The organism is Pseudomonas sivasensis (assembly GCF_052938085.1).
On the sequence record NZ_CP176442.1, the window covers coordinates 2,954,636 to 3,007,751 of the forward strand.

General features: G+C 58.8%; 64 protein-coding genes, 1 tRNA gene and 1 pseudogene (2 of these 66 cut by a window edge). 37 read left to right on the forward strand and 29 right to left on the reverse strand.

The annotated features are described in order from the left end of the window. The 3 genes in view from ACKZ62_RS13630 to ACKZ62_RS13640 are tightly spaced (each overlapping or abutting the next) and all read left to right on the forward strand, a layout consistent with a single transcriptional unit that may run on beyond the window. A protein-coding gene (locus ACKZ62_RS13630; RefSeq protein WP_447096851.1) for a terminase crosses the window boundary here: on the forward strand, nucleotides 1-1,405 show its 3' portion. 83 nt of this gene lie to the left of the window's left edge; the window shows 1,405 of its 1,488 coding nt (coding positions 84-1,488); its start codon lies off the left edge, out of view; the stop codon is at nucleotides 1,403-1,405. Further along, nucleotides 1,405-2,865, forward strand: coding sequence for a DUF4055 domain-containing protein (locus ACKZ62_RS13635; RefSeq protein ID WP_447096852.1), 1,461 nt, complete (start codon nucleotides 1,405-1,407; stop codon nucleotides 2,863-2,865). Before ACKZ62_RS13630 ends, ACKZ62_RS13635 begins: the two co-directional genes overlap by 1 nt. Continuing rightward, nucleotides 2,840-3,931 carry a minor capsid protein gene (locus ACKZ62_RS13640; protein WP_447096853.1) on the forward strand — a complete coding sequence of 364 codons (1,092 nt, stop codon included), beginning with the start codon at nucleotides 2,840-2,842 and terminating at the stop codon, nucleotides 3,929-3,931. The genes ACKZ62_RS13635 and ACKZ62_RS13640 overlap by 26 nt, the downstream gene beginning before the upstream one ends. On the opposite strand, the gene ACKZ62_RS13645 is transcribed toward ACKZ62_RS13640, so the two are convergent. Continuing rightward, a complete protein-coding gene (locus ACKZ62_RS13645; protein WP_447096854.1) occupies nucleotides 3,928-4,527 on the reverse strand; it encodes a hypothetical protein in 600 nt (199 codons plus the stop codon). The two genes, ACKZ62_RS13640 and ACKZ62_RS13645, sit on opposite strands and share 4 nt — an antisense overlap. A gap of 117 nt (nucleotides 4,528-4,644) precedes the next feature. Here ACKZ62_RS13645 and ACKZ62_RS13650 point away from each other — a divergent pair, with 117 nt between their 5' ends. From ACKZ62_RS13650 to ACKZ62_RS13665, 4 genes are read left to right on the forward strand one after another with little or no spacing between them, the layout of a single operon-like run. Next, entirely contained in the window at nucleotides 4,645-5,352 is a 708-nt protein-coding gene (locus ACKZ62_RS13650; protein ID WP_447096855.1) for a hypothetical protein, read from the forward strand. Between the two features lie 11 nt (nucleotides 5,353-5,363). Beyond that, nucleotides 5,364-6,332, forward strand: a complete 969-nt coding sequence (locus ACKZ62_RS13655; protein WP_008431834.1) for a major capsid protein — start codon at nucleotides 5,364-5,366, stop codon at nucleotides 6,330-6,332. Nucleotides 6,333-6,381: 49 nt separating this feature from the next. After that, a complete protein-coding gene (locus tag ACKZ62_RS13660; protein WP_447096856.1) occupies nucleotides 6,382-6,957 on the forward strand; it encodes a hypothetical protein in 576 nt (191 codons plus the stop codon). A 59-nt stretch (nucleotides 6,958-7,016) separates the two neighbouring features. Then, nucleotides 7,017-7,520, forward strand: coding sequence for a DnaT-like ssDNA-binding protein (locus tag ACKZ62_RS13665; protein WP_447096857.1), 504 nt, complete (start codon nucleotides 7,017-7,019; stop codon nucleotides 7,518-7,520). On the opposite strand, the gene ACKZ62_RS13670 is transcribed toward ACKZ62_RS13665, so the two are convergent. Beyond that, nucleotides 7,517-7,762: a hypothetical protein gene (locus ACKZ62_RS13670; RefSeq protein ID WP_447096858.1), complete on the reverse strand. Its 246-nt coding sequence runs from the start codon at nucleotides 7,760-7,762 to the stop codon at nucleotides 7,517-7,519. The genes ACKZ62_RS13665 and ACKZ62_RS13670 overlap by 4 nt on opposite strands. A 52-nt stretch (nucleotides 7,763-7,814) precedes the next feature. On the opposite strand from ACKZ62_RS13670, the gene ACKZ62_RS13675 reads away from it, so the two are divergent. The 6 genes from ACKZ62_RS13675 to ACKZ62_RS13700 all read left to right on the forward strand — a co-directional run bounded on the left by ACKZ62_RS13675 (nucleotide 7,815) and on the right by ACKZ62_RS13700 (nucleotide 10,682). Beyond that, complete coding sequence (locus tag ACKZ62_RS13675; RefSeq protein ID WP_447096859.1) at nucleotides 7,815-8,183, forward strand: hypothetical protein; 369 nt, start codon at nucleotides 7,815-7,817, stop codon at nucleotides 8,181-8,183. Between the two features lie 17 nt (nucleotides 8,184-8,200). After that, nucleotides 8,201-8,836 (forward strand): hypothetical protein, encoded by a 636-nt coding sequence (locus ACKZ62_RS13680; protein WP_447096957.1) that lies wholly within the window; start codon nucleotides 8,201-8,203, stop codon nucleotides 8,834-8,836. Continuing rightward, a complete protein-coding gene (locus ACKZ62_RS13685) occupies nucleotides 8,833-9,252 on the forward strand; it encodes a phage tail terminator-like protein (protein ID WP_401383607.1) in 420 nt (139 codons plus the stop codon). Before ACKZ62_RS13680 ends, ACKZ62_RS13685 begins: the two co-directional genes overlap by 4 nt. 72 nt (nucleotides 9,253-9,324) lie before the next feature. Continuing rightward, nucleotides 9,325-9,972 (forward strand): phage tail protein, encoded by a 648-nt coding sequence (locus ACKZ62_RS13690; RefSeq protein WP_034097535.1) that lies wholly within the window; start codon nucleotides 9,325-9,327, stop codon nucleotides 9,970-9,972. Nucleotides 9,973-9,975: 3 nt separating this feature from the next. Further along, entirely contained in the window at nucleotides 9,976-10,356 is a 381-nt protein-coding gene (locus ACKZ62_RS13695) for a phage tail assembly chaperone (protein WP_032877397.1), read from the forward strand. Nucleotides 10,357-10,403: 47 nt separating this feature from the next. Beyond that, the gene (locus tag ACKZ62_RS13700; protein WP_447096860.1) at nucleotides 10,404-10,682 is read left to right on the forward strand and encodes a DUF1799 domain-containing protein; all 279 of its coding nucleotides are present in this window, start codon (nucleotides 10,404-10,406) and stop codon (nucleotides 10,680-10,682) included. Between the two features lie 230 nt (nucleotides 10,683-10,912). Here the strand turns inward: ACKZ62_RS13700 and ACKZ62_RS13705 are convergent, their stop codons facing one another. Next, a complete protein-coding gene (locus ACKZ62_RS13705) occupies nucleotides 10,913-11,194 on the reverse strand; it encodes a hypothetical protein (protein WP_305428718.1) in 282 nt (93 codons plus the stop codon). Nucleotides 11,195-11,272: 78 nt separating this feature from the next. Continuing rightward, nucleotides 11,273-11,692 carry a hypothetical protein gene (locus tag ACKZ62_RS13710; protein WP_367241990.1) on the reverse strand — a complete coding sequence of 140 codons (420 nt, stop codon included), beginning with the start codon at nucleotides 11,690-11,692 and terminating at the stop codon, nucleotides 11,273-11,275. Nucleotides 11,693-11,882: 190 nt separating this feature from the next. Between ACKZ62_RS13710 and ACKZ62_RS13715 the strand changes: the two genes are divergently transcribed. The 3 genes from ACKZ62_RS13715 to ACKZ62_RS13725 all read left to right on the forward strand — a co-directional run bounded on the left by ACKZ62_RS13715 (nucleotide 11,883) and on the right by ACKZ62_RS13725 (nucleotide 16,304). Continuing rightward, entirely contained in the window at nucleotides 11,883-12,515 is a 633-nt protein-coding gene (locus tag ACKZ62_RS13715; RefSeq protein ID WP_447096861.1) for an AbiU2 domain-containing protein, read from the forward strand. Between the two features lie 152 nt (nucleotides 12,516-12,667). Beyond that, nucleotides 12,668-12,997: a hypothetical protein gene (locus ACKZ62_RS13720; RefSeq protein WP_447096862.1), complete on the forward strand. Its 330-nt coding sequence runs from the start codon at nucleotides 12,668-12,670 to the stop codon at nucleotides 12,995-12,997. A gap of 64 nt (nucleotides 12,998-13,061) precedes the next feature. Next, nucleotides 13,062-16,304, forward strand: a complete 3,243-nt coding sequence (locus ACKZ62_RS13725; RefSeq protein WP_447096863.1) for a phage tail tape measure protein — start codon at nucleotides 13,062-13,064, stop codon at nucleotides 16,302-16,304. 20 nt (nucleotides 16,305-16,324) lie between these two features. Here ACKZ62_RS13725 and ACKZ62_RS13730 read toward each other — a convergent pair whose 3' ends face one another. Further along, nucleotides 16,325-16,546, reverse strand: a complete 222-nt coding sequence (locus tag ACKZ62_RS13730; RefSeq protein WP_447096864.1) for a hypothetical protein — start codon at nucleotides 16,544-16,546, stop codon at nucleotides 16,325-16,327. A 48-nt stretch (nucleotides 16,547-16,594) separates the two neighbouring features. On the opposite strand from ACKZ62_RS13730, the gene ACKZ62_RS13735 reads away from it, so the two are divergent. The 10 genes from ACKZ62_RS13735 (at nucleotide 16,595) to ACKZ62_RS13780 (ending at nucleotide 25,657) form a co-directional block, all read left to right on the forward strand. Next, on the forward strand, nucleotides 16,595-16,933 hold the full coding sequence (locus ACKZ62_RS13735) for a phage tail protein (protein ID WP_447096865.1): 339 nt from the start codon (nucleotides 16,595-16,597) through the stop codon (nucleotides 16,931-16,933). A 10-nt stretch (nucleotides 16,934-16,943) separates the two neighbouring features. Beyond that, on the forward strand, nucleotides 16,944-17,693 hold the full coding sequence (locus tag ACKZ62_RS13740) for a phage minor tail protein L (protein WP_447096866.1): 750 nt from the start codon (nucleotides 16,944-16,946) through the stop codon (nucleotides 17,691-17,693). Nucleotides 17,694-17,696: 3 nt separating this feature from the next. Further along, complete coding sequence (locus ACKZ62_RS13745) at nucleotides 17,697-18,452, forward strand: C40 family peptidase (RefSeq protein WP_447096867.1); 756 nt, start codon at nucleotides 17,697-17,699, stop codon at nucleotides 18,450-18,452. Continuing rightward, nucleotides 18,449-19,027: a tail assembly protein gene (locus ACKZ62_RS13750; RefSeq protein ID WP_401383637.1), complete on the forward strand. Its 579-nt coding sequence runs from the start codon at nucleotides 18,449-18,451 to the stop codon at nucleotides 19,025-19,027. The genes ACKZ62_RS13745 and ACKZ62_RS13750 overlap by 4 nt, the downstream gene beginning before the upstream one ends. Before the next feature lie 57 nt (nucleotides 19,028-19,084). Beyond that, the gene (locus tag ACKZ62_RS13755; protein ID WP_447096868.1) at nucleotides 19,085-22,681 is read left to right on the forward strand and encodes a TipJ family phage tail tip protein; all 3,597 of its coding nucleotides are present in this window, start codon (nucleotides 19,085-19,087) and stop codon (nucleotides 22,679-22,681) included. Between the two features lie 334 nt (nucleotides 22,682-23,015). After that, complete coding sequence (locus ACKZ62_RS13760) at nucleotides 23,016-23,714, forward strand: hypothetical protein (protein WP_164558482.1); 699 nt, start codon at nucleotides 23,016-23,018, stop codon at nucleotides 23,712-23,714. 79 nt (nucleotides 23,715-23,793) lie between these two features. Further along, nucleotides 23,794-24,276, forward strand: a complete 483-nt coding sequence (locus ACKZ62_RS13765; protein ID WP_164558481.1) for a hypothetical protein — start codon at nucleotides 23,794-23,796, stop codon at nucleotides 24,274-24,276. A 2-nt stretch (nucleotides 24,277-24,278) separates the two neighbouring features. Then, nucleotides 24,279-24,662 (forward strand): phage tail protein, encoded by a 384-nt coding sequence (locus ACKZ62_RS13770; RefSeq protein ID WP_447096869.1) that lies wholly within the window; start codon nucleotides 24,279-24,281, stop codon nucleotides 24,660-24,662. A 57-nt stretch (nucleotides 24,663-24,719) separates the two neighbouring features. Further along, a complete protein-coding gene (locus ACKZ62_RS13775; protein ID WP_181643950.1) occupies nucleotides 24,720-25,145 on the forward strand; it encodes a cell wall hydrolase in 426 nt (141 codons plus the stop codon). Next, complete coding sequence (locus tag ACKZ62_RS13780; protein WP_447096870.1) at nucleotides 25,145-25,657, forward strand: lysis system spanin subunit; 513 nt, start codon at nucleotides 25,145-25,147, stop codon at nucleotides 25,655-25,657. Before ACKZ62_RS13775 ends, ACKZ62_RS13780 begins: the two co-directional genes overlap by 1 nt. Nucleotides 25,658-25,770: 113 nt before the next feature. Here the strand turns inward: ACKZ62_RS13780 and ACKZ62_RS13785 are convergent, their stop codons facing one another. Continuing rightward, complete coding sequence (locus tag ACKZ62_RS13785; protein ID WP_447096871.1) at nucleotides 25,771-26,493, reverse strand: SOS response-associated peptidase family protein; 723 nt, start codon at nucleotides 26,491-26,493, stop codon at nucleotides 25,771-25,773. A gap of 101 nt (nucleotides 26,494-26,594) precedes the next feature. Here ACKZ62_RS13785 and ACKZ62_RS13790 point away from each other — a divergent pair, with 101 nt between their 5' ends. Beyond that, the gene (locus ACKZ62_RS13790) at nucleotides 26,595-27,020 is read left to right on the forward strand and encodes a LexA family protein (protein ID WP_447096872.1); all 426 of its coding nucleotides are present in this window, start codon (nucleotides 26,595-26,597) and stop codon (nucleotides 27,018-27,020) included. Then, nucleotides 27,013-28,287: a translesion error-prone DNA polymerase V subunit UmuC gene (gene umuC / locus ACKZ62_RS13795; RefSeq protein WP_447096873.1), complete on the forward strand. Its 1,275-nt coding sequence runs from the start codon at nucleotides 27,013-27,015 to the stop codon at nucleotides 28,285-28,287. The genes ACKZ62_RS13790 and umuC overlap by 8 nt, the downstream gene beginning before the upstream one ends. Before the next feature lie 122 nt (nucleotides 28,288-28,409). Here the strand turns inward: umuC and ACKZ62_RS13800 are convergent. The 3 genes from ACKZ62_RS13800 to ACKZ62_RS13810 form a co-directional block, all read right to left on the reverse strand. After that, nucleotides 28,410-28,496: transfer RNA gene (locus tag ACKZ62_RS13800), tRNA-Leu, on the reverse strand. Between the two features lie 254 nt (nucleotides 28,497-28,750). Then, on the reverse strand, nucleotides 28,751-29,032 hold the full coding sequence (locus ACKZ62_RS13805) for a hypothetical protein (RefSeq protein WP_032885726.1): 282 nt from the start codon (nucleotides 29,030-29,032) through the stop codon (nucleotides 28,751-28,753). 154 nt (nucleotides 29,033-29,186) lie between these two features. Continuing rightward, nucleotides 29,187-29,714 (reverse strand): DinB family protein, encoded by a 528-nt coding sequence (locus ACKZ62_RS13810; protein ID WP_032885755.1) that lies wholly within the window; start codon nucleotides 29,712-29,714, stop codon nucleotides 29,187-29,189. Between the two features lie 104 nt (nucleotides 29,715-29,818). Between ACKZ62_RS13810 and ACKZ62_RS13815 the strand changes: the two genes are divergently transcribed. After that, on the forward strand, nucleotides 29,819-30,517 hold the full coding sequence (locus tag ACKZ62_RS13815; protein WP_447096874.1) for a tellurite resistance TerB family protein: 699 nt from the start codon (nucleotides 29,819-29,821) through the stop codon (nucleotides 30,515-30,517). On the opposite strand, the pseudogene ACKZ62_RS13820 reads toward ACKZ62_RS13815, so the two are convergent. The 7 genes and pseudogenes from ACKZ62_RS13820 to ACKZ62_RS13850 form a co-directional block, all read right to left on the reverse strand. Then, a pseudogene (locus tag ACKZ62_RS13820) lies at nucleotides 30,514-30,720 on the reverse strand (hypothetical protein); the annotation flags it as partial. The gene ACKZ62_RS13815 and the pseudogene ACKZ62_RS13820 overlap by 4 nt on opposite strands. Before the next feature lie 18 nt (nucleotides 30,721-30,738). Then, the gene (locus tag ACKZ62_RS13825) at nucleotides 30,739-31,086 is read right to left on the reverse strand and encodes an SLOG family protein (protein WP_122753426.1); all 348 of its coding nucleotides are present in this window, start codon (nucleotides 31,084-31,086) and stop codon (nucleotides 30,739-30,741) included. 65 nt (nucleotides 31,087-31,151) lie between these two features. Then, complete coding sequence (gene mgtA / locus ACKZ62_RS13830; RefSeq protein ID WP_447096875.1) at nucleotides 31,152-33,866, reverse strand: magnesium-translocating P-type ATPase; 2,715 nt, start codon at nucleotides 33,864-33,866, stop codon at nucleotides 31,152-31,154. Nucleotides 33,867-34,101: 235 nt separating this feature from the next. Further along, entirely contained in the window at nucleotides 34,102-34,395 is a 294-nt protein-coding gene (locus ACKZ62_RS13835) for a hypothetical protein (protein ID WP_447096876.1), read from the reverse strand. Between the two features lie 317 nt (nucleotides 34,396-34,712). Further along, complete coding sequence (locus ACKZ62_RS13840; RefSeq protein WP_095184709.1) at nucleotides 34,713-35,324, reverse strand: LysE family transporter; 612 nt, start codon at nucleotides 35,322-35,324, stop codon at nucleotides 34,713-34,715. Between the two features lie 73 nt (nucleotides 35,325-35,397). Then, nucleotides 35,398-36,189, reverse strand: coding sequence for a helix-turn-helix domain-containing protein (locus tag ACKZ62_RS13845; RefSeq protein ID WP_447096877.1), 792 nt, complete (start codon nucleotides 36,187-36,189; stop codon nucleotides 35,398-35,400). A gap of 12 nt (nucleotides 36,190-36,201) precedes the next feature. Continuing rightward, nucleotides 36,202-37,485, reverse strand: coding sequence for an arsenic transporter (locus ACKZ62_RS13850; protein WP_447096878.1), 1,284 nt, complete (start codon nucleotides 37,483-37,485; stop codon nucleotides 36,202-36,204). Between the two features lie 230 nt (nucleotides 37,486-37,715). Here ACKZ62_RS13850 and ACKZ62_RS13855 point away from each other — a divergent pair, with 230 nt between their 5' ends. From ACKZ62_RS13855 to ACKZ62_RS13870, 4 genes are all read left to right on the forward strand, one after another. Next, complete coding sequence (locus ACKZ62_RS13855; protein ID WP_003191339.1) at nucleotides 37,716-37,931, forward strand: hypothetical protein; 216 nt, start codon at nucleotides 37,716-37,718, stop codon at nucleotides 37,929-37,931. Between the two features lie 71 nt (nucleotides 37,932-38,002). Continuing rightward, a complete protein-coding gene (locus tag ACKZ62_RS13860) occupies nucleotides 38,003-38,698 on the forward strand; it encodes an AzlC family ABC transporter permease (RefSeq protein WP_447096879.1) in 696 nt (231 codons plus the stop codon). After that, nucleotides 38,695-39,006 (forward strand): AzlD domain-containing protein, encoded by a 312-nt coding sequence (locus ACKZ62_RS13865; protein WP_032885717.1) that lies wholly within the window; start codon nucleotides 38,695-38,697, stop codon nucleotides 39,004-39,006. The genes ACKZ62_RS13860 and ACKZ62_RS13865 overlap by 4 nt, the downstream gene beginning before the upstream one ends. Before the next feature lie 171 nt (nucleotides 39,007-39,177). Next, nucleotides 39,178-39,531 carry a hypothetical protein gene (locus ACKZ62_RS13870; protein WP_032885716.1) on the forward strand — a complete coding sequence of 118 codons (354 nt, stop codon included), beginning with the start codon at nucleotides 39,178-39,180 and terminating at the stop codon, nucleotides 39,529-39,531. Between the two features lie 144 nt (nucleotides 39,532-39,675). Here the strand turns inward: ACKZ62_RS13870 and ACKZ62_RS13875 are convergent, their stop codons facing one another. The 11 genes from ACKZ62_RS13875 to ACKZ62_RS13925 all read right to left on the reverse strand — a co-directional run bounded on the left by ACKZ62_RS13875 (nucleotide 39,676) and on the right by ACKZ62_RS13925 (nucleotide 49,389). Further along, entirely contained in the window at nucleotides 39,676-40,380 is a 705-nt protein-coding gene (locus ACKZ62_RS13875; protein ID WP_032885715.1) for a YoaK family protein, read from the reverse strand. 69 nt (nucleotides 40,381-40,449) lie between these two features. Then, a complete protein-coding gene (locus tag ACKZ62_RS13880; RefSeq protein WP_447096880.1) occupies nucleotides 40,450-42,072 on the reverse strand; it encodes an ABC-F family ATP-binding cassette domain-containing protein in 1,623 nt (540 codons plus the stop codon). A gap of 124 nt (nucleotides 42,073-42,196) precedes the next feature. After that, nucleotides 42,197-43,225 (reverse strand): DNA topoisomerase IB, encoded by a 1,029-nt coding sequence (locus ACKZ62_RS13885; RefSeq protein ID WP_447096881.1) that lies wholly within the window; start codon nucleotides 43,223-43,225, stop codon nucleotides 42,197-42,199. A 72-nt stretch (nucleotides 43,226-43,297) separates the two neighbouring features. Further along, nucleotides 43,298-44,377 carry a molybdenum ABC transporter ATP-binding protein gene (gene modC / locus ACKZ62_RS13890; RefSeq protein ID WP_032885752.1) on the reverse strand — a complete coding sequence of 360 codons (1,080 nt, stop codon included), beginning with the start codon at nucleotides 44,375-44,377 and terminating at the stop codon, nucleotides 43,298-43,300. A 5-nt stretch (nucleotides 44,378-44,382) separates the two neighbouring features. Continuing rightward, entirely contained in the window at nucleotides 44,383-45,063 is a 681-nt protein-coding gene (modB, locus tag ACKZ62_RS13895) for a molybdate ABC transporter permease subunit (RefSeq protein WP_032885713.1), read from the reverse strand. After that, the gene (gene modA, locus ACKZ62_RS13900) at nucleotides 45,064-45,822 is read right to left on the reverse strand and encodes a molybdate ABC transporter substrate-binding protein (RefSeq protein ID WP_095184717.1); all 759 of its coding nucleotides are present in this window, start codon (nucleotides 45,820-45,822) and stop codon (nucleotides 45,064-45,066) included. A 117-nt stretch (nucleotides 45,823-45,939) separates the two neighbouring features. Continuing rightward, a complete protein-coding gene (locus ACKZ62_RS13905; protein WP_447096882.1) occupies nucleotides 45,940-46,998 on the reverse strand; it encodes an NAD(P)H-dependent flavin oxidoreductase in 1,059 nt (352 codons plus the stop codon). A 106-nt stretch (nucleotides 46,999-47,104) separates the two neighbouring features. Then, entirely contained in the window at nucleotides 47,105-48,151 is a 1,047-nt protein-coding gene (gene ada, locus ACKZ62_RS13910; RefSeq protein ID WP_447096883.1) for a bifunctional DNA-binding transcriptional regulator/O6-methylguanine-DNA methyltransferase Ada, read from the reverse strand. A gap of 75 nt (nucleotides 48,152-48,226) precedes the next feature. After that, entirely contained in the window at nucleotides 48,227-48,892 is a 666-nt protein-coding gene (alkB, locus tag ACKZ62_RS13915) for a DNA oxidative demethylase AlkB (protein WP_442116214.1), read from the reverse strand. A gap of 4 nt (nucleotides 48,893-48,896) precedes the next feature. Continuing rightward, on the reverse strand, nucleotides 48,897-49,061 hold the full coding sequence (locus ACKZ62_RS13920; protein ID WP_095184721.1) for a hypothetical protein: 165 nt from the start codon (nucleotides 49,059-49,061) through the stop codon (nucleotides 48,897-48,899). A gap of 25 nt (nucleotides 49,062-49,086) precedes the next feature. Continuing rightward, on the reverse strand, nucleotides 49,087-49,389 hold the full coding sequence (locus tag ACKZ62_RS13925; RefSeq protein WP_003173824.1) for a DUF1883 domain-containing protein: 303 nt from the start codon (nucleotides 49,387-49,389) through the stop codon (nucleotides 49,087-49,089). 213 nt (nucleotides 49,390-49,602) lie between these two features. Here ACKZ62_RS13925 and ACKZ62_RS13930 point away from each other — a divergent pair, with 213 nt between their 5' ends. After that, a complete protein-coding gene (locus ACKZ62_RS13930) occupies nucleotides 49,603-49,956 on the forward strand; it encodes a hypothetical protein (protein WP_032885707.1) in 354 nt (117 codons plus the stop codon). A gap of 22 nt (nucleotides 49,957-49,978) precedes the next feature. Continuing rightward, nucleotides 49,979-50,209, forward strand: a complete 231-nt coding sequence (locus tag ACKZ62_RS13935; protein ID WP_095184722.1) for a hypothetical protein — start codon at nucleotides 49,979-49,981, stop codon at nucleotides 50,207-50,209. Between the two features lie 7 nt (nucleotides 50,210-50,216). On the opposite strand, the gene ACKZ62_RS13940 is transcribed toward ACKZ62_RS13935, so the two are convergent. Both ACKZ62_RS13940 and ACKZ62_RS13945 read right to left on the reverse strand, forming a co-directional pair. Continuing rightward, nucleotides 50,217-50,498, reverse strand: a complete 282-nt coding sequence (locus ACKZ62_RS13940; protein ID WP_032885705.1) for a hypothetical protein — start codon at nucleotides 50,496-50,498, stop codon at nucleotides 50,217-50,219. 143 nt (nucleotides 50,499-50,641) lie between these two features. After that, nucleotides 50,642-50,827: a hypothetical protein gene (locus ACKZ62_RS13945; RefSeq protein WP_003191311.1), complete on the reverse strand. Its 186-nt coding sequence runs from the start codon at nucleotides 50,825-50,827 to the stop codon at nucleotides 50,642-50,644. 310 nt (nucleotides 50,828-51,137) lie between these two features. Between ACKZ62_RS13945 and galU the strand changes: the two genes are divergently transcribed. Together galU and gorA are read left to right on the forward strand one after the other, a co-directional pair. Continuing rightward, a complete protein-coding gene (galU, locus tag ACKZ62_RS13950) occupies nucleotides 51,138-51,977 on the forward strand; it encodes a UTP--glucose-1-phosphate uridylyltransferase GalU (RefSeq protein WP_003212579.1) in 840 nt (279 codons plus the stop codon). Between the two features lie 99 nt (nucleotides 51,978-52,076). Then, nucleotides 52,077-53,116: the 5' portion of a glutathione-disulfide reductase gene (gene gorA / locus ACKZ62_RS13955; protein WP_032885704.1), read on the forward strand. 319 nt of this gene lie beyond the right edge of the window; 1,040 of the gene's 1,359 nt are visible here — the first part of the coding sequence; the start codon lies at nucleotides 52,077-52,079; its stop codon lies beyond the right edge, outside the window.

Here is a 53,116-nt window from a genome sequence, read left to right on the forward strand (position 1 = left end):
GAAGGTTCGCTTCCGCATGACGCAGGAGCAGATCGATTACTTCCAGGGGATGCATACCCGGAACATCATCCTGAAAGCTCGCCAGCTGGGCTTTACGACGCTGGTGTGCATCGTCCAGTTGGATGCAGCGTTGTTCGAGGCTGCCAAGTGCGCCTTGATCGCTCACACACTGAACGACGCGAAGCGCCTGTTTCGTGAAAAGGTCAAGTACGCCTACGACAACTTGCCGAAGGAGCTGCGCGCTGCCAACCCGGCGAGAAACGACGCTGCCGGCGAACTGGTGTTCAGCAAGGGCGGCTCGCTTTATGTCTCCACCTCGTTCCGGGGCGGCACGCTGCGCTACCTGCACGTATCCGAGTTCGGGAAGATCTGCGCCAAGTTCCCGCATAAGGCGCGGGAGATCGTCACCGGTGCTTTCGAGGCTGTCGCTGCTGAGTGTTTCGTCACCATTGAGTCAACGGCAGAGGGTCGAGCCGGCTATTTCTTTGATTACAGCCAGTCAGCAGAGCGCCAGCAACTGGCCGGGGTGCCACTGGGCCTGCTGGACTGGAAGTTCTTTTTCTTCAGTTGGTGGAATAACAAGGCCTACAGCCTCGAGTCTGCTGACGTAGTGCTGCCCCAGCGCCTGACCGACTACTTCAACGAACTGCGCGCCAAGCACGGGATCGTCACCAATGACGGCCAGCGCGCCTGGTATGCGGCCAAGGAGAAGACGCTCGGCGACGACATGAAGCGGGAGTACCCCTCAATCCCGGTTGAGGCCTTCCAGCAGTCGGTCGAGGGCGCCTATTACGCCCAGCAGTTCACCAAGCTGTATGCCGCTCAGCGCATCGGCACTCTGCCCGACAACAGCCACCTGCCGGTGATGACCATTTGGGACATCGGCGTGAGCGACTCCACCGCCATTTGGTTCGTGCGCCAGGTTGGCGAGCAGTACCACATCATCGATTACTACGAGAACTCAGGCGAAGGCCTGCGGCATTACATGAAGGTGCTCAAGGACAAGGGTTACACCTATTCCGAGCACTGGGGGCCGCATGACATCGAGAACCGTGAGTTCGGCAGTGATGCGAAGACGCGCAAGGACATAGCCCGAGAGGGTTACGAGATCGATGGCCAGGTTTACCGGATGACGTTTCAGGTTGTTCCGAAGATCGGGGTAGACGACGGCATCGAGCAGGCCCGAGAAATTCTGTCCAAGTGCGCCTTCGACGAATCCAAGTGCGAAGAGGGCATTGCCTGCCTCGAGAACTACCGCAAGGAATGGGACGACAAGAAGGGCTGCTGGAAAGACAAACCACTTCACGACTGGACGTCTCACGGCTCCGATGCATTCCGGTACTTCGCTGTCGCCAAGAGCGCGAAGAAGCCGGTCAAATCAATCAAAATGGGATTCGCACGCTAATGGCAGACGTCACATACACCCGCCCGGAATACGACGCGGCACAGTCCCGTTGGCGGCTGGTGCGCGACGTGTGCAAGGGCTCCGAGACGGTCAAGGGGCGCGGCGATGTGTATTTGCCCAAGCCCAACCATCACGACACCAGTCCCGAGAACATTGAGCGGTACAAGTCGTACAAGCAGCGTGCAGTGTTCTATAACGCCACCGGGCGCACGAAGCACAGCTTGGTAGGTGCCGTGTTCCGCACCTGGCCAACGCTGACTGTCCCTGGTGCACTTGATTACGTGGCCACGGACATTGACGGGCAGGGCGTGAGCGTTTACCAGCAGTCGCAGTCTGTCATCGGGCATCTGCTTGAGGTTGGTCGGCACGGTTTGCTGGTGGACTACGCAGCCGTGCAGGCCGGTACGGTGAGCAAGGCAGACGAGCAGGCTGGGCGCGCTCGCGCGAGTGTTGCGAGCTACCCAGCCGAGTCGATAAGGAATTGGAAGACCCGTAAGGTCGGTGGTCAGCATCTGCTGAGCCTGGTTGTGCTTCAGGAATCCGTGGATGTCGACACCGATGATGGCTTCGGTAGCGAAAAGGCTACCCAATACCGAGTGTTACGACTGGATGAGGCCGGCGTCTACACCCAGGAGGTGTGGGAGGAGGGGGCAAGCCAGACGGCTATGATTATCCCGCCATTCACCCCCCTGAATGGCGCTGGCCAGCCTTGGCGGATCATCCCGTTCCACTTCCTTGGCAGCGAAAACAACGACACCAGCATCGACGACGCGCCGCTGTACGACATGGCAGTGCTGAACATTGGTCACTACTGCAACAGCGCGGACTATGAGGACTCTGTCTGGTTCTCTGGTCAGCCGCAGTTCTGGATCTCCGGCCTGGACGAGGCCTGGCGCGACCACCTTGAAGCCAATGGCATCTATGTTGGCTCCAGGGCGCCGCTGACGCTCCCTGCCAACGGATCGTGCGGGTTTGCTCAGCCTGAGCCGAATACGCTTGTGAAAGAGGCTATGGACGCCAAGAAGCAGGACATGGTGTCCCTTGGCGCCAGGCTGATCGAGCGTGGCAGTGCAGTGAAAACCGCAACCCAGGCCGACAACGACAGCGCCGCCGAACACAGCGTTCTCTCCCTGGTGGTGAGCAACGTCAGTGAGGCGTACAGCCAGTGCCTGGCCTGGATGGCCGAGTTCGTGAACGACACCGGCGAGGTGGTCTACAAGCTCAACCAAGACTTCAGCCAGATCACTCTGGACGCAACGATCCTTGCGGCGCTGTTCAATGCCGTGCAGGGCGGCAAGCTGCCCGAAGGCGACTTCTGGCAGTACCTGCGCGATCGCGGCGTGATCAACCCGGAGAAGACGGACGACGAAATCCGGGGCGAACTGGAAGCGCAAAGCACTGGGCCTGACCTGGATGACGACGAGGTAATTCCGAATGGCGGCAAACCAAGCAATCCTTGACGCCACCATACGGCATGCGGTGTTCCTGGAGCAGCTGAAGTCGGGGGAGGTGGCGAAGTTTGCACCGTTCCTCAAAGAGATCGACCGCTCGATTCGTGAGCGGCTGACCCGGGCAGACCTGACGGATTACACCGTTGCACGCCTGGAACGGCTGCTGAGCGAGGTTGATAGCCTGTTGCTAGGCATCTTCGACCGGTACAGCGAGAAGCTGAACCTCGACTTGGTGGACATCGCCAACTACGAGGCCGAGTTTGAAGCGACCAGTTTGACCCGGGCGGCACCGGTGGGCGTCACCTTCGACGCGGCGGTGCCGGGTGCTGCGGCAATCAGGGCGGCAATCCTCACTAATCCGCTCAGCGTGCGCGGTGCCGACGGCGGGAAGCTGCTCAAGTCGTTCATTGATGGATTTACTGCCACCGAGCGGCAACGCCTCACAGGCGCGATCAGGCAGGGCTTCTTCGAAGGCCAAACAAACTTCCAGATCATTAAGAACATTCGCGGCACCAAGGCCCTCCAGTACAACGACGGCATCCTGGCCACGACGAACCGCAACGCCGGCGCCATAGTGCGGACAGCCGTGCAGCACGTCGCCACCCAGGCGCGCATGGAGACACTGAAGGAAAACAGCGACGTCGTGCAGTCGGTGGAGTGGGTCAGCACCCTGGATTCGAAGACCACCAGCCAATGCCGGACGCTGGATAAGCAACGGTTCAAGCTGACTGAAGGGCCGAGGCCTCCGATTCACATTAATTGCCGTTCGACGGTGGTGGCGGTGACGCGCTTCAGCGCCTTGTTCGCCAAGGACGCTACGAGGGCTTCTATCGGTGAGGGTGGCGCCCAGCAGGTGAGGGCAGATCTCAGCTATTACGACTGGCTCAAGCAGCAGCCGGCGGCGTTTCAGGACAAGGCCATCGGTCCGGTCCGCGCCAAGCTATTCCGCGAAGGAGGTCTGAGCATCGAGAGGTTCTCCGAGCTGCAGCTTGATCGAAACTTTTCACCGCTGACACTTGCTCAAATGAAGGCAATTGAGCCCCTTGCGTTTGACCGCGCGGGGCTAACACCTTAGCGGTATGTCGCTTGGCCGTGCCAAAAATACGTGGGTATTGGGTTCTGGACCGCAGGCTTGCCGACAAGGTAAGCGCGGCCCGCTTCCACGTTGAAGTCAAGAGCATTCACGGGGCGGTAGAAATCAAATTTCCGCTTCGTCTTTGTGAAAATGCCAGTTTTAGCGAGGGCGTCAACCACCGCCGTTGTGGCCTGCATCGTGTTGCGATAAGGCGAGTCTTTGGACAGGAAGAAGCGGCGGATCAGCGGATCCAACCCACCGGAAAACTGGCTGTCGAAGCGCTCAAGGGCCTGGGTGCGAGCGTTGACGGGCAAGCTGTCACGATAAAGCTCAAAATTTTCTGCTCTGTCGTCGTCGGCTCCGAGCGCCACTGTTGCCTGACGCAAGCAGTAATCGACTAGACGCACTAGGTCAATATGTTCGCCATCAGCTTCAGGTAGCTCGATGTAGCGGTCGTCTTTCAGGAGCGGGGTTGGCAGTGTTTCTGCCATCGGATGGTTGGTCATAAGATCCTCGTAAAGGTGGTAAGGAAGGACGGCGAATTTAGGCCGGCCTTTCTCGTCATTGATGAATTGTACGTTTTGGTTCAGGGTCATTTTTTTTCCTCAATTTCATTTCCCAAATGAAATATATGAAATAAATGATTCGCCTGCAACCTTTGTTTTGTTCTTTCTGCAGGCAGGGCCTGCACCTACGTCTCTGGGAGACAACCAATGCTGAAATTCCAACTGGATACCCTGGAAGGGGTAGATGAAGCCGTGCGCGCTCTTTACACCGAGAAGGACGGCAAGTTCGTACTCGGGATTGAAGGTCTGCCGCAACCAGAAGACGTATCCGGCCTGAAGGCCAAGGTTGATGAGCTGCTCGGCGAGAAGAAATTAGCCGAGAAGAAAGCACGCGAGGCAGAAGAGTTGGCCCGCACCGAGCGTGAAGAAGCCGCTCGCAAATCCGGCAACGTCGAAGAGCTCGAAAAGTCCTGGTCTGAAAAATTCAACCGCCGCGAAGCTGAGCTGAACGGCTTGCTGGAACAGGAGCGTGGAACGCTGAGCACTCAGATCCGGGATCTGACCGTTGGCCGTACCGCTACTGACATCGCGTCCGCTCTGGCAATCCCAGGCAGCGCCAAAGCCCTGTTGCCGCACATCGAACGCCGTCTGAGCGTCGAGCAGCGCGACGGGAAGCCTGTTGTGGTCGTCCTTGACCAGCAGGGCAAGCTCTCGGCGGCAACGCTGGATGAGCTGAAAGCAGAATTCGCAAACGACACGGCCTTCGCGCCGTTGATCGCGGGTAGCAAAGCATCTGGCGGCGGGGCTGCTGGTGCTGGAGGTGGCGGCGGGGCCGCAAAAGGAAAAATCGGCGGCACCAAAGAGGAACGACAGGCCGCGATCGCGAGCCGGTTCCCGGATCTCCCACAATCGTAAGGAAATAACTCATGTCCCTGTCGCAAATGCAGGTTTTCAACGAATACATCATGCCGGCGACTCTCGAGACGCTGGATCAGTATCTCGCCGCTTTCAACGCCGCCAGCCGCGGTGCAATCGTGCTGTCCCCGGACGGCTTCACTGGTGACTTCCTTCAGGAGTCGTTCTTCCAGACCCTGGCCGCCGCCCAGCGCCGCGTGGATCGCTACAGCGCCAACGCCGCCGTCGCTGCCACCGACCTGACCGAACTGAAGAACACTTCGGTGAAAGTCGCCGGCGGCTTCGGTCCGATCCGCTACGAGCCGTCGCAGATGACCTGGCTGGAGCGTCCAACCGCACAAGGCATCGAAGTCGCCAGCCGCGCGTTCGCTGAAATCCTGCTCAAGGACCAACTGAACACTGCGATCGCCGCCCTGGTTGCTGCAATTACCGCCCAGGCCGCCGCGGTCAACGATGTGTCGGCTACCGCTGGCATCACCTACGCAGGCCTGAACAACGCTCACGCGAAGTTCGGCGACGCAAGCCAGAACCTGGTAACCCAGGTGATGCAGGGCACCAGCTACCACAAGCTGGTAGGTCAGAACCTGGCGAACCAGCAGCAGCTGTTTCAGGCGGGCAACGTCCGCGTGGTGGACATCCTCGGGAAGATCTCCGTTGTGACGGATGCACCGGCGCTGATGCAGGCCGGCACCCCGAACAAGGAGATCATCCTGTCCCTGGTGCAAGGTGCTGCGCTGGTCCACGACGGCCGCGACATCATCAGCAACGTCCAGACCACCAACGGCAAGGAGCGTATCGAAACCACGCTCCAAACTGATTACACCTTCGGCCTGGGCCTGAAGGGTTACACCTGGGACACCACCACCGGCGGCAAGTCGCCAACCGACGCCGAACTGGCGACCGGTACCAACTGGGACAAGACCGCCACCAGCATCAAGCACACCGCCGGTGTGGCTCTGATCGGTGATGCCTCCAAGTAACCCTGACAGCTGAGTCGGGCCCAGCGCCCGGCTTGGCGAGGACACCATCATGAGCAACAAGAACATCTGGTATCTGCCTGGTCCATTCCACCAGTACCAGGAAGACGTGAAGGCGTTGGCCAAGGCAAATGGTCTCCGCATCGTCGACGCAAGCGTTACCGAAAGCCGTGAAGATGCCGCCGACGAAGTGCCTGACGTGACGGTCAAGGAAGTGCCGAAGGTGCTGCTGATCGATGGTGGCAACTCCAGCGTCAATATCGATGCCTTCCGTGCCGAACTCGAATCTGTCGGCCTGATCGTCGATTCATTCGCTGATCAGGCGCTGGTGCGCCCCGAAGGCGATCTTGGTCCGATCGCTGATCGCCTGTTTCAGGTGTTCGAGGCGGTAAATGCCGGCGTTGAAAGCCTCATCCGTGAGCGTGATGGCGAAGCTGAAAAGGTGAAGGTTCTGCAACTGCAGGTGGACGACCTTCTCCAGCAGGCCGCCAATGCTCGCCTGGACGATCCGGACGCGAAGGAAGTCGCTGACCTGAAGGCTAAGCTGGACGAAGCCAAGGTTCCATACCGGGCCAACGCCTCGAAAGAGTCCTTGGAAAAGCTCGTCGCTGATCTGCCCAAGGCCTGATAATGCTGGCTGCCGGTGACCCGGCGGCCAATCTTCAAACCATTCCAGCGAGTTAACGCATGACACTCATCATCGAGGACGGCACCGGCAAGCCTGACGCCGAAAGCTACGCGAGTACCGATGATCTGGCCCTGTATGCCGTGAAGTTCGGCGCAGTCATCCCGGCGGGTGTGACCGAGCAGGAAGCTCTGTTACGCCGGGCCGCGTTGGCGATGGATGGCAAGACCTGGAAAGGCCGCAAGATGAGCAGCTTGCAGGCCCTGGCCTGGCCGCGTCGGGGTATTGAGCTGGACTGCCAGATCAAGCCAGACAACTACCTGCCAGCGCGCATTCAGTACGGCCAGATGGCCCTGGCCGCCGAGATCCATCAGGACGATATCGACCCGGTGGAGAAGCGTAAGGGAGCAGTGCTACTTGATCGCGTTGAGGGTGCAGTAACGCGGCAGTATGCGGCGATCCCGTCCACCAGCAATCGGCTGTTGCCAGCGGCGCCGGATCGGCCGAGCGCAACCCAGTTTGCCGACTACTTGCAGAAGCGCGGGCTTTTCGCAGTGCGCGCTTAAAGCAGTTTGGCTTGAGCCAGCAGGTAGTTACGATCTAATGAAGATTTAGGAAGGTCTTTATGTGCATCTTTACGAGTTAGAAAACTGTCAACAAAGCTCGCCAGATCCGCAGGCAATTTGAGTTTTTCTCTTACCTGATCCGTTGTGATCGGTCCCCACAGATGCGTAGCTTGATTCGCCAAGGCACTGCGGGTGCTTTTATCAATGAGCTCTTGCGACGGAACGTATTTTGGATGGTTCATTCTGTGATTCTCCATGAAAATTATATCCAGTTTGCGGGGGGACGTTACCACTATGGCCTTCTATAACGAAATGGCCGTGATGGCTCTGGAGATGATCACAGAGTTCGGCCAGCCTGTGACTATTAGCAAGACTGAGCCGGGAGAGTACGACCCGGAGACAGGCGGCGAAGCTCCTGGCGTGCCCGTAGAGCAAGTCGCGCAAGGCATCCTGCTCGACTTCACCGGCCAAGAATTCCAGAACAACAGCCTCATTAAGCAGGGCGACAAGAAGCTCAAGATCGCTGCGCAGGGTTTGACCTGGATGCCGGGCCTGCTCGACAAAGTCGTGGCCCAGGGCCACACCTGGTCAATCGTGCCTCCGCTGAAAGAGATCAACCCGGCCGGCACGCCGATCCTGTATGAGCTGCAGGTGCGGTCGTGACGAACAAATACGCGAGCATGAACGGCAGCTTCGCCGAGAATATTCGCGACTTCGCCGAGCGAGCGAAGGGTGGTATCGACGCGACCATCCGCGAGATCGTCATCGAGATCGGAAGCAGCGTTATCCGCATGTCACCGGTGGGCAATCCAGAGATCTGGGCTGCGAACGTCGTTCACCGGCAGGCGAACAAGCGGGCCCCCGATGACTACGACTTCAAGGTCGCGGTCCGCAACACGATCATCAACCTCAACGAATCAAACTTCACCAAGACCGGCAAGCTGCGGCGCGGGGTCAAGTACGCCAAGCCCCTGACCAAGACCGAGCGCGACCAGAACTTCAATGTGAACGGCTTGGTCGCTGGCAGGGACTACGTCGGTGGGCGGTTCCGCGGGAATTGGCAGTTTTCGATTGATACGCCGGCCGAGGGAGTGCTTGACCAGGTCGACCCGGCTGGTGGAGTGACGATGGCCAAGCTGCGACTACAGGTCCAGGCACTTACGGCCGGCGAGACAGCCTACATCGTCAACAACCTCCCGTACGGCATCCCTCTGGAGTATGGGCATTCGACCCAGGCACCCGGCGGCATGGTCAGGATCACCCTGGCCCGCTTCCAGCAGATCGTCGACGAAGCCACAAGGAACAACCAGGTATGAGCCACGCCATCATTGCGTCGATCTACGAGGCCAAGTTACTTGCCTGGAGCAAGGCGCGGGCAGAGCCCATAAAGGTCGTGTTTGAGAATATCCAGTATGACCCTGCGGACGGCGAGACCTATCTGCGGGCGTTCATGCTCCCAGGCGATACCGCCAGCAGCACGCTCGCTGGTGACCACCGCGCGTTCATCGGCGTCTACCAGGTCAGCATTGTGGCTCCGGCCGGCACCGGCAAGGCCAAGACGAACCCACTTGTGGCTGAGTTGACCACGCTATTCCCGCTGTACGCGAGAGACACGAAGGCAGGCCTCACCGTCGTTACGATGTCGCCAGTTGACCCAGGCCCCGGCATCCCCGATCCACCCACATTTACCGTGCCGGTGTCGTTCGAATACCGAGCGGACATCGCCACCTGAATAAGCCCGTTGGGCAAACCCCGAAACCCGCCTCTGCGCGGGTTTTGTCATTTATGAAAAGAGGAAACACCCATGCAAATGCCCAACGGCGCCACCCTTGAGATCGCGTCCATCTACGGCACGCCGATCCCATTCACCGCCCTGACAAACGCCAATCCAGCCGTCGCGACGGCTGCGGCGCACGGTCTGGCCGAGGGCGACATCATTGCCGTAAATTCTGGCTGGACCCGCCTCGATGGTCGCGGCGTTCGAGTTGGGACGATCGCCAGCGGCACGTTCGCGCTGGAGAACATCAATACGACCAGCATCCAGCAGTATCCCGCGGGCTCGGGGATTGGTTCCGTTCGCGAGGTGACAGCCTTCACCGAGATCTCGCAGATTACTGAGATGAATTCCAGTGGTGGTGATCAGCAGTTCCTGACCTTTGGTTTCCTGGCTGACGATGATGATCGCCAGATGCCTACCACCAAAAACCCAATCACGCTGACCTTCACGGTCGCTGATGATCCGTCTAAGCCTTACGTGGCGGTGTGTGAAGCTGCTGACGACGACAAGCAGGCTCGCTTGCTTCGCCTGAACCTGCCGGGCGGCAGCAGCATCATCTACAACGGCTATGTGTCGATCACGTCGACCCCGACCATGTCCCGCAACAACCTGATGACCCGTGTTATCAGCCTGGCGCTCACCGGCCGCCCAGCCCGTTACGCGGCCGCGGTGTAACCCATGGCCAAGTTCAAGTTGATACAGAAACCGACTTTCAAGGCACCGGTGATGATCCAGCGTGCCGGCTACAACGCCGAGAAGGTGGAATTCGAGTTCAAGTACCTGGACCGTACCGCGCTCGCCGAGCTGTATACCGGATGGAACGAGCGGCACGACGAACTGGGCAAGCAGGTTGGCGACATGGACCTCAAAGCTTTCACCGCCGCCCAGATCGCACTGCAAGCCGATCAACTGCTGGATGTGGTTGTGGGCTGGGACATCGAAGAGGAATTCACGCCTGAAAACGTCCGCATTCTCGTCAATTCGATCAACTCGGCGCCGAAGGCAGTGCTGAACGCGTACGCCGAAGCCTTCAGCGAGGCCCGCCTGGGAAACTCCTAAGCGCCTCGCGCGCGCTGTATGAGCCAGGGCCATCAGATGCAGAGCTGATGGCCTTTGGGTTGTCGCGTCAGGATATCCCCGACAAGGAAGTCGGCATCTGGCCGGACAACTGGGACGCCTTCAAAGTCTTCGAGGCCATGAGCACCCAGTGGCGCACAGGCGCGTGCGGCGCAACAGGCATGGACTACAGCGTACTCTCTGGGGTTATTCGGATGTGTGGCGTACCGCTCAGCCAGCGACAAACTATTTTCAGCGACTTCCGGCGGATGGAGGCTGAAGCCCTGCATGTGATGGCGGAACAGCGGGAGAGTGCGAGGGGCGCCTGATCCTCAGGCACAAAGACGCAAGACAACCAACATGACGCGGCATGGCCGCAGGAGTGGGTATGAAGAAGATTGATCAGTTCAGCCCGGCAATCGCTTGGCGCCAAGGTTTCACTAACCCTGAGCGCGAGCCGGTCGAAGTAGATGTCCAGGATGGGCGCGCTGAATATGCACTTAGCGGCCCGTACAGGATGGCAGAGGGCGCCAAAATAGAAATTATTGGCGGGAAAGTTTTATGGTCGAGCGGGCGGAGTCGCCCGAGTTAAGCCGGTAAACAGACGAACGATATCACCTGCAGCGCCTTTGAACTGAGAGTCATAAGCCTGGATCAAGCCTACTTCACCACCATCAGCGTTTAGTGCGGACATTGTGTCCTCGAAGCCTAGAGTCGTCATGAAGGTGACAATGCCTCTCGCCTCAGCGACACCATTCACAGAGATGTCCACTGCCTTTGCGATGACCTCGGGATCGTTGGTAATCAGTACGTACGGGAATATGGTTTGTCCTGGATGCATTTCACTTTCCTTGCGTTATCCGCGCCGATATTGGCGCAATCCCAGTCCTTTGGCTGGCAGGCTTAGGACTGTTCTGCATCAAACAGGCTGTGAAGATGGATAGTTACTGAGGTACAGGGCTAGTTCGTCCTTCGTTCCTGGACCTGAGTCCGGGCCGGAGTGCGGAATGTAAAACGTGTTCGTGGCACGGTAATCTTTAACTGCCCGATCCACTGTGGTCATCGATGCCCAAGGTAAAAAAACATTCCCTTTCGAGAAACCTGATGCGTCTTTTTTCCCTTCAAGGAATACGGTGAGGCCGTCATTCACCTTGAGTAGCTTTTTACTTCTCAGCTCTTTAGCCGGTTTTTCGCCAAATGCAACCTTGAGGTAGTCTTCCAAGGTGTCCATTTTGTCTGGTGTAACAATGAGAAGCTGTTGAGCACCCTGAGCGGCAACGATCAAAACTCTATTAAATTCGGCCTTTCGCTCTAAATGCTCTTCGCTGTGATATTGCATATTCGTTCCTTGATTAGTTTTCCGATATTCCTCAGCGAGGCATTGGCTGAAGAAGGCATAACGCTACTACGCCGCGCTGCGCATCCGCCACTGGCATTCCATCCACGCTGGATGCCTGGACAGGTCTTGCTGCTCCAACGCCGACATGACACGCTTTCAGGCTTTGTTCAGGTGGGTAGGGAGCGTTTGAATGTTGAGTGTGGAAGAAGTTCGGAGCCAGTGCTTGGATGCTATGGGGCAGAAGCTTGGAGCCATGTATTGCGACCTCAACGATCACCTGCTTGATGTGCTGCTGCTTTGGAAGCAGTACGAGCAGCTTTTCGGCGTGGACCAAGAAACTGTGCAAGTTCTAAACATCTCGGCACCTACTTTTTTTGGTGTCATCCAGGCCCAGCTCTGGGATGCCGTAATGCTGGGGATGTCCAGGCTTACCGATTCTCCAAACAATGCACAGCAGAAAAACCTGTCAATCAGAGCCATTCCCCCACTTATCAGGGATTTGGGGGTTCGTGCACAAATGAACGAGGCTGTCGCTGCGGCGTTAGCGGACACTAAGTTCGCACGTGATCACCGCAACAAGCGAATTGCGCACATCGATCTGCTCCATGTTCAGAATCGTGCTGCCAATCCGCTACCTTCTGGCAGTCGCGACAAAATCAAAGCTGGCTTGGACTCAATCTGTGTAGCTCTCGAGATTCTCAACGGTCACTACCGAGAGTCGACAATGCTCTACGACGACCTTATTTACGATGGGGGAGCAGGGAGTGTGGTTTCTTTATTGAGAGGCGGTCTGAAGCACCGAGAGTGTGAGGTAGAAAACTAATCAGCGAGCCCAGCCCCGCGCTTTTTGCATCTGGTCAATCCCATCGACACAGCCTAGCCTCCAACAAACCCGAAGAACCCCGCCCATGCGGGGCTTTCGTGTTGCTCTCTCGTTGATGATAAAGTCCCGCGACATCTCAACGAGGGAACGATATGAAAATGTTCGTGGGGGCTTTGGCGCTCGTAGCGCTGGCGGGGTGTGGCAATAGCGATGTGAATCAGGCAAGAGAAGAGGTCAAGCGTAACCTTTTTGATGCGGCTTCCGCGCAGTTCAGGAATGAGAAGGTCTATCGAGTTGGCGATGAGGTTGTGGTCTGCGGCGAGGTGAACGCAAAGAACCGCGTCGGGGGATATGGGGGATTCGCAATGTATGTCGTCGAGGGTATTGGCCTGTACCCGGTCGCAAAATTCACCGCTGAGAGCCAGGCAGATATCAACACCACCTGCCAGCTTGCTGAGAAGAACGCCAGCTTGAAGAAATAGCCGCCGAACCAATGCTCAAACAAGCCCGCCATCGAGCGGGTTTTTTATTGCCCGGAGAAAACTGATGAGCACTAACTTCGCCTCCCTCGGCATTTCCGTTGAGTCCTCACAGGCAGCGAAGGCTGCTGACGACCTGGACAAGCTCGTCGACTCGGCCGAGGGCGCACAGAAGGCAATTGACGAACTAGGAAAGTCCGGAGAAGGCTTGGCCAACACCGGGAAGAAGATCACCCAAGCAGAGAGCGAAGTGGCTCAGGGTGTTGAAAAGTCGACTGCCGCAATAGATCGGCGGTCCGGAGCAAGCCGCAAGGCGGCCGACAGCGCTGTTGCTGAGATAAATGTAATCGGCCAGCTCGATCGAGCTATGACCGGCAACATTACCAGCATGGAGTCGCTGATTCAGGCGGAAGGCTTGCTTGAGCGCGCGCGCAAAGGCGGCCTTGTCACCATTGAAGAGCAGGCGAAGTACCAAGATCAACTGGGCCGAGCTTATGACAAGATCGAGAAGGCCGAAGCCAAAGAGCTGGCGCAGAAGCAGAAGCTGATCGAAGCGGAAAATCGTCAGATTGAGGCGCTGAAGCGTACCGTCAACGGGATTGACCCGGTAACCGCCAAGCTGGCGAAGCTAGAAGCCCAAGAGAAAGCGCTAAACGATCTGCACAAGTCTGGTCAAATTGACGCCGAGCGTTATAACGAGGCCCTGGCAAAGATTGGGAAAGATCGGGCAGGGCTGACGGATGCTGCGGGAGCTTTCGACAAGCTCAAGCTGGGTACCCGCCAAGCTCAAGAAAACGTCATGCAGCTGACGAACGCCATCCAAGCTGGCGACTGGGGAAGTGGTGCTAGAGCCATTGCGCAACTTGGCGCGGGAGCAGGAGCATCAGCATCTAGCATGCTGGCTTTGGCCGCGCCTGTAGGGATTGCGGCGGCGGCTGTCGGAGCACTTTCTTATGCGTATTACAGCGGGATCAAGGAAACCGAGGCTTTCAATAATGCGATCATCCAAACGGGTAATTTTGCAGGAACGAGTTCTGGCCAACTGAGTGTAATGTCCAGGCAGGTGAGCGCGACAGTGGGCACCACAGGCGCCGCCGCTGATGTTCTCGCGTCATTGGCGGCCAGCGGTAAATTGGCCAGAGAAAGCTTTGTAGAGATCGCCGAAGCTGCTCTGTCAATGGAAAAGGCGACAGGCAAATCCGTTGACGCGACTGTTGCGGAGTTCGTCAAAATCGCTGAAGACCCTGTATCGGCAGCGAAATCTCTGAATGACCAATATCATTTTTTGACTGCGTCCGTTTATTCGCAAATCGTCGCTCTAAAAGAGCAGGGCAACGAGATCGGCGCTACAAAGCTGTTGACCGATACATATGCCGAGACCGTTCAATCTCGTTCGGCCCAAGTCATACAAAATTTGAACCTCTGGGAAAAAGCCTGGAGAGGCATAAAAAGTGCCGCAAGCGGTGCGCTGGATGATCTTGGAGATGTCGGGCGGGAGAAGACGTTTGAAGATCAGATAAAAGAGCTGCAATCAAAGCTAACTGGCTCGGAAGCTTTTGATGTTGGCGGCCTTCGGGTCAATCCTCAAGAGGTAAGCCCAAAAGAAAGAGCGGCAATTCAGGCGCGCATCAATTTTCTCCAGCTTCAAATAGAGGGAGAGCAAACTAGAAACAAGTACATTGGCGACCGCAGAAAGATAGAAGACGACGCGGTGGAGGCTACCACTCGTGCTGATGCCAGGCACTTGGCCAACCTTTCGAATGAAGGAAAGCGTGCCCTTGAGATCAAAAAGATCAACGAGGACACCGCGAAGATCCGCGCGGCAAATCCCAACGATAAGAGGGTAGATCCGAAGTACGTCGCCGAGCAGATAAAGGACGTCAACGATAAGTACAAAGACCCCAAAGCCGCCAGCTCTCAGGTCGACCTAACCGGCTTCAACAACGCCAAAAACAACCTGTCCGACATTGTCACGGACTACCGGAACGCCCAGAAGGAACTGGAGGCCCAGCAGAAAGCCGGCGTGGTGTCGCTGTCGGACTATGCCAAGCAGCGTTCGGCACTGATCAATCAGGAAAAGGACGATGTCACCGCGGCGTACCAGGCCGAGATTGATGCACTGGAGGCGGCCAAGGCCAAGAAAGGCACGACTGCGGCCCAGAGCATCCAGCTCGACCAGAAGATCGCCGACGCAAGGCAGGGGATGGTCAAGGCTCAGAAGGATGCCGATAGTCAGCTGACGGTTATCGCCACAAACGAGAAGGGCCGTCTGGAGCAACTGAAGGCCGCCTCGAAAGCCTACGTCGATCAGCTGGAACGCCAGCGGGCCGCACTGGAAGCGGCTGGATCCCGCGCAGCAAACGGGCTGGGCCTGGGAGACCGGCAAGCAGCACTGCAAGCGAGCCTCGACGCAACCACGGACAAGTTCAACGACGAGCGTGCCAAGCTGCTGGATCGGCGCAAGACTGCGCCGGACAAGTACAGCCAGGAAGACTACATGCGTGACCTGGCCAGCCTTGAAGACGCGGAGCGGAAGTACCGCGATACGGTGGTCGACAACTACGGAAAGATGTCGGAGGCCCAAGGCGACTGGCGTAGCGGAGCATCGTCGGCTTTCCAGAACTACCTGCAGTCTGCCAATGATGTGGCGGGACAGACCAAGAGCCTGTTTACCAATGCCTTTTCCGGCATGGAGGATGCGGTCGCGAATTTTGCTATCACCGGCAAACTTTCGTTCTCGGACTTCACCAAGTCGATCATCGCCGATATGGCGAGGATTGCTACGCGGCAGGCGGCCTCTGGCTTGCTTTCGAGCCTGGCCGGTACCGCTATTGGCGCGTACTTCGGTGGCGGTGCAGCTGCTGGCGCTACCAGCTTCGGGTCTGACATTGGCGGCGCCATCACAGCCAACGCCAAGGGTGGTGTGTACGACTCGCCGAGCTTGTCCAGCTTCAGCAACCAGGTGCATGACAAGCCGCAGATGTTCGCCTTCGCGAAGGGCGCGGGCATCTTCGCCGAAGCGGGGCCGGAGGCAATCATGCCGCTGACCAGAACGGCGGGCGGCGAGCTTGGTGTGCGTGCGCTGAGCGGCGGTGGTGCAGGGGGAGGCGGCGGAAGCGCCGAGTCGAAGACGGAGATCACCATCAACATCAATCGTAATGGTGAAGCTGATGCGACCGCAGATACTGCGATGGGTCAAAAGCTGGCCCCGCAGTTCCTCACCTTGATCCGGGCTGAGATTGCAGCAAATGAACGCAGAACGTTGAGCCCCAGCGGGGGCGCAACGTGGCGCGTGATCAACGGGAGATAAGCAGCGGCAATGATTCGCCGTTAAATTTCGGTCAGGGATGACCGGACCTTATCGAGGACGAGTTGCTCAAGCTGGCGATAGGTCAGATCTTTCGCGCCCTCATGCTCGAAAGTCACCCCGAAGGTTCCGCCGGCGTGGCCATCATCCATATTCAGCGAAATTATTACCTTCCCGCCGATGCTGGTTTTACCAGCGCCCGGGGTGTCTTCATAGACGCTTACTTCTGCCAGTTTCATTTTCATGTAATTACCCATTTCCTTGGTCAAAAAACCATTCTACCCGGAGCCATCATGGCGATCGAGACATTCACCTGGCCCACCCAGCACGGGGAGGCCCCCGACATCACGTATCGGGTGCGCACCTCGCAGTTCGGGGACGGCTACAAGCAAGAGGTCGGGGACGGGATCAACAATAAAGTCGATGCCTACCCGATCACCCACACGGGCAACACGGCTACAGCCCTGGCCATGATGGCGTTCTTCGACCGCCACAAGGGCGCCAAGGCCTTCTTGTGGACCACGCCACTGGGCCAGCTCGGCCTGTTCACCTGCAAGAACCCAACCCCTACGCCCATGGGCGGGGGCGTATTCAAAGTGACAGCGACGTTCGAGCGCGCTTTCCACCCGTAAAGGTCAATCCATGTCGCTGATCAATGCTATCCAGACTCTTGAGCCTGGTAACGAAGTCATGCTGTTTGAACTGGACGGCAGCGAATACGGCGCCGATGTGCTGCGCTTCCATGGGCACGCGATCCCGCATACGCCGGCCGAACTGATGGCCGCCGGCGACAACGCTGACCAGCTGCCGGCCAAGTCGATCTGGTGGAAGGGGGAAGAGTACGGTGCCTGGCCTATGCAGTACGAGGGCAGCGAGGCGAACGGTGACGGCACCGCGGTACGGCCGAAGCTGTCGGTAGGCAACGTCAACGGGCGAATCACCGCTCTGTGTCTGGCCTTCGAGGACCTGCTCGAGTTCAAGCTGACCATCCGCAACACGTTGGCGGAATTCCTCGACGCGGTGAACTTCGAAGGCGGAAACCCGATGGCCGACCCTACCCAGGAATCGATCGAGGTCTGGTATGTAGACCAGAAGACCAACGAGGACGGCGAGACGGTCAGTTGGGACTTGGCCAGCCCGGGCGATGTCGGCGGCGAGACGATCGGCAGGCAGATGACCACGCTATGCCACTGGTGCCTCACCGGTGGCTACCGTGGCCCGAACTGCGGATACACGGGGCCATACGTTACAAAGGATGGCGTGGTAACCGATGATCCTAAGCAAGACGAGTGCGACGGCACTCTTGGCAAGGGCTGCGACCCGCGCTTTGGCGTAGGAAATCCCGCCTCATTCGGTGGATTTCCCGCTGTTTCACTCATTGCCCGGAGCTGAGGAATGCGCAAACACATCATTGCAGCAATCCAGGCGCATGCGGCTGCGGAGTACCCGAAAGAGTGCTGCGGGCTGTTACTGGTCGTGGGCCGGGCGCAGAAGTACTTCCCGTGCCGGAATATCGCCACGGAGCCGAACGAAGAGTTCCGACTTGATCCAGAGGACTACGCCGAGGCGGAAGACCTTGGTCAGGTTATTGGCATCGTGCATTCACACCCAGACGCAACTAGTCGCCCGTCATCGCGCGACCTGGCGATGTGCGAGGCAACGGAGTTGACCTGGCATATCCTGTCGTGGCCCGAGGGCGACATGCGCACGATCACGCCAACGGGCATTACTCCTTTGCTCAAACGCCCGTTCGTGCACGGCGCCTGGGACTGCTGGCAGGTTTGCGCTGACTGGTATCAACGCGAGTGGGGCCTTGAGTTCGAAGCCTTCCAGCGCGCCGATGGCTGGTGGGAGAACGCAGACAGCACTAGCTTGTATGAGGCGAACTATGCCGCCGCTGGTTTCGAGCAAGTGGATAGTCCGCGACGTGGCGACATGCTTGTGATGGAGGTAGGCCGCACGGCGCACCCAAACCATGCAGGTATTTATCTCGGCACTGACGCAACACTGCCAGGCGAAGATTCAGGCGTGTTCGGTCCTGGACCCTTCGTCCTGCATCACCTGTACGGCCGGCCATCAGAAGTAATCGTCTATGGCGGCCCGTGGCTTCAGCGAACCCGCTTAATTCTTCGACACAAGGAGGCCCGATGAGCGCCATCGCTTATTCGCCGATGACCACCATCAAACTGTCCGGCTCGCTGGCCCAGAAGTTCGGCCGGCTGCATCGGCGCCAGGTCGCATCGGGTGACACCTGGGAAATTTTCCGGGCGTTGAAGGCCACCATTGACGGATTCGAGGCCGAGATCCGCCGTCTTGATCGCCTGGGCCTTCGCTTCGCCATCTTCCGCAACCGTAAAAACGTCGGGGCGGACGCGTTTGGCATGGGCGGCGCCAGGGAGATCAGGATTGTTCCGGTGATCGAGGGCAGTAAGCGCGGCGGCATTTTGCAGATCGTGCTGGGCGTGGTGCTGATCGCGGCGAGCTACTTCGGCGCACCGACGGCGCCCGCGGGTATTGCGCTGCTGGCTGGCGGAGTTATCCAGATGCTCAGCCCGCAGGCCGCCGGCCTCAAGCAGAGCGCATCGCCAGAAAATATGCCCAGCTACGCATTCGGCAGCGCAAAGAACACCACGGCCAGCGGCAATCCTGTCCCCATCTGCATTGGTGAGCGCCGGTGGGGCGGGGCGATCATCTCGGCATCGATCTACGCCGAGGACAAGACATAACCACGACGCATCAAGCAAGCCGCCCAAGAGGCGGTTTTTTATTGCCTGGAGGAAAGTATGGGCGCAGCACAGAGGCTGGATATTCACGGCTCCAAAGGTGGCGAGAGCAAGCCGAAGTCGCCAGTAGAGGCGCCTGACAGCCTGCGCTCAACCAACGTGGCCAAGATCCTTATCGCCGTGGGCGAGGGCGAATTCGACGAAACGCCAACCGCGCGCGACATTTTCCTCGACAACACACCGATCCAGGATGCCAGCGGAAATTTCAACTTCACCAACGTGAAATGGGACTGGCGCCCAGGCTCGGTGGATCAGACCTACATCCCAGGCATCCCGTCTGTCGACAACGAAACCTCACTGAATATCGAGCTGCGCAGCGGCGCGCCATGGGTTCAGTCGCTGACCAATCTTCAGCTCTCAGCCGCGCGCATCCGCCTGGCCACGCCGCGACTTGCGAGCCAGGACAGCGAAGGCAACATTAACGGCTACACCATCCAGTACGCGGTGGACGTGGCTACCGATGGCGGCGCCTATCAAGAAGTTCTGGTCGGCGCGATGTCGGGTAAGACCACCACTCGCTATGAGCGGTCCCTGCGCATAGATCTTCCTCCAGCTACCAGCGGCTGGTTGATTCGGGTTCGCCGTATTACACCAAACCAGAACACCGACAAGATCGCTGACAGCCTCTTCATCGCAGGCTACACGCAGGTGATCGACGCAAAGCTGCGCTACCCAAACACAGCACTGCTGTTCATCGAGTTCGACGCCGAGCAGTTCACCAACATCCCGGCCGTGACCGTGAAGTGCAAGGCCCGCCGCTGGCAGGTTCCGAGCAACTACGACCCCGTGGCGCGCACTTACAGTGGCGCATGGGATGGCACCATGAAGGAGGCCTGGACCAATAACCCGGCCTGGATCACTTACGGCATCTGCACCCAGGACCGTTTTGGTCTGGGTCGCCGTATCAAGCCGTGGATGGCGGACAAGTGGGAGCTCTATCGCATCGCGCAGTACTGCGATCAGATGGTTCCGAACGGTGCCGACGGCGTTGAGCCGCGCTTCCTGTGCGACATGAACCTGCAGGGAAAGGCTGATGCATGGTCCCTGCTGCGCGACATTGCCGGCATTTACCGCGGCATGACGTATTGGGCCCAGGGCCAGTTGGTCATGCAGGCTGATATGCCTCGGTCGCAAGACATCGACTACGTCTTCACCCGATCCAACGTGATCGACGGCAAAATCTCATACGGCAGCGCATCGGCGAAAACTCGCTTCACGCGCTGCCTGGTCAGCTACGACAACCCGCTGAACAATTACGATACGGATGTTACTGTCTATGCAGATCTGCCGCTCCAGCGCCGCCTGGGTGACAAGCCGACGGAGATCAGCGCCATCGGCTGCACCCGTGTATCGGAGGCGCAGCGTCGGGCCAAATGGCTGGTACTGAGCAACAATCAGGACCGCACCATCAGCTTCAGGACCGGCATGGAAGGCCGTATCCCGCTGCCTGGCTTCATCATCCCCGTCGCCGACTCGATACTGGCTGGTCGGGAGATCGGCGGGCGTATCGCAGCCGCAGCGGGAAAGGTCATCACCCTTGACCGCGACACACTTGCCAAGGCTGGCGACCGGCTAATTATCAATCTTCCAAACGGTCGCGCTGAGGCGCGCACTGTGGAAAGCGTTAGCGGCCGCAGCGTGACAGTGACTGTTGCCTATAGCGAAGCGCCGGCGGCCCAGCTCCAGTGGGCAATCGACGCCGATGACCTGGCAATCACTCTATATAGGGTGATGAGAACGGCGCGTACGCCAGAGGGCGACTACGACATCAGTGCTTTGCAGTATGAACCGAGCAAATTTCCCAGCATCGATACTGGCGCTCGCCTGGAAGAGCGCCCGATCAGTGTGATTCCGATCACCGTGGTACCGGCGCCGGAGAGCGTAACGGTCACGTCGAACGTATCGATCGACCAGGGCCTGGCGATCAGCACCATGAACATCTCGTGGCCAGCTGTGGCTGGGGCGGTCGCGTATGACGTGGAGTGGCGTAAGGACAGCGGCAACTGGATCAAGCTGCAGCGCACGGGCGCGACAAGTGTGGATGTCACCGGCATTTACTCGGGCGCCTATCTGGCCCGTGTTCGATCGATCAGCGCCTTCGAGATCTCTTCGATCTGGAAGAGCTCCAATCTGACCAACCTGGAAGGGAAGGTCGGCCTGCCGCCGGCGGTGGCGTTCCTGCGCACCACCAGCTTGGTCTATGGCATTGGGATTCAGTGGGGCTTCCAAACTGGCTCGGAGGACACTCAGCGGACAGAGCTCTGGTACAGCCAGTCGGCTGACCTGACTACCGCGATGAAGTTGAGCGACTTCAGCTACCCGCAAGCCGCTCACGAGATGCACAGCCTCCTGGCAGGGGCGAGCCTATATTTCTGGGCCCGCCTCGTGGATCGCACCGGTAACGTGGGGCCTTTCTGGCCTATCCCTGGGGCTGTGAATGGTCGGGCCAGTTCCGACCAGGCCGAATACGACAAGTACTTCGCTGAGAAGATCGGCAAGGGGGCGCTGTACCAGAGCTTGCGTGAGGAGATCGACCTTATTACTGGTGATGGCCCTGGGTCGGTCAATGATCGACTTGAGAAGGCCAAGCAGGAACTGGAAGATCTGATATCTGAAGTGGTCGACGCGCTGGAATACGTGCCGAGCAAAACTTATGTAAAGGGCGACATGGTTCGCGTGGGTCAGCAGCTATTCCAAGCGACCACCGCGGTCCCAGTCAATACGACGCCGCCGAACGCAAACTACTGGTTCAACCTAGGCACCATCGCCGAAACAAATGCAGCTATGGCCTTGGAGATCAGCAAGAACAAGACCGCTATCGAAGACGTCGACGGGAAAGTCACTGCGACCGCCGAGCGCCTGGAAGGTGTCTATGCGCTGGTGAAATCCGAATCAGCAGGTTCGGAGGAGGGGAGCGCCGGTGACAGCACTTCGTCCGCTGGCGTTTGGTCGCTTATGTCTGCAATTGCTGAGCGGGACTTTGCCCAGTCACAGCGCACAGACATCGTCGAAGCAAAAGTTCGAGATAACGCGGCCAGCATCACGACCGTGCAGAACACCGTGGCCACTGATAAGGCAGCGACTGCTGAGGAAATCAGAACCCTCAAGACCACAGCCGGCAATAACTCTGCGGCAATTCAGGTGGTCAGCAGGGCCCAGGCGACCACTGACGGGAAGGTTTCGTCGATGGTGACTTTCAAGGCGGAGACAATAACTGGCGGGAAAAAAGTCGCCTCGGGGTTTGCGTTCGGGTCGGATGGAGAGCAGGCGGAGTTCCTCATATTCGCGCAGCGGTTCGCTGTGGTCGATGAAGTGAGCGGTCAGTTGGTGCCGATGTTCGTGGTGCAGAACAACCAGGTAGTCCTCAATCAAGCAATTATCAGCAAGGCCTTCATCCAAGAAATCATTCTGGGTATGAATCTCAGATCTGAAGCGGTCGATTCGAAAGGCCGACCTCTGTTGGAGATCAACGTCAAGGCCGGGACATTCACGCTGCGTAGTGCTGGCACTGGCGGATCCTCTCTTCTCAACAACGATGGTCTCGCGGTTTACGACGGTAGTGACGTGCGCCGCACCATGGTCGGGAGGCTTTCGTAATGGATGAGTTTGGAATGGCGACCTGGAGCGCAACCGGCGCTCCAGAGTTGAACGCAGCTTCACTTACAATGAGGGTCGTATACAGCGCTGTTATTTCGCCTTCAACTTGGGGTACCGCTAAGTTCATTGATATAGCCATTGCTGGGATCACGCCTCAGAACGCAGCAGCATTTCCGACCCCTGTCGGGCCTGTCGACGCTGCGAATTCAGCTCAGGTCGAGCCCGAAGTTCTAAACGGCGTAGTAAGAGTTTGGAAAACTATCCGAGGTGACCCCTACGGTAACTCCTCAAGAACTGGTGTCCAGCAAAGACTGGTAGTAGTGAGGTTTAAGTGATGGCTGAAACTTACGGTTTACTATTCACGGCAGGAGATGATAATCGTGTTGTCATTGACTCCGAGTTTTTTCGAATGTCTACGGTTTATAAGGGGCGCTACGTTCCAAATGAATCAGACGGTTATTCATCCTCTACTATGTTTCCTGCCCCAATAACGACCCAGGAGCAGCCGCTGGTTTTTATTCGACCAGATAGCGCCAATGGCGTTATCGGTATGAGTAACTTGGAGATTTACGGAAGCCCAGGAAATTGGACTGGGTTCAGGGTAAGGCGCTATGACAGATACACCATACAGCCTTCGGGTAGATGGTTTGTTGCTAATTTTGTCGCTCAGCCCACGGCCATATACGGCGGTCGAATTTGGAATGCTGAGAAAGCGTTGATATATGACTCTGGATCTCCCGCTGCTCTTTTTGTTCGGTCCAGCAACTCATGGACTTATACCGGTGCTGGACAGACAGGTCAGGGGCTTTCGGTTACATATTTTAGTGCGCCATTTAATATGCAGGAGGATGAATATTTCCTAATAAATAATTTCATAATGGCCGCAGTTGCCGGAAGTTCTGGTTCAGGGGCAAGGCAAATCGGAGCTATGTGGGATTACCCGTCAAGACTTTTAAAGATTGCGCTTGTCGCGAACGCTGGTAATACGGTTTTTACCGGTATAACTGTGATGATCGCCAAAATTATTCAATAGGTATTCTATGGCTAGGCAAGAAATTATTCTCGGTACTCCACCACAGGGCATTGGTGGTGATCCACCTCGCACTGCGAGCATGAAGATTAATGCAATGACACTGGAGTTGTTTGCATCCCTCGGCGCTGAAGGTGGTTCGCTTCCAGTAGTTTTGCCAGTGGCCAAAGGGGGCACGGGGCGAAGCTCACTTGGCAACGCAGTGACGGCAGACCTCGTTACCGGCAGAACCGATACGACGGCGGGAAGGGTCCTGACTGTTGGGTATAGCGGCCTCGGGGCTACTTCAAATGGATATGAATCTGATTTGAACCTGATTGCATCCACGAGGATGTTTTTTTGGGGGGCGGGGCAAACAGCGAACATCCCAAGTGGCGCAGATTATGGCGAAGGTATCGCTTTTATGGGCGCAGAAGCATCAACCATGGCGATGCTTCTTATTAGTCACGACTCTGACCGCACATGGATCCGACGAAAGCGTGCAAGTACTTGGCAGCCATATGTCCAGATTTACACAACAGCAAACACAACCCGTGCTGCTGACGGCACCCTGAAGGCGGTCTGACCATGGCAAGAGCAGCAATCAACATACTTGGCGCAACGGGCGCGACCTATGATTTCGTGACCCAGGGCGATACAGCTGTGACATCGGCGCGATTGTCGAAGGGCGTTTATCAGATTGTCGGCTGCCTCGGCATGGTTCCCTTCCCGCCGGTAGACGACGGCTGGGGCTACACGGTCAACCAGATCGACTCACGAGCAGACGTTGAAATCGATTTTGCCGACGGGCTGCTAACTGTGACAGTGACCAAGGACGGCGTCCCTTACGATCTGAAACACATGATAACCCTGCACATCCTTGTCCCAGATGCGGCGCCGTCACCACCGCCACCAATTCAGGCTTTTACCGATATCGTCGAGCAAGCCCCGGCGGAAGAAGTTGAGACCTAAGGCCTGCCTGAACATCACGCCCGCCATGAGCGGGTTTTTTATTGCCTGGAGAAAAGTATGACCACTTCCGAAAAAGACCGGGACATCCTGGCGCGCACGCTATGGGGCGAGGCCCGCGGCGAAGGCTTCGACGGGCAAATCGCCGTTGCCTGGACGATCCGCAACCGCGTGTTCGACGGCAAGGACAAGTCTTGGTGGGGGGAGGGCTACGCGGGCGTATGTCTGAAGCCTTGGCAGTTCAGCTGCTGGAACCAGAACGACCCGAACTATGCCTACCTCAGCGGCGCCAAACCGATCCCGGCTGCGCAGTTCGCCCAGGCCCAGCGCGCTGCTGACCAAGTTATGTCTGGCTCGGTACCGGATCCAACTGGCGGTGCCACGCACTACTACGCAACCACGATGCCCAAGGCGCCGGCCTGGGCGGCGAAGGCCAAGCAGACGCTGCGCCTCGGGCACCACGTCTTCTTCAAGGATGTACCGTGATGACGCCCGTGCAGAAGCTGGCCGGGCTGGTGCTGCTGATTCTGATGCTAATGGTCAGCGCCGCCGGCGTCACCTGGCAGGTCCAGGACTGGCGAATGGGCAATAAACTCGCCGAGCAGGCCGGCTTGCACAAGGATGACCTGGCGGCGATCAGCAATGCCGCCGCCGCCCAGGCCAGAACCCAGCAGGACAAACGCCTGGCCACTGAGCGGCAACTGGCGGTGCAGGACCAAAAACACATTAAGGAATTATCCGATGCCCAACGTGATCAGGCTCGCATGCGCGATCGCCTTGCCACTGCTGATGTCCGGCTGTCAGTCCTTATCGAGGATCCAGCCAGTGGCTGCGACGTGCCTCCCGCCCCCGGCGCCGTCAGCGTGGTTCATGCAACCCGTCGAGCCCAACTTGACCCAGCGCATGCTCAAAGAATTATCAGCATCACCGACGACGGCGACCAAGGACTGATCGCGTTGCGGGCTTGTCAGGCGTACGTTCGCGCGGTTGCGCGGTGAGCCTACTGAACTACGCTCTTCTGGCACGCTCGTATTACGATCATCGGGTTTTGGACAGGGCAATGGATAAGCGGCTTGCAGGCATTTCATTCCTGCTCACCCTCGGCTGGGTATCAGCCGTCGTGTTCGTCATGTGGTTTTTCAGTTGATGGATACGGCTCGATAAGCTCCGGTCCCTGGTTCCTGACGTTGCCAACAGCCCTCCCAACCGGAAACCACTCAAACTCTTCGGTCGGCTGACACAGCTCTTTCGCGATTTCCTCTGCGCGTGCCGGTGAAAGATCTGGATCAAGCCATTCATTGGCGTGTTTCGGGGCAAGTACCAGTGGCCGACGATCATGTATGTCCACCATGCCTTGGTCACTGGCAGCAGTGATGATGACGAAGCCGTCGCCCTCATGCGGTTCAAGGCCTGGGTTTACTTGGGCCAAGGCTCCAAAGAACATGGGCTTTCTGCTTTTCAGTCGGATGAAGTAGGGCTGTTTCTTTTTCGGATCGTCCGGGTCTTTAACCCATTCATACCAGCCTTCGCTGGGTACAATCGCGCGGCCAGTTGGCCAAAGCTGTTTGAAGAACTTGCCAGTGGTCACGGTTTCGACCCGAGCATTTATCGGATCAGGGCGCTTTTCTTTCGCCCAGAACGGCGCCCACCCCCATTGCACAGCGTCAATGTGCAACCCATCCTCTTTGCTGTGCAGCAACTGCACACGCGTCGTGGGCGCCACGTTAAACCGATTGATCGGCTGTGCATCGTAGCCACTGAACAATTCGATCTGAGGGCTCAACTCCTCTATGTAGATCGCCATTCCCTCGTACTGCACGAATCGACCGCACATAGATACGCCTCCGCCTGTCGAAATCCCCTATAGAGAAATTGACCGCAAGCCGCTTACAAAGTTAACTGTATATTCGTACAGTATCTGCATAAGGCGCCGCCATGAGCTTCAACATCCTGGGTCCAATAGCTGAAGGAGGCGCAAAACTGCCTCTTTGCTCGTTTCATGTACCGGCTGGTTTTCCATCGCCTGCGGCCGATCACATTGAGCAGCATATTTCTCTGGATGAAGTGCTTAACATCAGGGCGGCCCATGTTTACCTGGTGATGATCACGGGTGAGAGCATGCAGGGCGCTGGGATATTCGAGGGTGATCTGGCGGTGGTAGATCGCTCAATTGAGCCTGCGCACGGCCACATAGTAGTGGCCCTCCTAAACAACGACCCCATGTGCAAGCGCCTCTGCAAGCGCGGAAAGGAAGTGATCTTACTGTCTGAAAACCCGAAGTACCCGGCGCGCTATGTACTGGAAGGCGACGAGCTATCGATCTGGGGTGTGATCACGAGCACGGTCCGCAGTCATGTCTAACTCCCCAGTCTTCGCCCTGATCGACTGCAACAGTTTCTATGCCAGTTGCGAGCGTGTGTTCCGTCCAGATCTCGCCAAAACGCCGATTGTCGTGCTGAGCAACAACGACGGCTGCGTTATTGCTCGAAGCTACGACGCCAAGCCCTTTATCAAGATGGGCGAGCCGTATTTCCAGATCAAACACAAGCTCAAGCAACACGGAATCATCCCGTTTTCCTCGAACTATGCGCTCTACGGCGACATGAGCGAGCGCGTGATGACGCTTATTGAATCGATGGTGCCCGCTGTCGAGATCTACAGCATCGACGAAGCATTCGCCGACCTCACCGGAATTGGCGGGCTCGACGCTCTCGGCCGGCAGATCCGCGCCCAGGTGCTGCGGTGCACCGGTATCCCCGTCGGCGTGGGAATCGCGAACACGAAGACGCTCGCCAAGCTTGCAAACCACACCGCGAAGCGACTGCAAGCGCAGACAGGCGGGGTGGTGAACATCACCGATCCGATTAAGCGGGACTGGGTGCTGCGCAATACCGATGTGGCCGAGGTCTGGGGTGTTGGCCGAAAAATGAAGCTCCATCTGGACGCTCTAGGCATTAAGTCCGCGATGGACTTGGCCAGGTCCGACCCCTGGACGCTCCGCAAGAAATTCAGCGTGGTGATCGAGAAGACCGCGCGGGAACTGGCAGGCACCTCTTGCCTCGAATTGGATGAGCCCGACCCACCCAAGCAGGAAATCTGCTGCAGCCGCATGTTTGGAAAGCGCCTTACCGAGCTTGCGCCGATCAAGGAGGCGGTGGCCACCTACATGATGCGAGCCTCGGAAAAGCTCCGGGCACAGAACTCGCTCTGCAAGAAAGTCCGGGTCTGCATCCGCACCGGCATGTTCAATCCGGACGAGGCGAAGTACGCGAACGGGGTTGTGGTGGACATGCCGTATCCAACCGACGATGTGAGATTACTCACCAAGGCGGCGGTTGATGCGCTCGACCATATCTACCGTCCAGGCTTCAACTACAGTAAGGCCGAAGTGATGCTGCTTAATCTGTGTCAGCCAGGCGAGTACACCGACGATCTTTTCGCAATATCGCAGCCGGCGGAGTCTACAAGGGTCATGACGGTGTTGGACCAGATCAATGACAGATGGGGAAGGGGAACGCTACGGTCTGCCAGCGTGCCTACGAACCCCGATTGGGGCATGCGTCGGGAAATGATGAGCCAGAGCTACACCACAAAGCTTGATCAGCTGTGGAAAATACCGTGTATTTGATGGGGATCGTGTTCGGTCGGCAGGACGCCGGAGACTGGATAATTGCGGAACAGCTTGAAAAATTGCGGAACAAAAAAGATAAGGGCCTGCATGACGTTAATCATGCAAGCCCTTGATATCTATGGTGCCCGAACCCGGAATCGAACCGGGACGCCCTTACGAGCGGGGGATTTTAAGTCCCATGCGTCTACCAGTTTCGCCATTCGGGCGGTAGCGCGGTGTAGCAGGGTTGGGAATATATAGATCAAGGCGCGTATGCGCAAGGCCGTAACGCACCTTTGTTGGGCATCGAGCAAGATGAAAAAGCTCGAAAGATCAGTGGGCTACAGGGGTTTTAAAAGAGAGTCCAGTAGGTTTCTGCTACCCGAACACAAGAATCACATATGGGCGTCATGAATCTTCAGCAGAAAGGCAGAGCGATCGCAAACAAGCCCCGGTTTAGCCGGGGCTTGCGTGTGCAGGCCTAAACGAAAGGCTGGCCGCTGAACCCTCTGGGCAAACGCTGCAACCCTGGCAGGTCGGTGAGACGTTGGGTCCAGGCGCTGCGCCAGTCAGTGGCGGTGGGGGACTTGGCTTTGCGCGAAGCACGCCGAGCGGCATTGCGCTGGGTGCGGCGGGCTTCCTTGTAGGCCTCAGTGTTGCGGCAGGTACGGCACTTGACCCGGTTCAGCTCAGCGCTGGAGGGGAGGTTGGTACCGTGGTGGCCGCAAGCCAGATGCCCGGCGACCTTGAAGTGAATGACCATGTAAGCGTCTCCTTCTTATGGGGTGCACCCATCGGTAAACCCACGACGTGTGCGAAGAGGGCGGGCGCAGAAAGATCCCGGCACCTGTCATTACGACCTCACAGTTGCCTAGGCGTTCGTTTATGGCTCTAGCCTGCTCAGCAGCGCGCTGCCGTCAGTCGATCAGTGCCAGCAGGTCCGTGTCGCCGACATCCACTCCGGCCTGGGTCAGCAAGGTGGTCGCCTGACCCCGGTGGTGGGTCTGATGATTGAAAAAGTGCAATAGCAGGCTGGAAAAGGGCTTGTCGGCGGCGGCGCCACGCATGTTGTGGTAATGCAAGCGCAGGTCGAGATCAGGCTCGCGCAGGGTATTGGTCCAATCGATGATCAGTTGGTCCAGCCAGGTACGACGGGCAGCCAGCGCGCTAAGGTCGGCAAAGGCCAGATGCTTGAGGTCGACGGGCATGGCAATGGCTTCCAGTGGGGCCAGCGCTGTAAAGCCTGCCGGGTGCTGGGCGAAGCGTTTTAGCCAGACCGTGTCTCCCTGCGCCAGGTGGTTGAGTGTGCCGAGTATCGAGCCGAAAAAAGCCTGACGGTCCGTGCGTAATTGCGCATCCGAAAGCCTGGCGGCGGCGTCATAGACTTTGCGATTCATCCACTGGTTGTAGGTCGCCATCAGCGCAATCTGCTCGATTCGGTTCACGGGGTTTCCCTGGTTGATTACGCGCCCGCTCGGCGGTCATGGAGTTTCGGCAGCGGCGGACTATGGTTGTTGAACGCCAATACTACGCGCGCAAGGGTGACACCATGAACACAAGCGACCTACTCGAACAACTGCTGCGCGCCGGGCAGTCCGGCGGTGGCGCTGCGGGCGGCGGCCTGGGCGGGCTGCTCGGCGGTTTGCTCAAGGGCACCAGCACCGGCAATGCCTCGGCCGGTGGCGGTCTGGGTGGATTGTTAGGCGGCCTCGGCGGCATGCTCGGTGGCGGTGCGGCGACACGTTCTGCACAGGGGCGCTCCGGCGGGATGAATTACGCGGCGTTGGCGTCGTTGGGGATGATGGCGTTCAAGGCGTATCAGGCATGGCAGAGTCAGCAGGCCTCCAAACCGCAGTCGTCCTTTCAGACAGTCGACCAGCTGGGTGGCCCTGAAGCCGAGGCCCACAGCCATGCAGTGTTGCGTGCCTTGATTGCCGCGGCGAAGGCCGACGGTCGGATCGATGACGCAGAGCAGCAAATGATCTCCACTGAACTGGGCAAGCACACCGACGACCCGCAACTGCAGCAGTGGCTCGACGCCGAAGTCGCCAAGCCCTTGGATGCTGCGGATTTTGCCGAATTCGCACATGACCCGGCGATAGCGGCCGAGGTGTACCTGGCCAGTGTGATGCTGGTGGATGATCAGCAGGACGCAGAGCGCAATTATCTGGATGAGCTGGCGGCTACGCTGAGCATTGATCCTCAAATGCAGCTGCAACTTGAGCAGCAGCTTAAAAGCCCAGGGTAGGCAGCGCCTGCCGCATTGGCCTTCGACACGACGGCGATAAGCAAAACAACGCTCAGGGCCAGGCCGATAAAGATCAGATTGCGCCGCAGCGCACGGCGTTTGGCCGGCGGCAACAGCAGCAGGCTGTGGCGAACATCGCGGCGGTGACGCGCGCGGTATTTGGCAAACCCGTCAGGGCGCTTTGGGGTGTGTGGGTTGTGCATGACGCACCTCGCTTGGGTTCAGTTTTCTACGGTAAGCACCGAAATGCCGCTGGCTCGGGCCTGGCAGACCAGCTCCGATGTGTCATCACCGCCCGGCAAGGCGATGACCACGTCGGGGCGGCTGTCGGTCAGCATGAAGTGGTTGCGTTGGCGTTCTGCCTGCTTACCGTGGCGTTGCCAATTGGGTGGGTAACGCACCACGTCGATACCGATTTCACGGGCCCATTCTTCGATGTCGCTGCCGAGAAACTGGTTGCCGCCGTGGATCAGTACCTGCACCGGGCGCAGGCGATGGTAGGCGTCAAGCACCTGGCGAGACTTTTTGGTGTCGGCGTAATGACGACCTGCACAGATCAAGATGCGCATAGTCCGATTCCTTGTAAGACACGGTGGCGGCCCAGCGACCGCCACCGTTTAAACGGCAGGGGTGATCAGTACCACTGCTTGAAGCGGCGGATGTAGATCGTTTTCATCAGTTGGGCCACGCAGCAGTAGCTGAGCAAGGTGCCCACCAGCCATGGGAAGTACGCCAGTGGCAGTGGCTGCAAGCCCACCAGGGTGCCCAGGGGCGAGAACGGCACGTAGATCCCCAGTACGATCACCAAGCAGGTCATCATCAGCACCGGCCAAGCGGCCGTGCTCTGGAAGAAGGGGATCTTGCGGGTGCGCAGCATATGCACCACCAGGGTTTGCGACAGCAGTCCTTCGATAAACCAGCCGGACTGGAACAGCGTCTGCATCTCGACGCTGTTGGCGGCAAACACGTACCACATCAGCGCAAAGGTAGTGATGTCGAAAATCGACGAGGTCGGCCCGATCCACAGCATGAAACGGCCGATGTTTTTGGCGTCCCACTTGCGTGGCTTGGCCAGGTATTCCTTGTCCATCTTGTCCCAGGGCAACGCCAGCTGGGAGATGTCATACATCAAGTTTTGCAGCAGCAAGTGGATCGCCAGCATCGGCATGAACGGGATAAACGCACTGGCCACCAGCACTGAGAACACGTTGCCGAAATTGGAGCTGGCGGTCATGTTCAGGTACTTCATGATATTGCCAAAGGTTTCGCGGCCCTTGAGCACGCCTTCCTCCAGCACCATCAGGCTTTTTTCCAGCAGGATGATGTCGGCCGACTCCTTGGCGATGTCGGTGCCGCTGTCCACCGAGATGCCCACGTCGGCATCGCGCAGCGCCGGGGCATCGTTGATGCCGTCCCCGAGGAAGCCCACCGTATGGCCGTTGGCTTGCAGGGCCTTGAGCACACGGGATTTCTGCAACGGCGTGAGTTTGGCGAATACCGTGCGTTCCTCCACTCGGCGCGCCAGGGTGACGTCGTCCATCAATTCGATTTCAACGCCCAGCAGCGGTTGGCCGGGCTCAAGGCCGACCTGACGGCAGATCTTGCTGGTGACGACCGCGTTGTCGCCGGTCAGCACTTTGACCGCCACGCCGATCTGTTGCAGTGCGGCAATCGCAGGGCTGGCGGTTTCCTTCGGTGGATCGAGGAAGGTCAGAAAACCGTGGATCACCAGGTTGCGCTCATCGACGGTGGTGTACTGCTGGCGTGCCAACGCCTTGGGGATCGTGCGAGTCGCCACCACCAGCACGCGAAAGCCGTCCTCGTTGTAATCGTTGGCAATTGACAGCAGTTGCTCGCGACGGCGCTCATCCAACGGCACCGCGGCGCCAGCGTCCATTACATGGGTGGAAATACCCAGCATCTCTTCCACGGCGCCTTTGCACACCAGCAGATGGTCGTCGGCCGCGTCCCTGACCACGATGGACAGGCGGCGGCGTACAAAGTCGAAGGGCAACTCATCGACCTTGCTGTAGGCAAACGGCACTTGGAATGTCGGGTTCTGTTGCGAAAACTGCACCACCGCCTGGTCCATCAGGTTCTTTATGCCGCTCTGGTGGTAGCTGTTGAGCCAGGCCAGGGACAGCACGGCATCATCGCGCTGGCCAAAGGCGTTGACGTGATGTTCGAGGATGATTCTGTCCTGGGTCAGGGTGCCGGTCTTGTCGGTGCACAACACGTCCATGGAGCCGAAGTTCTGGATCGCGTTGAGGCGCTTGACCACCACTTTGCGCTTGGCCATGGCCGTGGCGCCCTTGGCCAGGTTGGCGCTGACGATCATCGGCAGCATTTCAGGGGTGAGGCCCACGGCAACCGCCAGCGCAAACAGGAAGGCATCGCCCCAGTCACCCTTGGAGAAGCCGTTGAGGAAGAACACGATGGGCACCATCACCAGCATGAAGCGGATGAGCAGCCAACTGACACTGTTGACCCCACGGTCGAACGCGGTCTGCACACGCGAGCCGACAATCGCCTTGGCCAGGGAGCCAAAGTAGGTGCGCGGTCCGGTGGCCACCACCACGGCCGTGGCCCGTCCGCTGACCACATTGGTGCCCATAAAGCAGATATTGGGCAGGTCCAGCAGGTTGCCTTGGTCGGCGATCACCGGTCCGGCGGTTTTTTGCGTAACGTCGCCCAGGGTGTCGTACTTCTCCACCGGCAAGGCTTCGCCGGTGAGCACGGCCTGGCTGATAAACAGGTCTCGGGATTCGATCAGGCGGATGTCGGCGGGGATCATGTCACCGGCCGACAGTTGCACGATATCGCCCGCCACCAGGTCGCGCATCGGTACTTCGCGCAGGGTCGGTTGGCTGCCCACTTGCTCACGGCGCAGCACGGTGGCGGTGGTGCGCACCATGGCTTTCAAGGCCTCGGCGGATTTTGCCGAGCGGTGCTCCTGCCAGAAGCGCAATAGGCTGCTGAGCAGGACCATGGTCATGATGATGATGACTTTGGTCGGGTCAGCGTCTTCGCCTTCCTGCATCGGCAGCCAGCAATCGGTAAAGAAGCTGATGGCGCCCAGGGTCAGCAGCACGTAGATGAACGGGTTGTTCAGTGCGTGCAGGAACTGGATGAGGGCGTGCGGCGGCTTGTCATGGGCGACTTCGTTAGCGCCTTCCCGTTGCAGACGTGCAGAGGCGTCCAATTCGGTCAGGCCATCCTGGGTGGCGCGTACGTTGGCCAGGGTGGCTTGCAGGCCGTTTTGGGCTTCGCGGGCGGCACGCATCGACAGTTTGGTGCCTTCGCAGGTGCTCTTTTTCTTGCTCAGTGGCGTGTTTTTTACGGCGCTCATTGTTTGTACTCCTGTCGCCAATTCTCGACAAAACATACCCGGTACTTACCTGAATACAGGCGAGCAAAAGCATGCCGAGCCGCGGACTTCGCGATCGGTTTTATTAAAGTGTTCACATAACTTCTATAAGGCCCGCCAACAGCGCGTTAGTTAACTAACGTGCAGCGGGCTACGACTGGATGCGTTCATAAAGAACTCCAGGGAATTAATAAGAAAGTTGCTGTTTTCAGCCAGGTCAGGCGGCGCGAGCGCTCACATACAGACCGAGCATCAAGCCGGCTTGAGCCAGGCTGGAAACCTTCGGTCTCTGCGGGTCTTGAGGGTCGGCATGATCCCAGTGCTGCATCAATTGGCCGCTTTGCGGGCAGATACGCCAGTGCGCCAGCGGTCGGGCTGGATGCACTTGAGGGGAGGGTGCAACAAAGGTCGAGCGGGCAGGGCAAAAGCCTGCGGGTGCTCGGCCTGGCTTGGCGCGCAGGGCTGCGGCCAGCGTGCGTACATCGGGTAAAACAAGGAGTTGGAAGGTCATAACACACCTCGGGACCGGACGGGCATCCGGTGAGGCAGTTACGGTGGAGCATCAAGCTCTAGCGCAGCTTACCGGACCGGGGAGACGAGTCCTGTCATATTCTGGGTTTGGCGCCCGACGCCCGCAAATGCGGTGCTCGGACAGCGACTAGGTACTGTGTCCATTGGCTTCTTTTGTGAGGTTTAAAAAAGGCCCCAGTTGCGGGCAGGGGCAATCTAGTCAGACAGTTAAAAATTGTCAATGCATGATTAATTAAACTGACCAGTGTTCAGACTTCATTCAGACAGAACGCGTCGGAAGTTGTTGGCTATATAACTTCATATACCGTGCGCGGCGAGAATCGCCAGATATATCAATACCAGCCCGCAGGCGCCATAACTGATGCGTTGCCATAGGGGCGAAGCGTTTTTGCGTAACAGGTTAACCAGCGCCGCGATCAGAAAGCAGGACAACACCGATGCCAGCATGAAGCCTGCAAAAAACATCAAGGTTTGCCCGTGGCTGGGCGTGGCGCCGACAATGCCAGACAAGGCACTGCCCAATGCCCCCCAGTAAACAATGTTCTTCGGATTGGCCAACGAGATCGCCGCGCCCACCGCCAAAGCATTCTGCCCAGAGCTGGCCGGTGCGCTGCCGGCTTCAGGCAACTGCCAGGCGTCGATCAGGCTACGCACGCCGAGCCACGCCAGGTACAGCGCGCAGACAATGGTCAGCGGCACACGCACGGCGTCGTGCTGGATCAGCAGGGCAATGCCGGTCAGGCCGATCACGGCCCAGACGGCGTCACCGACCAGTGAGCCGATCTGCACCATCAGCGCGGGAGTAAAGCCATGGAGCAAGCCGCGCCGTAAGGTCTCCGCCAGCACGGCGCCAGGGGAGAGGCAAAACACAAAACCGAATACCAGCGCGTAGAAAAAGATTGTCAACATGCCCGCGTTCCTTCAATTGATGGGGGCAGTGTGAGGCGCAGGTTGGAGGGTGTCTTGAACCAGATTGCGCAGTTCAACGTTTTACGACGTTCTGGTAACGACCCGGGGTCATGCCGTAAGCCGCGCGAAAATGCCGATTGAGGTGGCTCTGGTCGGCAAACCCAAGGTCATGGGCGACGTCCGAGGCTGGCGCGCCCATGCGCAACAAACCCTTGGCGCGACGGGTGCGCAGTTGCATGGCCCACTGTCGAGGACTGAGCCCGGTGGCTTTCTGAAAGGCGCGCAGCAGGTGGAACTTGGACAGCCCCAACTCATCGCCGAGGTGGTCCAACGGCAGCGATTGATGCAGGTGCGCCGCCAGCAACTCCTGGGCGCGGCTGACCATGGGGTTAGCCGTGGCAGGGGGGCTGGGCAGACGCACGCCGCTGATCGCGACCACCTCTCCCAGCAGCGACACCAAGGCGTCTTCGTTCAGCTCGCGAACCAAGGTGTCGGCGCTCAATGCGCCTTTCACCGCCGCCGCCAGGCGTTGCGCGAGCAGCGGTTGAAAACATAACGGGCGATCAAATTCCAGGTGCGCCAAGCCCAAGTCCGCGGCCAATTGATCCGCCGTGACGTAGAGGCTGACGAACTGCCAAGGCGCGCCATCCGCCGCACCGCCGCCTTGAATCTGCCCTGGGTTGTACAGCGTAATGCTGCCCGGCCCGGCGTCGAATTCCCTGCGGTCCAGCCAGACGTTCTCCTCGCCCACCAGGTTCACGCCGATCACACACTCGTCGTGACTATGGCGAGCGAACGTCAGGCCGGTGCAAACCGTGCTGCTGACTTCGTAGTTGCCAAGCCAGGCGTGTTGCAGGGCTTTCATCGGCATTCTCCGTCAGATACTCAGACGCAGGGCGAGGGCGGCGAGGGTGACCAGCAGCACCGGCAAGGTCAGCACAATCCCGACCTTGAAGTAGTAACCCCAAGTGATGGTGATGCCTTTGCGCGCCAGGATATGCAACCACAGCAAAGTGGCGAGGCTGCCGATGGGGGTGATTTTCGGGCCCAGGTCGCTGCCGATGACGTTGGCGTAGATCATCGCATCCTTAACCACGGCCACGGCATGGCTGTGCTCAATGGACAACGCGCCGATCAGCACTGTGGGCAGGTTGTTCATGACTGACGACAGCAAGGCCGTCAGCACACCGGTGCCCATGGCCGCGCCCCACACGCCGTACTCGGCGAAGGTGTCGAGCCAGGTGGCGAGGTAATCCGTGAGGCCAGCATTACGCAGGCCGTAGACCACCAGGTACATGCCCAAGGAAAAGATCACGATCTGCCACGGCGCTTCCTTCAGCACTTTGCGCGTGGAGATCTTATGGCCCTTGGCGGCGATGACCAGTAAGAGCACGGCACACACGGCGGAAATCGCACTGATGGGAATGCCCAGTGGCTCGAGCGCGAAACAGCCGATCAGCAGGATGCCCAACACCCACCAGCCAGCGCGGAAGGTGGAACGGTCGTGGACGGCACTGGCGGGGTCGGCTAGGTCGGCGGGGTCGTAGGTTTGCGGGATGTCGCGGCGGAAGAACCACAGCAACACCGCCAGCGTGGCCGCGACGCTGACAAAGTTGACCGGAACCATCACCGCCGCATATTCGTTGAAGCCGATCTTGAAGTAGTCCGCCGAGACGATGTTCACCAGGTTCGATACCACGAGCGGCAGGCTTGCAGTGTCGGCGATAAAGCCTGCACCCATGACGAACGCCAGGGTCGCCGCCGGCGAGAAACGCAGGGCCAGCAGCATCGACATGACAATCGGAGTAAGGATCAGTGCCGCGCCGTCATTGGCGAACAGCGCCGACACCAGCGCACCGAGCAGCACCATATAGGCAAACAAGCGACGGCCGCGTCCACGGCCCCAACGCGCCACATGCAGCGCGGTCCAGGCGAAGAAACCGGCTTCATCCAGCAGCAGGCTGATGATGATCAGCGCGACAAACGTGCCGGTGGCGTTCCAGATGATGTGCCATACCACGGGGATGTCCGAAAGGCTGACCGCGCCGCAGGCGAGGGCCAGGATCGCGCCCAAGGTGGCGCTCCAGCCGACGCCAAGCCCCTTGGGCTGCCAGATAACCAGGACGATGGTGGCGATAAAAATAGCAACGGCGACAAGCATGAATTAACGCTCCGGTGGCTCAGCGGCAGGTGCTGGCCCGTTGTGGTCTGCAACCATGGCGGGTTGTATGAAGGGGGTTAGGGAATATACGTATTTCCCGATATTTCAGCCAAACCTTGTTTCAATTGACGTGGATCAAACACCGACAAATCAACCACAAGTGATTGAAATTAAAATGAAACACGAATGTCCTAAAGTGCCCGCCCATTGCTGAAGAAGGAAGACCCCGCGTGACCCGTGCCACTCGTAACCTGCGCAAGACCCTGGATTCCGTCGCGGAAAATAACGAAACCGCGGCGTTTGACCTGATGCGCGCCGTCGAAAAGCTCGGCGATGAAGTGCTGCGTCAACGCTTGCTCAATACGATTCATCGTCTGAACCAGGACGCCTACGAATTGCGTGAAGCTCGCGACTCGGTGGAGCAGGTCTCTGTAAAGCTCGCTTGAGCAAGATCGTTCAAGACAACTCCCTGATTACGCTGGCATGCTTGTCGACTGTCTGTCGATGAGCCGTCTCCATGCCTACTGCCTTACCTCATTACGCCTTCGCTCGCGGCGCCATCGCCGTTATTCCCTTGTCCCTGGCGTGTGCCCCTTGGGGGCTGCTGGCCGGCTCCATGGCTATCGATGCGCAATTCACCCCGCTGCAGGCCCAAGGCCTTTCCGCCATTGTGTTCGCCGGTGCTGCGCAACTGGTTGCCATCGGGATGGTCAAGAGTGGCGCCAGCCTGATTTCCATCGTGCTGACCACCTTGCTGCTGACGTCCCAGCATCTGCTGTACGGCATGCATATGCGCCCCACGTTGTCGGCACTTAATAGCCGTTGGCGCATGAGCCTGGGGTTTCTACTGACCGATGAGTTCTTCGCCCTGGTCAGCCACTATGATCGCCAGACCTTCAATCGCTGGTATGCCTTGGGCGTCGGCCTGACGTTTTATATCGCCTGGAACCTGTTCACCCTGGCCGGCATCGTGTTGGGCAAAAGCATTCCCGGTCTTGATCAACTGGGCCTGGAATTTTCCATTGCCGCGACGTTTATCGCTCTGATCACTCCCGTTGTGCGGGATGTGCCGACCGTGGTCTGCGTGGCGGCGTCGCTGCTGTGTTCGGTGTGGCTGAGTTTCCTGCACTGGGAGTCAGCAGTGGTGGTGTCCGGCGTGCTGGGCATGAGTGCAGGGTTTGTCTGCAAGCGATTGGGAGTAGGGCAGCGATGATTTACCTGATGATTGTGGCCATGGGCCTGGTGGTATTTCTCAACCGCTACCTGTTTATCGAACCGCGCCTGCCGGTGCGCCTCAACCGTGGCGCTCGGGAGTTTCTCGGGTTTGCCGTGCCGGGGATGCTGACAGCGATTTGCGGGCCGATTATTTTTCTTGCTGACCATCAGCTCAACCTGAGTCCGGCCAATCCCTATTTGCTGGCGGGTATCAGTGCGGTCGCGTTGATGTTCTGGACGCGCAATGTGCTGCTTACAGTGCTGCTGAGCATGGCGTTGTTCTATCTGTTCCGCTGGTGGCTCTGACGCGCAGGCAAAAAAAAGCCCGCGGGAGGGCGGGCAGAAGGGAGACTTCTAAAAATGAGCCAGGCCACTATAGGTGGCGCGCTCCTGCGTCACAGTGAAACAAAGTTCATCCAGGCGTCAGTCAGCTGCGCGGCAATGCTACAGTCGCGTTTTTTTCATGGAGGCGATGGCATGTACAAGGTGGTAATGGGCGCATTGGTATTGGCGGCACTGACCGGCTGCGCAGGTTCGAAGATGAACGAAGCCCGTTCGGGAGCCCCCTACAAGACTCTGGCATCGGACAAGGCCACCCTGGTGGTTGCCGAGTGCATCCAGTTTGGCTGGCAGGATGAAAGCGTGTTTGGCGTCGATGCCGGCGGCTTCAAAGAGCCGAACGGGGCGGGTGGTTTCACCGTCTACACCACCGGTGGCGATTACTTCGTCGACGTGCAAAGTGCGGGTGCCGGATCGTCCGTCAAATACTACGCCGCCGAGGATGAGATGCCCGCCAAGCGTCGTTTGGCCGCGCTGGCGACTTGTCTGTAGTCCCTTGCCTTAGTCTGTTTAGGAAACGCCCGGCGGGACAGCCGCCGGACATTCGCTTATCATTCTCACTGCTCGCCCGGCTTGATGGCTCTTTACCAGTACAAGGACGTCGAGGCCAAATTGTCGGGCGAGCATCTTTTCCCCTTATCGCGGCATGAAACCCAAGTGCCAGCGACGAGGGATCTTCAGTGACACCACCCCCAACACCCCAGCCAACACAGCGCTGACCAGCAACGCCTTCAGGCCCATCTGCTGCTCCAGCAACGCGCCGATCACGGCCCCCACAAACATGCCGCCCCACGGGATCAACTGCACCCGCCAACCGTTGCGACGCTCGCCCAGCATCCAACGCCCCAGGCCACGGCCAAAACGAGACAACGCACCCGTGACGTAGGTAAGGCCTACGGGCAAACCGTTGACCTCTTCGACGGCCGCATTAAGCATGCCCATTGCAATGATCGCTGCCAGCAACGCGGGCAAGGTATCGTCTGACGGCCACAGCGCGCCTGCGCACAACAACGCAGCAATACACAACAGCAAAGGTAGTGCATGCCGCTTGCCAAAACGACTCACTACTACGCCCAATGCGTTGCCGACCACGAAGGTGGCGACCAGCAATAACAATCGCGCCGTCAGCCCCAAGTCCCCGGCACTGATTGCCACCGCAAGGCGCGTGGTGTTGCCGCTCATGAACGAAACGAAGTCGCCGCTGGCCATAAAACCGATGGCGTCGGTCATGCCCGCCAGCACCGAAAGACTGGCCACCAGCATCATGCCGACCCGGCCGCGCCAACGCTGTCGATGGGCAAGTGCAGCATTGACGTAAGGCTTTCGGGACGAAGGCAGCATAGGACCGGGCTCCACGGTGAGATTATCCGGCCACTACGGTAGGGCGCTTTGACCACGCATGCAATGACCTCAGACAGCTTCCAGGCGCCAGCCCTCCTGCGTCCAGTTCAAGCGGTGCGTCGGCCCGATCGCCTGCACAAACGCCTCATCATGAGACACCACCACCATCGCTCCGCTAAACCCTTGCAGCGCCTGCTCAAAAGCCCTCACCGATTCCAGGTCCAAGTGATTGGTAGGCTCGTCGAGCAGCAACAGTTGCGCGGGCACGTGGCGCCACAGGGCAATCGCCATGGCGGCTTTCAAACGTTCGCCGCCGCTGAGTTGCACCGCGGGTTGTGTCACGCGCAGGGCGTCCAGTTGCAGCAAGGCCAGGCGCGCACGCAACTCGGCTTCGGTCAGTGGCGTACCGAGCAGGTTGAGCTGTTCGATGATCGAGCGCTGGTTGTCCAGCAGGGTGAGATGCTGATCAATGTAGGCACTGGGCACGTGCACGCTGCATTGCCCCGTGACCGCTTGCCATTGGCCAGCCAACAGCTTGAGCAGCGTGGACTTGCCGCAACCGTTCGGCCCCTGCACCGCGACACGTACCGGGCCTGTGAGGTGCATGTTGACGCACCTCGCGGGCAGCCACGGCAGTTGGGCATCGATTAAGGTCGCGACTGTGCGCCCGCTGGGCACCGTCGACGCCGGTAATGCGAGCAACGTTGTCGACTCATCCTGTACCCGCTCGTAAGCCTGGCGCACCTGGCTGTCCAGATATTCTTTGCGGTGCCGATGGGTGCTGCGTACGGTGCTGACGATTTGTGTGGCCGCGCCTTTCCAGCGTGCCTTGGTGAATCGGTCAATGTTGGCGACTTGCGCCTGCCTGCGGGAGTGGGCTGCGTTGCGTTGCAGGCTGTCGTGGTCCTTTTGCAGGCGCTTGCGTTCGCGGCTGCGCTCCAGGCGTGCGTGCTCCAATGCGGCGACAGCGGCCTGCTGCTGGTTGTCTCGTTGCACGCGATAGGCATCGTAATTACCGCCATACACCCGCACGCCGAGGGGCGACAGCTCGATGATGCGCCCCAGGCTATTGAGCAACTGCCGATCATGGCTGACCACCACCAGGCCGCCATGCCAATCAGCCAGGACCCGCAGCAGCCACGAGCGGCCTGCGCTGTCGAGGTGGTTGGTGGGCTCATCAAGCACCAGCAACTGCGGCGCAGACAACAGCGCACCGATCACCACAACCCGCGCCAGTTGGCCACCGCTGAGTTGCTCGGCAGGCGTGCTGGCACTCAGCTGTGACAACCCCGCTGTATCCAAAGCGCTGCGTAAGCGGTCGGCGAGGTCCCAGCGTTCATTGATCAATGCCAGATCTTCCACGCTGGCGGTGCCTTGGGCCATGCGCTCCAACGCCGCCAAGGCGTCTGCGATTCCCGTGAGTTGGGCGACGGTATCCCCCGGTTCGACGACAACCGCCTGTGGCACATATGCCACGTTTGGCGGGCGATCCAGCGCGCCGGAGGAGGGTGAAAGCAACCCGGCGATCAGCTTGGCGAGAACACTTTTGCCCCGGCCATTGCGCCCCACAATCCCGGTGGGCGTAAGGTCGATGGACAGCGTGAGGTCTTCCAGCAGGGTTTCGCCGTTGGCGAATTGGAAAGACAGGTGTTGCAGGGAAACCAACGCGGGCAGCCGGTTGACGTGAGTCATCAGCACCTCCAAAGCAATGTCGAACAGGCCAACAAGCACGCCAGGCGGCTCGTTGCAGGTACATTCTGGAAGGCTTAGTGGTTCACGTCGGCGGTCATCCCATAGGGCAGAAAGGAGGAAGAGCCTAACTCGCCTTGGCGAGCTGTTCAAGGAACATGGCCAGTGCGACTTCCTCAGCCTTAAGCCCTTTGCGCACCCGAGGCTTGGGTAAGGTGTGCAGTTCGCCCAGGCTGAAATGCTCCAGCACTGCCGGATGGATATAGCACTTGCGGCACACTGCCGGTGTATTCCCCAACTGCCGGGCCACGTCCTTGACCATGGCCACCACATGCCGTTTGGCGTCGGATTCCGGCTGCCACTCCAACTCACGCAACACGGCGAGCGCCATGGCGGTGCCGGCCCAGGTGCGATAGTCCTTGGCGGTGAAGTCGGCGCCGGTGAGGCTGTGCAGGTACGCATTTACATCATGGGAACTGACGGTGCGCCGCTCGCCGTCTTCGTCCAGATACTGAAACAGATCCTGCCCAGGCAATTCCATGCAGCGCTTGACCACGTTCGCCAAGCGTCGATCCTTGACGCTGACCTGATGCTCCACGCCGCTTTTGCCGCGAAACTGGAACTGAATCTCGCTGCCCTTGACGTCCACATGGCGGTTACGCAGCGTGGTCAAACCGTAGGATTTGTTGTCGCGTGCGTACTGGGTATTGCCGACTCGAATCAAGGTGGCGTCCAGCAGCATCACCACCGTGGCCAGCACTTTTTCTCGGATGAAACCGGGTTCGGCCAGTTGCGCTTCCAGCTGCTTGCGCAGCTTGGGCAGTGCGCTACCGAACGCTTGCAGGCGTGAGTATTTGTCGGTGTCGCGCACTTCGCGCCAGCGTGGGTGGTAGCGGTATTGCTTGCGTCCACGGGCGTCGCGTCCGGTGGCTTGCAGATGGCCGCGCGGGTCGGCGCAGATCCACACGTCGGTGTAGGCGGGCGGGACGGCGAGGGCGTTCAGACGTTTGATTTCGTCCTTGTCTGTGATGCGCTCAGCCTTGGCATTGAAATACTGGAACTTGCCGCGCACATGTTTGCGGCGAATGCCGGGCTGGGTGTCGTCAACGTAATGCAGGTCGCGGGGCAGGTCGGCGGGGATCGCGGAGTCAGGCATAGCGGGTTCCTTGGCAACAAATCAGGCCGGTATGTCTGATTGACCACAGCGTTTTGCGGTCGTGCCAAATGGTTACGCCAGTACCGCGACTGCCTTGATTTGTGCCCACAGCGTCTGGCCCGGATGCAAGTGCAACTGGTCGCGGGAGAAGCGGGTGATGCGCGCCAGCAGGGGCGTGCCCTCGGCTTCCAGGCGTACAAGCACGTGGGCGCTGTTGTCTGCGGGTATTTCCTGGATGACCGTTACCGGCAAGCGGTTGAGGATGCTGCTCGGTTCCGATCCTTGCAGGCTGAGGCTGACGTCTCGCGCCTGCACCTTGACCCGCAGCGCTTTGCCCACGGCCAGCGGTGCATGGGCCACGCGCATGGACAGGGCGCTGTCGGGCAGATGCAGCGTCAGCAACTGATAGTCCGCGTCATAGGCACTGACGGTGCCGTTGATCACCACGCCGGCATCGTCGCCCCGCGCCAACGGCAGGTCGAGCCGCGCCAGGGTTTCGCCGATCGGGCCGCTGGCCAACGCCTTGCCGTCACTGAGCAGGACGATGTGGTCCGCCAGGCGCGCGACTTCATCCTGGGCATGGCTGACGTACAGCACCGGGATGTCCAGTTCGTCGTGCAGGCGTTCCAGGTACGGCAGGATTTCATTTTTTCGCTGGCTGTCGAGGGCGGCCAACGGTTCATCCATCAACAGCAGTTTCGGGCTGGTGAGCAAGGCGCGGGCGATGCCGATGCGCTGGCGTTCACCGCCGGACAAGTGCTGGGGGTTTCGCTCAAGTAGGTGACCGATCCCCAACAGCTCCGTGGCCTGGGCCATGTCCACCCGGCGCTGCTGGCGGGGAATGCGTTTGAGACCAAACTCCAGATTGGCCCGCACCGACAAGTGCGGGAACAGGCTGGCCTCCTGAAACACATAACCCAGCGCGCGTTTATGGGGCGGCACGAACAACCCGCTGCGGCTGTCTTGCCAGACGTCATCGTTCACCTGGATAAAACCGTCGGCGGCGCGCTCCAGCCCGGCGATGCAGCGCAGGCAGGTGGTCTTGCCGGAGCCTGAATGCCCGTACAGCGCGGTGACACCACGCCCTGGAAGATGGAGGTCCACCTCCAGGGCAAAGCCGGAATAGTTGAGTTGCAGGCGTACATCAATCATCGACATCAGCTCCAGCCCATCTTGGTTTTACGGCTGGAGTAGAGCGCCAGCAACACGAGGAACGCGAACACCACCATGGCGCCGGCCAACCAATGGGCCTGGGCGTATTCCATGGCTTCAACATGGTCGTAGATCTGCACCGAGACCACGCGGGTCTTGTCCGGGATATTGCCGCCGATCATCAGCACCACGCCAAACTCCCCGACAGTGTGGGCAAATCCGAGGATCGAGGCAGTGATAAACCCCGGGCGCGCCAGGGGCAGGATGACCGTAAAGAATGTATCCCATGGATTGGCGCGCAAGGTCGCGGCCACTTCCAATGGGCGAGTGCCGATGGCGGAGAAGGCGTTTTGCAAAGGCTGCACCACGAACGGCATGGAATAGATCACCGAACCAATGACGAGCCCGGCGAAACTGAAGGTGAGGGTGCCCAGGCCGAGCCATTGGGTGAACTGGCCGAAGTAGCCATGGGGGCCCATGGTCAGCAGCAGGTAAAAGCCGATTACCGTGGGTGGCAACACCAGCGGCAGGGCCACTATCGCGCCGATGGGACCGCGCCACCAGGAGCGGGTGCGCGACAGCCACAGGGCAATTGGAGTGCCGATGACCAGCAGGATCACGGTGGTCAGTGACGCCAGTTTGATGGTCAACCAGATAGCGGAAAAATCGGCACTCGATAGGGGCATTTATTTGGCCAGCTCGTAACCGTAGGACTTAATGACGGCAGCGGCTTTCGGCCCTTTGAGGTACTCGACCAGCGCTTTGGCAGCGGCGCTGTCTTTGCCTTTGTTGAGGATCACCGCGTCTTGTTTGATCGGGTCGTGCATGGCTGCGGGGACAATCCACGCCGAACCGCTGGTGACTTTGCCGTCTTTATAGATCTGCGACAAGGCGACAAAACCCAGCTCTGCGTTGCCGGTGGACACGAACTGGAAGGCCTGGGTGATGTTCTGGCCTTCGACGAGCTTGTCCTTGACCTTCTCGGTCAGGCCTTCTTTCGCCAGTACTTGGGTCGCGGCCAGGCCGTAAGGTGCGGCTTTTGGGTTGGCGATGGACAGGTGCTTGAAGTCGTTTTTCTTCAGGACTTCACCCTTGGCGTCCACATAGCCGTCTTTGGCCGACCACAGCGCGAGGGTGCCCACGGCGTAGGTGAAGCGCGTGCCTTTGACCGTGTCGCCTTCGCTTTCGAGTTTTTGCGGGGTGGTGTCGTCGGCGCTGAGGAACACTTCAAACGGGGCACCGTTCTTGATCTGGGTGTAGAACTGCCCGGTCGCGCCGTAGGCAGCAACCAGCTTGTGGCCGGTGTCTTTTTCGAAGTCGGCGGCAATAGCCTGGATCGGCGCGGTGAAGTTGGCGGCGACGGCCACTTGCACCTCATCAGCGTGGGCGGAGCCGAAAGAGAATGCAGCGACCAGCAAGGCAAGGCGTGAGGCGTGAATCATCATGAAGCAGCTCCTTGGGATGTGCGGCTTGTTCTAGGGAGAAGGGCTAACCGCTATGTATTGGAATATATAGCGGTTAGCCATCGCCGGTACAGCGCAAAGTTGCCACCTATTTCTGGGCTATTTAAGTTTGGCCAGCGTTTGTTCGGCCAGTTCGCGGGTCAGGTCGTAGGTCGTCATGTCTTTGCCAAGGCGCAGTGCCTGGCCTGACCACAGGTTGCTGAAACCCGCTTCATCCTTGGCCTTGAGGGGCATCAAAGCGCCGCCAGCACGCGGAAACGCGGGTGCTGCCGGGTTGATTGCACCCAGTTCACGCATCACCCGGTTGACGATGCCTCGCGCCGGACGGCCGGTGAACAGGTTGGTCAGCGCAGTTTCGCTGGCCTGTGCGTGACGCAGTGCGCGGTGATGGGACGCGCTGACCGTCGCTTCAGGCGTGAATAAATACGCGGTGCCGATTTGTACCGCGCTCGCCCCCAAGGCAAACGCCGCGACAATACCCCGTGCATCGCCAACACCACCGGCGGCAATCACTGGCACCTTCACGGCGTCGACGATCTGGGGTAAGAGGGCGAACAGACCTATCTGCGTGTTGAGGTCATCACTGAGGAATAATCCTCTATGCCCGCCGGCCTCACTGCCCATGGCGATAATTGCGTCGCAACCGTGCTGTTCAAGCCAAACGGCCTCTTCCACGGTGGTGGCCGACGACAACACCCGGGCGCCGGTGGCTTTTACCCGGTCCAACAAGGATGTTTCCGGCAGGCCGAAGTGGAAACTGACGACTTCGGGTCGGAATTCTTCCACTACCCGGCAGGCAGTGTCGTTGAACGGGGCGCGGTCACTGACAGGGGTAGGCGCCTCAAAGTCAGCGCCCAATTCACGGTAGTAAGGCTCCAGCAACGCCTTCCAGCGGCGATCCCGCGCTTCATCTGCTTCGGGCGGCTGGTGGCAGAAGAAGTTGACGTTGATAGGGCGGGCGCTGGCGTGGCGAATAGTGATCAGCGCCTCGCGCAATTGCTCGATACTCAGTGTCGCCGCAGGCATTGAGCCGAGTGCACCGGCTTGGCAGGCCGCAATGACCATTGCAGCGGTAGTGGCACCGGCCATGGGCGCCTGAATGATGGGCAGGTCGATGCTCAATAGGTCGAGAATGCGCGTGTCTGGCCAGTTGCTCATGGGGTGCGTCTCCAGCGATCGTCGGACTTTTCGCTGTTTTAGCAGGGCATCCGCCGTGCGGCCAGTCCGTTTTATTCACTGGACGACGTTGCGTTTTCGTGCGGGTTTAGTGGTCGCGTTCACGGTCGAGCAATTGCTGCTTGCGCTCAACGCCCCAGCGATAGCCGGACAGATCACCATTGCTGCGTACCACGCGGTGACACGGAATCGCGACCGCCAAACGGTTAGCGCCGCAGGCCTGGGCTACAGCCCGGAACGACTTGGGCGCGCCAATGCGCTCGGCAATTTGCCCATAGCTCGCGGTGTCGCCTACCGGTATATCGCGCAACGCCTGCCAGACCCGTTGCTGGAATGCGGTGCCGCGCAGGTCCAACGGCAAATCCAGCCCGAGGGCGGGTGCCTCGATGAAACCTACGACGTGTGCGATCAGCTGTTCGAAGTTGTGGTCGGCTCCCACCAGGTCAGCGTTGGGAAACTGGTCTTGCAGGTCACGCACCAGTTGGTCCGGCTCATCCCCCAGCAGGATCGCGCACACCCCGCGGCTGCTCTGGGCCACCAGAATCGAACCCAGTGAACATTCTCCGACAGCAAACAGGATTGCACTGTTGGTGCCGCCGGCCTTGTAGTCACTGGGTTTCATCCCCAGCAACTGGTCGGCTGATTCATAAAAGCGGCTATTAGAGTTGAAGCCAGCGTCGTACAAGGCATCGGTCACCGTCTGTTTTGCCTTGAGTCCATTGCGCACTTTTTGTGAGCGATGTGCGCTGGCGTAGCCCTTCGGCGTCAAGCCGGTGACGGCTTTGAAGATCCGATGGAAATGGAAAGGGCTCAGCCCGGCGAGGGTGGCGAGGGTGTTGAGGTTGGGTGGGATTTCTGCCTGCTCGATATGGCGGCAGGCGTCGGCCACCCGTTGTGCGGCTTGCGCGGCCCGTTGAGTCTGATCACCGGCGGCGCGTTTGCTGGGACGATAACCGGCTGCTTCGGCCTGCGCGGGTGTGTCGAAGAATTCGATATTTTCCGGGCGCGGCAAGCGCGAGACGCTGCTGGGGCGGCAATACACGCCGGTGGTTTTCACACCGTAGACGAACAGTGTGTCGGCCTTGGAATCACGGGCGAGTATCGCCGCCCAGCGCGGATCTTGTTCGGTAGTCATGTTCGGCACTCTTGACGGATCCCGGCCAGATTAGCCGTGCCGCGCCGGTCAGGCACTCCGAAGCTTGCGCTCAAATTAGCCAGCGGTGCGAAAAGTCAGGTTGATGCGTTGCGGGCCCATGATCGGGTGCACGCCTTCCTTGATCGGCATCACACCATGAAAACGCAGGCGATCAACGCCGCCCCAGACAACCACGTCGCCATGGAACAGCGAGACCTTTTGGGTTTTGTCACTGCGCTGGTGTCCACCAAAAAGGAAAATCGCCGGTAACCCCAGCGAAACCGACACCACGGGCGCGCTGTACTGACGTTCATTCTTGTCTTGATGCAGCGACATTTTGGCGCCTGGTACGTAGCGGTTGATCAGGCAAGCGTCGGGCGCGAAGTCGATAAACCCCGCGTCTGCCGCCGCCAGGACGGCAAGTTGTCGCAAAACATCGGGCAGTGCCGGCCACGGTTGTTGACTGCGCGGGTCCAGCGGGCTGTAGCGGTAACCGCTGGTGTCGGTGGTCCAACCCAGGGCGCCGCAACTACTCAGCGCCGCGGACATGGTGAAACCACCAGGGGTGACCATTTGCCGAAACGGGGATTGGGCCAGCACGCGCCGCAACTCGGGCAGAAGCCGCTCAATCCACGGCAGGGCGAAGCCCCGAAATACGTAGGACTGTTCACCAATTTGCTCGCGCCCCGCGGGTTGTTGCAAGGCGTCATCGGCGAAAAGGTCGGCTGTGGGGCCGGGCATGTTCTTACAGCGCCTTGCTCACATTGATGTCGGTGATCACATCACTGGCATCATGGATTTTCGCCAAAGCCTGCAAGGCCTCTTCCACGCTGTTGGTCGTCAGTTGGGCGAACTCAAAGCGGCGCTCGCCGTTGAGTTTGTACTTGATTACGTATTTGGTGGTGGTCACGGTGATTTCCTGTGGCGTGTTCGAATCAGCTCAGCTTGGTGCTGGTGCGACGTACAATGCGAATCTTGTGGGACAGCGCGGGTTTGCGCGTAACGCTGATGGCGCGGCGGGTCACTACATCCAGGGTAATGTTCCAAAATCCGGTGCTGGGAGCAGTGATCTTGGCGGGAAACTTGTCGAACGCGCCGCCGTGGTAAGTGTGACGGCCGCCATTTTTAAAGCTGCGAAAATTCGCATCGCTCATCAGGCGGATATTGCAAGTCTGCGAGCATTCGATGACGACGATATCTCCCTCATTGAGGTGCTCGCGCTGGTGAATGAATTTCATGAGGGTGTCTCCAGAAGGGCTTTTTCTGAAAAATCAGAACGATACGTAGGTTAAGATGGAGTTTATCAGCCCCAGCGCGTTTATTATCGGCCTGTCTTCAACGTCGTCGACAATTTAAAACAGTTATTTACCGAGTAATCAGGGATAAATCCTACGTGGGCGGGAGAAAATTACCATCCCGGCTGTCGTAGGGTCTTTAAGTGGAGATTTTGTATGAAGTGGAGTGTGTTGGTTCTGGCCTTGGCGATAGGTGGGTGTGCTTCGGTTGCAGATATCAAGCAGACCCCACCGACGCTGGCGGTCATTTCGGGGAAGAAACCTCAGGAATACGCCGCGTGTGTGGTTCGGAAACTATCTACTACCCGCCGGCCGCCCCAGATCGAGCCGCATAAGGACGGTGGCGTGCAGGTGATCGTTCCACAGAAGTTCTCGGCCGATCCTTCGGCTATTTTCGAAATTGACGAGCGTTCCAGTGGTAGCAGCATCAAGCTGTACGAGAGCATGTCCAACGTGCCGATCCGCCCGGGCGACGTAAAGAAGGCCGGGGAAGAATGCATTTCTGGCTGATGCCGTTGTGGAAAAATCAGATATGAAGCGTGAACACGTCCAAGCCCGGCAGGCCGAGGGGCAAATCTCGGCGACCCATGTCATCCAGAATCCTGCCGACCTTGGCGAGTGGATCGTGTTCTTCAAGAAAAGCGGGGGGCGCAGTTATTTCCTGGTCGATGATCAGGATGAGGTCGAATCCTTTGCCAGCCTTGATGAGCTGACCGAGATCCTAAGGGAGCTGGGCATCAAGTTTGCCGAGATCCACTTGTAGCCTGCAGTTACTTGCAGACCACCACCACACTGCGGTTTTTAAAATTGCCGACGTCCTGGCCCAAGGTCTTGTCGCTTTCCTTCAAGGATGGCGTGCCCTCTGTGCCGACGATGCGATAGCCGGTGCCTGCGCAGGAGGCGTCGGCTTTTTCGTAGCAGCTGGCCCAAGAGTTGGCTTCGCCGGAGCAGTCGATGGTCAGGCCTTGCTCGCCGTTTTTTAGGTAGACATCGGAAGTGGTGGTGCAGCCGGCAAGCGCCAGTACCGCAGTCAGTGCCAGAAGTTTGTTCATGAGTGTTCGTCGTCGAGGGTGTGGGAAGGGCGCTGACACTGTCGTGGGGCGTTTTCGGCAGATTATAGCGAACTGCCATCTAGGTACAGATAAACACAAAAAAAGCCCCTTGAATCGGGGGCTTTTTGCGTAGGCCTGTAGGCTTACTTGGTCTTCGGTCGTTTGCTCGACGCGTGGCCCGCTTCATCCACAAACACTTCGGCTACGGCAATCGCCATGCTCTCGGTCTCGAAAACGCCCGCGACGCTGTCGCCGTGGAAGTTGATCAGGTGCCAGCCGTCTGCTCGCTTGGTGATCAGGTAGCCGTTCACGCCTTTGGGTTCTGACATCTATTAACAATCTCGTGGTCTGGTTCAAGGTCATCATGATAGCGCCAAATGCCGAGCAGCCGCGCAAGTTATTCCAAGGCAGTGTTCCGGCCTTGAAAGCGTGCTAAAAGGGTTTACGCTCTTTTAAACAGGGGCGCGGGGGCATTTTTTGCCGTGGCGGTCCAAACGTTCTTCGTAAGATAAGTGGAACTTACGCCGACATTTTTTCTCTATGTTGACATCGCAACGCCAGCAGGACCCATTGTAAGGTGACTGCGGCGTGATTAGACTGCGCCGAATTCCGTACGCACAGCCCTTTGTAAGGACTTATATGATCAAGAAATGCTTGTTCCCAGCAGCCGGTTACGGCACTCGCTTCTTGCCAGCGACCAAGGCCATGCCTAAAGAGATGCTGCCGGTGGTAAACAAGCCACTGATTCAGTACGGCGTCGAAGAGGCATTGGATGCCGGTCTGAACGAAATCTCCATCGTTACCGGTCGTGGTAAACGCGCCCTGGAAGACCACTTCGACATCAGCTACGAGCTGGAAAACCAAATCAAGGGCACCGACAAGGAAAAATACCTGGTCGGTATCCGCAAGCTGCTGGACGAGTGCTCGTTCTCCTACACCCGTCAGACCCAGATGAAAGGCCTTGGCCACGCCATCCTGACCGGTCGCCCGCTGATCGGTGACGAACCGTTCGCCGTGGTGCTCGCGGACGACCTGTGTGTGAACCTGGAAGGCGACGGCGTACTGACCCAAATGGTCAAGCTGTACCAGAAATACCGTTGCACCATCGTTGCGGTTCAAGAAGTTGATCCTCAAGAGACCAACAAGTACGGCGTGATCGCCGGTGACGACATTGGTGATGGCCTGATCCGCGTACGCGACATGGTTGAGAAGCCGGCGCCTGAAGATGCACCGTCGAATCTGGCGATCATCGGTCGTTACATCCTGACTCCGGACATCTTCAAGCTGATCGAAGAAACCGAGCCAGGCAAGGGTGGTGAGATCCAAATCACCGACGCCCTGTTGAAGCAGGCCAAAGACGGTTGCGTGATCGCGTACAAGTTCAAGGGTCGTCGTTTTGACTGCGGTGGCGCCGAAGGCTACATCGAAGCAACCAACTTCTGCTACGAGCACTTCTACAAGACTGGCAAGGCTTACTGATTCACGCTTGCCTGCTGCTAAAAAGCCACCTTCGGGTGGCTTTTTCGTTTTTCAGCCCCATGTAAGTCGGTATGCTGATGTCCTGCCGAGGAGAGTGAAATGGCCTACGATTTTGATCTGTATGTAATTGGCGCCGGTTCCGGCGGTGTTCGTGCGGCGCGCTTTGCTGCGGGCTTTGGCGCCAAGGTAGCCGTGGCGGAAAGCCGCTATTTGGGCGGCACCTGCGTTAACGTGGGCTGCGTACCTAAGAAGCTGTTGGTGTACGGCGCGCATTTTGCCGAAGACTTCGAGCAGGCCAGTGGCTTTGGCTGGTCCCTTGGGGAGGCGAATTTTGATTGGGCGACGCTGATCGCCAACAAGGATCGCGAGATCAACCGCCTCAATGGCATCTACCGCAACTTGCTGGTCAATAGTGGCGTGACCCTGCATGAAGGGCATGCGCGCTTGGTTGATCCGCATCAAGTGGAGATCAATGGCGAGCGTTTCACCGCCAAACACATCCTGATCGCAACTGGCGGCTGGCCGCAGATTCCGGATATTCCAGGGCGTGAGCACGCCATCGGCTCCAACGAGGCGTTCTTCCTTAAAGAGCTGCCCAAGCGCGTGCTGGTCGTGGGTGGTGGTTATATCGCCGTTGAGTTCGCGGGTATTTTCCATGGGTTGGGTGCTAAGACGTCGCTGCTGTATCGCGGCGATCTGTTCCTGCGTGGTTTTGATGGTGCGGTGCGCAAGCACCTGCAGGAAGAGCTGACCAAGCGTGGCCTGGACCTGCAATTCAATGCCGATATCGAACGCATTGAAAAACAAGCCGACGGTAGCCTTAAGGCCACGCTGAAGGATGGTCGTGTACTGGAAACCGATTGCGTCTTCTACGCCACGGGCCGGCGTCCGATGCTGGATAACCTGGGGCTGGAAAACACAGGCGTCACGTTGGATGAGCGCGGCTTTGTTCAGGTCAATGACCTGTACGAAACCACCGAAGCATCAATTCTGGCTATCGGTGATGTGATCGGTCGCGTGCAGTTGACGCCGGTGGCGCTGGCCGAAGGCATGGCTGTGGCGCGTCGCCTCTTCAAGCCTGAGCAATATCGCCCGGTGGATTACGCAATGATCCCGACGGCGGTATTCAGCTTGCCGAA

Bases quoted from the DNA above. Each gene is read 5' to 3' on its own strand.
- ACKZ62_RS13635 (WP_447096852.1), top strand. From the start codon at position 1,405: ATGGCAGACGTCACATACACCCGCCCGGAATACGACGCGGCACAGTCC.
- ACKZ62_RS13640 (WP_447096853.1), top strand. From the start codon at position 2,840: ATGGCGGCAAACCAAGCAATCCTTGACGCCACCATACGGCATGCGGTG.
- ACKZ62_RS13645 (WP_447096854.1), bottom strand. From the start codon at position 4,527: ATGACCCTGAACCAAAACGTACAATTCATCAATGACGAGAAAGGCCGG.
- ACKZ62_RS13650 (WP_447096855.1), top strand. From the start codon at position 4,645: ATGCTGAAATTCCAACTGGATACCCTGGAAGGGGTAGATGAAGCCGTG.
- ACKZ62_RS13655 (WP_008431834.1), top strand. From the start codon at position 5,364: ATGTCCCTGTCGCAAATGCAGGTTTTCAACGAATACATCATGCCGGCG.
- ACKZ62_RS13660 (WP_447096856.1), top strand. From the start codon at position 6,382: ATGAGCAACAAGAACATCTGGTATCTGCCTGGTCCATTCCACCAGTAC.
- ACKZ62_RS13665 (WP_447096857.1), top strand. From the start codon at position 7,017: ATGACACTCATCATCGAGGACGGCACCGGCAAGCCTGACGCCGAAAGC.
- ACKZ62_RS13670 (WP_447096858.1), bottom strand. From the start codon at position 7,762: ATGAACCATCCAAAATACGTTCCGTCGCAAGAGCTCATTGATAAAAGC.
- ACKZ62_RS13675 (WP_447096859.1), top strand. From the start codon at position 7,815: ATGGCCTTCTATAACGAAATGGCCGTGATGGCTCTGGAGATGATCACA.
- ACKZ62_RS13680 (WP_447096957.1), top strand. From the start codon at position 8,201: ATGAACGGCAGCTTCGCCGAGAATATTCGCGACTTCGCCGAGCGAGCG.
- ACKZ62_RS13685 (WP_401383607.1), top strand. From the start codon at position 8,833: ATGAGCCACGCCATCATTGCGTCGATCTACGAGGCCAAGTTACTTGCC.
- ACKZ62_RS13690 (WP_034097535.1), top strand. From the start codon at position 9,325: ATGCAAATGCCCAACGGCGCCACCCTTGAGATCGCGTCCATCTACGGC.
- ACKZ62_RS13695 (WP_032877397.1), top strand. From the start codon at position 9,976: ATGGCCAAGTTCAAGTTGATACAGAAACCGACTTTCAAGGCACCGGTG.
- ACKZ62_RS13700 (WP_447096860.1), top strand. From the start codon at position 10,404: ATGGCCTTTGGGTTGTCGCGTCAGGATATCCCCGACAAGGAAGTCGGC.
- ACKZ62_RS13705 (WP_305428718.1), bottom strand. From the start codon at position 11,194: ATGCATCCAGGACAAACCATATTCCCGTACGTACTGATTACCAACGAT.
- ACKZ62_RS13710 (WP_367241990.1), bottom strand. From the start codon at position 11,692: ATGCAATATCACAGCGAAGAGCATTTAGAGCGAAAGGCCGAATTTAAT.
- ACKZ62_RS13715 (WP_447096861.1), top strand. From the start codon at position 11,883: ATGTTGAGTGTGGAAGAAGTTCGGAGCCAGTGCTTGGATGCTATGGGG.
- ACKZ62_RS13720 (WP_447096862.1), top strand. From the start codon at position 12,668: ATGAAAATGTTCGTGGGGGCTTTGGCGCTCGTAGCGCTGGCGGGGTGT.
- ACKZ62_RS13725 (WP_447096863.1), top strand. From the start codon at position 13,062: ATGAGCACTAACTTCGCCTCCCTCGGCATTTCCGTTGAGTCCTCACAG.
- ACKZ62_RS13730 (WP_447096864.1), bottom strand. From the start codon at position 16,546: ATGAAAATGAAACTGGCAGAAGTAAGCGTCTATGAAGACACCCCGGGC.
- ACKZ62_RS13735 (WP_447096865.1), top strand. From the start codon at position 16,595: ATGGCGATCGAGACATTCACCTGGCCCACCCAGCACGGGGAGGCCCCC.
- ACKZ62_RS13740 (WP_447096866.1), top strand. From the start codon at position 16,944: ATGTCGCTGATCAATGCTATCCAGACTCTTGAGCCTGGTAACGAAGTC.
- ACKZ62_RS13745 (WP_447096867.1), top strand. From the start codon at position 17,697: ATGCGCAAACACATCATTGCAGCAATCCAGGCGCATGCGGCTGCGGAG.
- ACKZ62_RS13750 (WP_401383637.1), top strand. From the start codon at position 18,449: ATGAGCGCCATCGCTTATTCGCCGATGACCACCATCAAACTGTCCGGC.
- ACKZ62_RS13755 (WP_447096868.1), top strand. From the start codon at position 19,085: ATGGGCGCAGCACAGAGGCTGGATATTCACGGCTCCAAAGGTGGCGAG.
- ACKZ62_RS13760 (WP_164558482.1), top strand. From the start codon at position 23,016: ATGGCTGAAACTTACGGTTTACTATTCACGGCAGGAGATGATAATCGT.
- ACKZ62_RS13765 (WP_164558481.1), top strand. From the start codon at position 23,794: ATGAAGATTAATGCAATGACACTGGAGTTGTTTGCATCCCTCGGCGCT.
- ACKZ62_RS13770 (WP_447096869.1), top strand. From the start codon at position 24,279: ATGGCAAGAGCAGCAATCAACATACTTGGCGCAACGGGCGCGACCTAT.
- ACKZ62_RS13775 (WP_181643950.1), top strand. From the start codon at position 24,720: ATGACCACTTCCGAAAAAGACCGGGACATCCTGGCGCGCACGCTATGG.
- ACKZ62_RS13780 (WP_447096870.1), top strand. From the start codon at position 25,145: ATGACGCCCGTGCAGAAGCTGGCCGGGCTGGTGCTGCTGATTCTGATG.
- ACKZ62_RS13785 (WP_447096871.1), bottom strand. From the start codon at position 26,493: ATGTGCGGTCGATTCGTGCAGTACGAGGGAATGGCGATCTACATAGAG.
- ACKZ62_RS13790 (WP_447096872.1), top strand. From the start codon at position 26,595: ATGAGCTTCAACATCCTGGGTCCAATAGCTGAAGGAGGCGCAAAACTG.
- umuC (WP_447096873.1), top strand. From the start codon at position 27,013: ATGTCTAACTCCCCAGTCTTCGCCCTGATCGACTGCAACAGTTTCTAT.
- ACKZ62_RS13805 (WP_032885726.1), bottom strand. From the start codon at position 29,032: ATGGTCATTCACTTCAAGGTCGCCGGGCATCTGGCTTGCGGCCACCAC.
- ACKZ62_RS13815 (WP_447096874.1), top strand. From the start codon at position 29,819: ATGAACACAAGCGACCTACTCGAACAACTGCTGCGCGCCGGGCAGTCC.
- ACKZ62_RS13825 (WP_122753426.1), bottom strand. From the start codon at position 31,086: ATGCGCATCTTGATCTGTGCAGGTCGTCATTACGCCGACACCAAAAAG.
- mgtA (WP_447096875.1), bottom strand. From the start codon at position 33,866: ATGAGCGCCGTAAAAAACACGCCACTGAGCAAGAAAAAGAGCACCTGC.
- ACKZ62_RS13835 (WP_447096876.1), bottom strand. From the start codon at position 34,395: ATGACCTTCCAACTCCTTGTTTTACCCGATGTACGCACGCTGGCCGCA.
- ACKZ62_RS13840 (WP_095184709.1), bottom strand. From the start codon at position 35,324: ATGTTGACAATCTTTTTCTACGCGCTGGTATTCGGTTTTGTGTTTTGC.
- ACKZ62_RS13845 (WP_447096877.1), bottom strand. From the start codon at position 36,189: ATGAAAGCCCTGCAACACGCCTGGCTTGGCAACTACGAAGTCAGCAGC.
- ACKZ62_RS13850 (WP_447096878.1), bottom strand. From the start codon at position 37,485: ATGCTTGTCGCCGTTGCTATTTTTATCGCCACCATCGTCCTGGTTATC.
- ACKZ62_RS13860 (WP_447096879.1), top strand. From the start codon at position 38,003: ATGCCTACTGCCTTACCTCATTACGCCTTCGCTCGCGGCGCCATCGCC.
- ACKZ62_RS13865 (WP_032885717.1), top strand. From the start codon at position 38,695: ATGATTTACCTGATGATTGTGGCCATGGGCCTGGTGGTATTTCTCAAC.
- ACKZ62_RS13870 (WP_032885716.1), top strand. From the start codon at position 39,178: ATGTACAAGGTGGTAATGGGCGCATTGGTATTGGCGGCACTGACCGGC.
- ACKZ62_RS13875 (WP_032885715.1), bottom strand. From the start codon at position 40,380: ATGCTGCCTTCGTCCCGAAAGCCTTACGTCAATGCTGCACTTGCCCAT.
- ACKZ62_RS13880 (WP_447096880.1), bottom strand. From the start codon at position 42,072: ATGACTCACGTCAACCGGCTGCCCGCGTTGGTTTCCCTGCAACACCTG.
- ACKZ62_RS13885 (WP_447096881.1), bottom strand. From the start codon at position 43,225: ATGCCTGACTCCGCGATCCCCGCCGACCTGCCCCGCGACCTGCATTAC.
- modC (WP_032885752.1), bottom strand. From the start codon at position 44,377: ATGATTGATGTACGCCTGCAACTCAACTATTCCGGCTTTGCCCTGGAG.
- modB (WP_032885713.1), bottom strand. From the start codon at position 45,063: ATGCCCCTATCGAGTGCCGATTTTTCCGCTATCTGGTTGACCATCAAA.
- modA (WP_095184717.1), bottom strand. From the start codon at position 45,822: ATGATGATTCACGCCTCACGCCTTGCCTTGCTGGTCGCTGCATTCTCT.
- ACKZ62_RS13905 (WP_447096882.1), bottom strand. From the start codon at position 46,998: ATGAGCAACTGGCCAGACACGCGCATTCTCGACCTATTGAGCATCGAC.
- ada (WP_447096883.1), bottom strand. From the start codon at position 48,151: ATGACTACCGAACAAGATCCGCGCTGGGCGGCGATACTCGCCCGTGAT.
- alkB (WP_442116214.1), bottom strand. From the start codon at position 48,892: ATGCCCGGCCCCACAGCCGACCTTTTCGCCGATGACGCCTTGCAACAA.
- ACKZ62_RS13925 (WP_003173824.1), bottom strand. From the start codon at position 49,389: ATGAAATTCATTCACCAGCGCGAGCACCTCAATGAGGGAGATATCGTC.
- ACKZ62_RS13930 (WP_032885707.1), top strand. From the start codon at position 49,603: ATGAAGTGGAGTGTGTTGGTTCTGGCCTTGGCGATAGGTGGGTGTGCT.
- ACKZ62_RS13935 (WP_095184722.1), top strand. From the start codon at position 49,979: ATGAAGCGTGAACACGTCCAAGCCCGGCAGGCCGAGGGGCAAATCTCG.
- ACKZ62_RS13940 (WP_032885705.1), bottom strand. From the start codon at position 50,498: ATGAACAAACTTCTGGCACTGACTGCGGTACTGGCGCTTGCCGGCTGC.
- ACKZ62_RS13945 (WP_003191311.1), bottom strand. From the start codon at position 50,827: ATGTCAGAACCCAAAGGCGTGAACGGCTACCTGATCACCAAGCGAGCA.
- galU (WP_003212579.1), top strand. From the start codon at position 51,138: ATGATCAAGAAATGCTTGTTCCCAGCAGCCGGTTACGGCACTCGCTTC.